The organism is Achromobacter sp. ACM03 (genome assembly GCF_014851665.1).
Taxonomy (GTDB): domain Bacteria; phylum Pseudomonadota; class Gammaproteobacteria; order Burkholderiales; family Burkholderiaceae_B; genus Achromobacter; species Achromobacter aegrifaciens.
Map to the genome: position 1 here is coordinate 680321 of NZ_JACVAD010000001.1, position 57197 is coordinate 737517.

The 57197-nt window shown below is 65.6% G+C and carries 51 protein-coding genes (2 of these 51 running past the window's edge); 34 read left to right on the forward strand and 17 right to left on the reverse strand.

From position 1 onward, the window contains the following. On the reverse strand, positions 1-917 hold the 5' portion of the coding sequence (locus tag IB257_RS03090) for a histone deacetylase family protein (RefSeq protein WP_119451495.1). It extends 103 nt beyond the left edge of the window; the window shows 917 of its 1020 coding nt (coding positions 1-917); its start codon is at positions 915-917; its stop codon lies beyond the left edge, outside the window. A 120-nt stretch (positions 918-1037) separates the two neighbouring features. Next, entirely contained in the window at positions 1038-4064 is a 3027-nt protein-coding gene (locus IB257_RS03095; protein ID WP_192491846.1) for a sensor histidine kinase, read from the reverse strand. 525 nt (positions 4065-4589) lie between these two features. On the opposite strand from IB257_RS03095, the gene IB257_RS03100 reads away from it, so the two are divergent. Together IB257_RS03100 and IB257_RS03105 are read left to right on the forward strand one after the other, a co-directional pair. After that, positions 4590-4946 carry a hypothetical protein gene (locus tag IB257_RS03100; RefSeq protein WP_175180923.1) on the forward strand — a complete coding sequence of 119 codons (357 nt, stop codon included), beginning with the start codon at positions 4590-4592 and terminating at the stop codon, positions 4944-4946. A 117-nt stretch (positions 4947-5063) separates the two neighbouring features. After that, positions 5064-5774, forward strand: a complete 711-nt coding sequence (locus IB257_RS03105; protein ID WP_175180924.1) for a response regulator transcription factor — start codon at positions 5064-5066, stop codon at positions 5772-5774. A gap of 20 nt (positions 5775-5794) precedes the next feature. Here the strand turns inward: IB257_RS03105 and IB257_RS03110 are convergent, their stop codons facing one another. Further along, positions 5795-6493, reverse strand: a complete 699-nt coding sequence (locus IB257_RS03110) for a response regulator transcription factor (RefSeq protein ID WP_175162782.1) — start codon at positions 6491-6493, stop codon at positions 5795-5797. Between the two features lie 134 nt (positions 6494-6627). Next, a complete protein-coding gene (locus IB257_RS03115; RefSeq protein ID WP_225588724.1) occupies positions 6628-9669 on the reverse strand; it encodes a hybrid sensor histidine kinase/response regulator in 3042 nt (1013 codons plus the stop codon). 194 nt (positions 9670-9863) lie between these two features. Between IB257_RS03115 and IB257_RS03120 the strand changes: the two genes are divergently transcribed. After that, positions 9864-11102, forward strand: a complete 1239-nt coding sequence (locus IB257_RS03120; protein ID WP_175162780.1) for an EAL domain-containing protein — start codon at positions 9864-9866, stop codon at positions 11100-11102. A 42-nt stretch (positions 11103-11144) separates the two neighbouring features. Here IB257_RS03120 and IB257_RS03125 read toward each other — a convergent pair whose 3' ends face one another. Together IB257_RS03125 and IB257_RS03130 are read right to left on the reverse strand one after the other, a co-directional pair. Then, the gene (locus IB257_RS03125; RefSeq protein WP_119451494.1) at positions 11145-12617 is read right to left on the reverse strand and encodes a hypothetical protein; all 1473 of its coding nucleotides are present in this window, start codon (positions 12615-12617) and stop codon (positions 11145-11147) included. A 188-nt stretch (positions 12618-12805) separates the two neighbouring features. Beyond that, positions 12806-13732 carry a LysR family transcriptional regulator gene (locus IB257_RS03130; protein WP_054454464.1) on the reverse strand — a complete coding sequence of 309 codons (927 nt, stop codon included), beginning with the start codon at positions 13730-13732 and terminating at the stop codon, positions 12806-12808. A 162-nt stretch (positions 13733-13894) separates the two neighbouring features. Here IB257_RS03130 and IB257_RS03135 point away from each other — a divergent pair, with 162 nt between their 5' ends. The 6 genes from IB257_RS03135 to IB257_RS03160 all read left to right on the forward strand — a co-directional run bounded on the left by IB257_RS03135 (position 13895) and on the right by IB257_RS03160 (position 19690). After that, positions 13895-14425 (forward strand): cupin, encoded by a 531-nt coding sequence (locus tag IB257_RS03135; RefSeq protein ID WP_054454462.1) that lies wholly within the window; start codon positions 13895-13897, stop codon positions 14423-14425. 72 nt (positions 14426-14497) lie between these two features. Continuing rightward, on the forward strand, positions 14498-15526 hold the full coding sequence (locus IB257_RS03140) for a tripartite tricarboxylate transporter substrate-binding protein (protein ID WP_192491847.1): 1029 nt from the start codon (positions 14498-14500) through the stop codon (positions 15524-15526). A 47-nt stretch (positions 15527-15573) separates the two neighbouring features. Beyond that, positions 15574-16488, forward strand: coding sequence for a dioxygenase (locus tag IB257_RS03145; RefSeq protein ID WP_119451492.1), 915 nt, complete (start codon positions 15574-15576; stop codon positions 16486-16488). A gap of 91 nt (positions 16489-16579) precedes the next feature. Continuing rightward, positions 16580-17569: a zinc-binding alcohol dehydrogenase family protein gene (locus tag IB257_RS03150; protein ID WP_192491848.1), complete on the forward strand. Its 990-nt coding sequence runs from the start codon at positions 16580-16582 to the stop codon at positions 17567-17569. A gap of 90 nt (positions 17570-17659) precedes the next feature. Beyond that, positions 17660-18646: a tripartite tricarboxylate transporter substrate binding protein gene (locus IB257_RS03155; RefSeq protein ID WP_192491849.1), complete on the forward strand. Its 987-nt coding sequence runs from the start codon at positions 17660-17662 to the stop codon at positions 18644-18646. 21 nt (positions 18647-18667) lie between these two features. After that, on the forward strand, positions 18668-19690 hold the full coding sequence (locus IB257_RS03160) for a porin (RefSeq protein WP_175213364.1): 1023 nt from the start codon (positions 18668-18670) through the stop codon (positions 19688-19690). Between the two features lie 43 nt (positions 19691-19733). Here the strand turns inward: IB257_RS03160 and IB257_RS03165 are convergent, their stop codons facing one another. The 3 genes from IB257_RS03165 to IB257_RS03175 all read right to left on the reverse strand — a co-directional run bounded on the left by IB257_RS03165 (position 19734) and on the right by IB257_RS03175 (position 23879). Further along, positions 19734-21422 carry an amidohydrolase gene (locus IB257_RS03165; RefSeq protein WP_192491850.1) on the reverse strand — a complete coding sequence of 563 codons (1689 nt, stop codon included), beginning with the start codon at positions 21420-21422 and terminating at the stop codon, positions 19734-19736. 26 nt (positions 21423-21448) lie between these two features. Further along, positions 21449-22840, reverse strand: coding sequence for an alginate export family protein (locus tag IB257_RS03170; RefSeq protein ID WP_192491851.1), 1392 nt, complete (start codon positions 22838-22840; stop codon positions 21449-21451). Positions 22841-22973: 133 nt separating this feature from the next. Beyond that, the gene (locus IB257_RS03175) at positions 22974-23879 is read right to left on the reverse strand and encodes a LysR family transcriptional regulator (protein WP_054454875.1); all 906 of its coding nucleotides are present in this window, start codon (positions 23877-23879) and stop codon (positions 22974-22976) included. Positions 23880-24022: 143 nt separating this feature from the next. On the opposite strand from IB257_RS03175, the gene IB257_RS03180 reads away from it, so the two are divergent. After that, positions 24023-24700, forward strand: a complete 678-nt coding sequence (locus tag IB257_RS03180; RefSeq protein ID WP_054454449.1) for a hydrolase — start codon at positions 24023-24025, stop codon at positions 24698-24700. 42 nt (positions 24701-24742) lie between these two features. On the opposite strand, the gene IB257_RS03185 is transcribed toward IB257_RS03180, so the two are convergent. Continuing rightward, a complete protein-coding gene (locus IB257_RS03185) occupies positions 24743-25645 on the reverse strand; it encodes a LysR family transcriptional regulator (RefSeq protein ID WP_054454448.1) in 903 nt (300 codons plus the stop codon). 173 nt (positions 25646-25818) lie between these two features. Here IB257_RS03185 and IB257_RS03190 point away from each other — a divergent pair, with 173 nt between their 5' ends. From IB257_RS03190 to IB257_RS03205, 4 genes are read left to right on the forward strand one after another with little or no spacing between them, the layout of a single operon-like run. Beyond that, positions 25819-26751, forward strand: a complete 933-nt coding sequence (locus tag IB257_RS03190; protein WP_225596814.1) for an alpha/beta hydrolase — start codon at positions 25819-25821, stop codon at positions 26749-26751. A 22-nt stretch (positions 26752-26773) separates the two neighbouring features. Next, entirely contained in the window at positions 26774-28105 is a 1332-nt protein-coding gene (locus IB257_RS03195) for an MFS transporter (protein ID WP_054454873.1), read from the forward strand. A gap of 22 nt (positions 28106-28127) precedes the next feature. Then, positions 28128-28868, forward strand: coding sequence for an SDR family NAD(P)-dependent oxidoreductase (locus tag IB257_RS03200; protein ID WP_225588726.1), 741 nt, complete (start codon positions 28128-28130; stop codon positions 28866-28868). Then, entirely contained in the window at positions 28865-29695 is an 831-nt protein-coding gene (locus tag IB257_RS03205) for an SDR family NAD(P)-dependent oxidoreductase (RefSeq protein WP_225588727.1), read from the forward strand. Before IB257_RS03200 ends, IB257_RS03205 begins: the two co-directional genes overlap by 4 nt. Positions 29696-29746: 51 nt before the next feature. Here the strand turns inward: IB257_RS03205 and IB257_RS03210 are convergent, their stop codons facing one another. Together IB257_RS03210 and IB257_RS03215 are read right to left on the reverse strand one after the other, a co-directional pair. Beyond that, positions 29747-29968 carry a YMGG-like glycine zipper-containing protein gene (locus IB257_RS03210; RefSeq protein WP_013393765.1) on the reverse strand — a complete coding sequence of 74 codons (222 nt, stop codon included), beginning with the start codon at positions 29966-29968 and terminating at the stop codon, positions 29747-29749. A gap of 9 nt (positions 29969-29977) precedes the next feature. Beyond that, on the reverse strand, positions 29978-30385 hold the full coding sequence (locus tag IB257_RS03215; RefSeq protein WP_082401051.1) for a hypothetical protein: 408 nt from the start codon (positions 30383-30385) through the stop codon (positions 29978-29980). 320 nt (positions 30386-30705) lie between these two features. Here IB257_RS03215 and IB257_RS03220 point away from each other — a divergent pair, with 320 nt between their 5' ends. From IB257_RS03220 to IB257_RS03255, 8 genes are all read left to right on the forward strand, one after another. Then, positions 30706-33168, forward strand: a complete 2463-nt coding sequence (locus IB257_RS03220; RefSeq protein ID WP_192491852.1) for a penicillin acylase family protein — start codon at positions 30706-30708, stop codon at positions 33166-33168. A gap of 222 nt (positions 33169-33390) precedes the next feature. Continuing rightward, positions 33391-34575 (forward strand): alpha/beta hydrolase, encoded by a 1185-nt coding sequence (locus IB257_RS03225; RefSeq protein ID WP_119451542.1) that lies wholly within the window; start codon positions 33391-33393, stop codon positions 34573-34575. A 48-nt stretch (positions 34576-34623) separates the two neighbouring features. After that, positions 34624-36327, forward strand: a complete 1704-nt coding sequence (locus IB257_RS03230; protein WP_192491853.1) for an AMP-binding protein — start codon at positions 34624-34626, stop codon at positions 36325-36327. Next, complete coding sequence (locus IB257_RS03235) at positions 36324-37178, forward strand: VOC family protein (RefSeq protein WP_119451482.1); 855 nt, start codon at positions 36324-36326, stop codon at positions 37176-37178. The genes IB257_RS03230 and IB257_RS03235 overlap by 4 nt, the downstream gene beginning before the upstream one ends. Continuing rightward, positions 37175-38332, forward strand: coding sequence for an FAD-dependent monooxygenase (locus IB257_RS03240; protein ID WP_119451481.1), 1158 nt, complete (start codon positions 37175-37177; stop codon positions 38330-38332). Before IB257_RS03235 ends, IB257_RS03240 begins: the two co-directional genes overlap by 4 nt. After that, the gene (locus tag IB257_RS03245; protein ID WP_119451480.1) at positions 38329-38778 is read left to right on the forward strand and encodes a thioesterase family protein; all 450 of its coding nucleotides are present in this window, start codon (positions 38329-38331) and stop codon (positions 38776-38778) included. Before IB257_RS03240 ends, IB257_RS03245 begins: the two co-directional genes overlap by 4 nt. Before the next feature lie 86 nt (positions 38779-38864). Next, complete coding sequence (locus tag IB257_RS03250) at positions 38865-39650, forward strand: TetR/AcrR family transcriptional regulator (RefSeq protein WP_119451479.1); 786 nt, start codon at positions 38865-38867, stop codon at positions 39648-39650. A 148-nt stretch (positions 39651-39798) separates the two neighbouring features. After that, entirely contained in the window at positions 39799-40773 is a 975-nt protein-coding gene (locus tag IB257_RS03255) for a tripartite tricarboxylate transporter substrate binding protein (protein ID WP_119451478.1), read from the forward strand. 62 nt (positions 40774-40835) lie between these two features. On the opposite strand, the gene IB257_RS03260 is transcribed toward IB257_RS03255, so the two are convergent. Then, on the reverse strand, positions 40836-41849 hold the full coding sequence (locus IB257_RS03260; RefSeq protein WP_192491854.1) for a LacI family DNA-binding transcriptional regulator: 1014 nt from the start codon (positions 41847-41849) through the stop codon (positions 40836-40838). 41 nt (positions 41850-41890) lie between these two features. Between IB257_RS03260 and IB257_RS03265 the strand changes: the two genes are divergently transcribed. The 6 genes from IB257_RS03265 to IB257_RS03290 all read left to right on the forward strand — a co-directional run bounded on the left by IB257_RS03265 (position 41891) and on the right by IB257_RS03290 (position 47301). Continuing rightward, complete coding sequence (locus IB257_RS03265; RefSeq protein WP_192491855.1) at positions 41891-42895, forward strand: TRAP transporter substrate-binding protein; 1005 nt, start codon at positions 41891-41893, stop codon at positions 42893-42895. Positions 42896-43079: 184 nt separating this feature from the next. Then, complete coding sequence (locus tag IB257_RS03270; RefSeq protein ID WP_119451470.1) at positions 43080-43712, forward strand: class I SAM-dependent methyltransferase; 633 nt, start codon at positions 43080-43082, stop codon at positions 43710-43712. A 212-nt stretch (positions 43713-43924) separates the two neighbouring features. Then, entirely contained in the window at positions 43925-45172 is a 1248-nt protein-coding gene (locus IB257_RS03275; RefSeq protein WP_192491856.1) for a sulfite oxidase, read from the forward strand. Continuing rightward, positions 45169-45513, forward strand: coding sequence for a cytochrome c (locus IB257_RS03280; protein ID WP_175164016.1), 345 nt, complete (start codon positions 45169-45171; stop codon positions 45511-45513). Before IB257_RS03275 ends, IB257_RS03280 begins: the two co-directional genes overlap by 4 nt. 217 nt (positions 45514-45730) lie before the next feature. Beyond that, positions 45731-46486, forward strand: coding sequence for a hypothetical protein (locus tag IB257_RS03285; protein WP_156337379.1), 756 nt, complete (start codon positions 45731-45733; stop codon positions 46484-46486). Then, positions 46483-47301, forward strand: a complete 819-nt coding sequence (locus IB257_RS03290) for a hypothetical protein (RefSeq protein ID WP_225588728.1) — start codon at positions 46483-46485, stop codon at positions 47299-47301. Before IB257_RS03285 ends, IB257_RS03290 begins: the two co-directional genes overlap by 4 nt. A gap of 111 nt (positions 47302-47412) precedes the next feature. Here the strand turns inward: IB257_RS03290 and IB257_RS03295 are convergent, their stop codons facing one another. Beyond that, positions 47413-48336 (reverse strand): LysR family transcriptional regulator, encoded by a 924-nt coding sequence (locus IB257_RS03295; protein ID WP_125471303.1) that lies wholly within the window; start codon positions 48334-48336, stop codon positions 47413-47415. 134 nt (positions 48337-48470) lie between these two features. Here IB257_RS03295 and IB257_RS03300 point away from each other — a divergent pair, with 134 nt between their 5' ends. The 3 genes from IB257_RS03300 to IB257_RS03310 are packed head-to-tail and all read left to right on the forward strand — an operon-like array spanning position 48471 to position 51452. After that, on the forward strand, positions 48471-49685 hold the full coding sequence (locus IB257_RS03300) for an MFS transporter (RefSeq protein ID WP_125471302.1): 1215 nt from the start codon (positions 48471-48473) through the stop codon (positions 49683-49685). Between the two features lie 13 nt (positions 49686-49698). Further along, on the forward strand, positions 49699-50313 hold the full coding sequence (locus tag IB257_RS03305) for a class I SAM-dependent methyltransferase (protein WP_192491857.1): 615 nt from the start codon (positions 49699-49701) through the stop codon (positions 50311-50313). A 47-nt stretch (positions 50314-50360) separates the two neighbouring features. Then, positions 50361-51452 carry a DMT family transporter gene (locus IB257_RS03310; RefSeq protein WP_192491858.1) on the forward strand — a complete coding sequence of 364 codons (1092 nt, stop codon included), beginning with the start codon at positions 50361-50363 and terminating at the stop codon, positions 51450-51452. A gap of 62 nt (positions 51453-51514) precedes the next feature. Here the strand turns inward: IB257_RS03310 and dsbG are convergent, their stop codons facing one another. From dsbG to dsbD, 3 genes are read right to left on the reverse strand one after another with little or no spacing between them, the layout of a single operon-like run. Further along, a complete protein-coding gene (gene dsbG, locus IB257_RS03315) occupies positions 51515-52288 on the reverse strand; it encodes a thiol:disulfide interchange protein DsbG (RefSeq protein ID WP_192491859.1) in 774 nt (257 codons plus the stop codon). Between the two features lie 9 nt (positions 52289-52297). Further along, positions 52298-53134, reverse strand: a complete 837-nt coding sequence (locus tag IB257_RS03320; RefSeq protein WP_192491860.1) for a TlpA disulfide reductase family protein — start codon at positions 53132-53134, stop codon at positions 52298-52300. Beyond that, complete coding sequence (gene dsbD / locus IB257_RS03325; protein WP_192491861.1) at positions 53131-54963, reverse strand: protein-disulfide reductase DsbD; 1833 nt, start codon at positions 54961-54963, stop codon at positions 53131-53133. The genes IB257_RS03320 and dsbD overlap by 4 nt, the downstream gene beginning before the upstream one ends. Before the next feature lie 208 nt (positions 54964-55171). Here dsbD and IB257_RS03330 point away from each other — a divergent pair, with 208 nt between their 5' ends. The 3 genes in view from IB257_RS03330 to IB257_RS03340 are tightly spaced (at most 12 nt apart) and all read left to right on the forward strand, a layout consistent with a single transcriptional unit that may run on beyond the window. Beyond that, complete coding sequence (locus IB257_RS03330) at positions 55172-55840, forward strand: response regulator (protein ID WP_054454421.1); 669 nt, start codon at positions 55172-55174, stop codon at positions 55838-55840. After that, positions 55837-57168: an ATP-binding protein gene (locus IB257_RS03335; protein WP_192491862.1), complete on the forward strand. Its 1332-nt coding sequence runs from the start codon at positions 55837-55839 to the stop codon at positions 57166-57168. Before IB257_RS03330 ends, IB257_RS03335 begins: the two co-directional genes overlap by 4 nt. Positions 57169-57180: 12 nt before the next feature. After that, positions 57181-57197, forward strand: the 5' end (the start) of a protein-coding gene (locus IB257_RS03340) for an imm11 family protein (protein WP_192491863.1). It continues 652 nt past the right edge of the window; only the first 17 of its 669 coding nucleotides appear in the window; the start codon lies at positions 57181-57183; its stop codon lies off the right edge, out of view.

Here is a 57197-nt window from a genome sequence, read left to right on the forward strand (position 1 = left end):
CCGACTTCCCGGCCCAGGCGTTCGAAGCCGTTTTCGCTGACGGCGACCATGGCCTGCGGGTCCTTCTCGAAGATGTCGAAGCCCAGCGACAGCACCAGGGCGTCGGGTTGGAACAGTTCGATGGCGCGGCGCGCCTCTCCCAGCTTGTCGAAGAACACCGATTCCGGCGAGCCATGGGGCATGGGCAGGTTGATGTTGTAGCCGTAGCCCGGGCCGGCGCCGCGCTCGTCCTCGTAGCCCGCGACGACGGGATAGAAGTTCTCGGGATCGCCGTGGATGGACACGTACAGGACGTCGCTGCGTTCGTAGAAGATCTCCTGGATCCCCTGGCCGTGGTGCATGTCGGTGTCCAGGATCGCCACGCGCGGAAAGCGCGAGGTCAGGCGCTGCGCGGCGATCGCGGCGTTGTTCAGGTAGCAGAAGCCGCCGGCCGCGTCGCGCCGCGCGTGATGTCCGGGCGGACGGCAGATGGCGTAGGCGTGGCGCTCGCCCGCCAACAGCGCATCGGCGCCGGCGATGGCGCATTGCGCCGACCAGTAGGCAGAGTGCCAGGTGTGCTGGCCGACCGGGCAGCTGCCGTCGGCCAGGTAACGCGCGGCCTGGGCCAGCACGCCGCGCAAGGCGTTGGGTTGGCGCACGAAGACGTTGGAGACGACCTCGTCGCCCCAATCGTCGGGCAATTGCTTCCAGGCGGAGTGCGCCCCTTGCAGGAAACGCAGGTAGTCCAGCGTGTGGACCGCCGAGATCGCGCCCGCGCCCTGGTCGGGCGGCGCCTGCACGTCAAAGCCCAGCTTGCGCGCGGCCTCGGCCAACGCGTCCAGGCGCGATGGCACTTCCTGGGGCGTGCGCATCTTGCCGCGCGAGAAATAGGTCTGCGGATGGTGCAGTTTCTGGTCGTCGTGGAAGTATGCCTTCATGCGGGGTGACACCTGGTTGCGGGTTGACGCGACGCCGGCCGGGTCTGTCGTCCCGGGCAGGCGGCCAAGACGACGTTATACGTGGCCGCGCTGCGAAGGACAATTGGCAACACCCAGGATTCAGCGCAAGGCGGCGCGTGCGGCGGTCTCCAGAATTACCAGGCGCTCATGGAGCTTGCCGCGGTCCTGGGCTGCCGCATACTGCCCCATCTGCATGCAGAGGTCGGCCACGGCGGTCTTTCCTATCATGGCGAACGCGCCGCGGATCGAATGGCATTGTTCGCGCACGCCTTGAAAGTCCGCTCGCGCCAGCGCGTCGCGGATGGCCGCCAGCGAGAAGCCCAGGCTGGAGTCCAGCGCCGCCAGGACGGCGGGATCCGGCGGCAACGCCGCCGGCTCGGCAAGCCCCGCGGGCTCTTCATTCAGCCGCGCCCGCGGAATGTGCTCGCTTATGATGCGCCGTAGCGTACGCAGCGACATGGGCTTGAGCAGCACCGCGTCGAAGTCCGCCTGACTGTTGTGCAGTTCGTCCGGCTCCACGTGCGCCGTGACCGCGACGACCGGCAGCCTGGGGCCGCGTTCGCGCAGGAACTGCGCCAGCGCATAACCGTTGATCTCGGGCATGGAGATGTCCGTCAGCACCATGTCGTAGCGGCGCATCTTCACGCAGCGCATCGCCGCTGCCGCTCCTTCCGCCGCGTCTGCCGCGACGCCCAGGGCGGCCAGCTGGTCCAGGATCAGTTCGCGGTTGGCCGGATGGTCGTCGACCACCAGCACGCGGATGTCCTGAGGCAGGGCGTCGGGCGCAGGCGTTGCGGGGGCGTCCGCGGACGGCGCAGCGTTCAGCGTTTGCGCGCAGGGATGCAAGGGCAGCGTCACCGTGAATATGGCGCCCCCGTCGGCGGGGCAGGCGACGGCGATCGTGCCGTCCATCATTTCCACCAGCTTCTTGCTGATCGGCAGGCCCAGTCCGGAGCCGCCGTAGCGGCGGTTTATCGAGCTGTCGGTCTGCGCGTACAGCGTGAACACGCGATCCGCCTGTTCGGGCGTCATCCCGATGCCTGTGTCGCGCACGCGCATGAGCATGGAATCCGCCAGCGCAGGGTCGCGCGCAGGCTCGACCGTGATTTCCACTGCGCCCGCGTCGGTGAACTTGAGGGCATTGCCGACCAGATTGACCAGAACCTGGCGTATCCGCGTCGGGTCGCCGGCATAGATCTGGGCCACCTCGCTGCCGACAGTGGCGGACAGTTGCACTCCCTTGGCGAGCGCGGCGGGCTTGAACATCGCGACGACCTGGGCGACAAGCTGCGGCAGGTCGAACGGTATGCGCTCGACCGTCATCTGCCCCGACTCCATGCGCGACACGTCCAGAATGTCGTTGATGAGATCAACCAGTGCGCGCGAAGCGTTGCGGACGGTGCGCAGACGCCCGCCCTGGCCGGCGGCGGCCGGATCCCGGTCCAGCAGTTCCAGGTGGCCCAGGACCAGGCTCAGGGGAGTGCGGATCTCGTGGCTCATGCTGGCCAGGAAGACGGACTTTGCCCGCGCGGCATCGATCGCGGCGATGCGCGCGTCCTCGCGCTTCTTTTCGATGTCCTTGCGGGCCGTGGCGTCCGAGAAGCTGCACAGCAGCACGTCATCGCCGTGATAGCGGGTCTTGACGATGTTGACCAGCAGTTCGCATTCGCGGCCATCGTCCAGCGTCAGGGTAAGTTCGCGGTCGCGCTGCAGCCAGGCCTCGCGGTCGCCGCGGGCGTGGCAGTCACGCAGCAAGGCATGCAGCGACACGCCTGGCGCGGCGCGGGCAGCGTAACGCTGCATCATCGCGTTTTGCAGCAGCGCCTCGCCGCTTGCGCAGGACACCAGTCCCACGCCGAACTGCGCCGATGCGATGATGGAGCGGTTCATGTGCTCGCTTTCAAACACATGCTGCGAACGGCGGTACACGGGGGCCAGGGCTTTGCGGCTGAACCACAGCAAGAGCGCCCAGAGCGTCCCGAGCAGCAGCACGGTTACGGTCAGGTATAGCGTGAGGCTGGGCAGAAGCGCAGCCGCGACGGTGCGCCAGGAATAGGCATACACCAGGGTCCAACCGGTATCGAGCAACCGCGCGCCGACGCTGAACACGCCGTCCTGATAGCGCGTCAGGGGTTCTTGCGCCGCCTGCTTCCACGGATGCGACGCCAGCGCGATCCGGCTGGGCGTATCCAGGCCTGCGGCGGATTGCGCGCGGTCGGACTCGAGCAGGATGCCGCCATTGCCGTCGACCAGCGCCACGGCGGTGCCCGCGGGGATGTCATCCAGGCGGGCTGCCAGGGCGCTGACGGGGTAGTCGCTGACGAAGATCATGAACGGCTGGGGCCCGTCGAACGCGGGTTCGACCAGCTTGATCACGTTTTGGCCCGTCAGCGGATTGATTGCGGGCGGCTGCCAGAGGATGCGCCGGCTGGTCTCCCATTGTTTGGCCACGGCGGGATCGGACAGCATGCCGAGGTCATAGGACAGTTGGCCGATGAGACCGGCGGTGTCCGCCGCGCCCAGGTGCTCGAGCAACTGCGCATAAGGCGTGGAGGGCGCGGGCATCAGGGCCAGGAAACTCAGGTCCGGACTGTAGCCGTAAGCCGTCAGCGGCAGCTTTCTTTCGCGCTCGCTGGCCGTCGCGGTGAACGCCTGCAGTTCCGTCATGCCCAGGTAGCGGGCGTAGCTGGCCGGGGGCGAGGCGGCCGTGACGCTGCCGGCCGCCAGAATGGATGGCAGGCCCGCGCCGACCTGCAGCCGCGCGTGGCCGCCGCCAGCGCGGAAAGCCGCCTCGGTTTCGGGCGTGGGCGCGGGGCGCGCCTGCCAGAGCAGCTCCGCATGGATGACGCCGCGCCGCATGGCCGTCTGCTTGCCTTCGAGGTCCAGCGCCACCTGGGACTGGTGCGCGACGAGTTCCGTGTGCAGCCTGGAGATGGCGGCATGCGCGGAGTGATAAAGCACCAGGCACGCCGCGACCACGATCAGGACGGACAGCACGATGCCGCCTCCGAACAGCATCACGGAGTGATAGCGGGCGAGGAGGCTGAGTTCCCTGGCATGTCGCGCACCAGCGCTGAGCAGGTTTTGAGGATCGCCAAGGCTGGCCGTGGCGGTGGTATTCGGCATATCGGTGTATCGGTTGGGACTGCGCGCGCGGATGTGTGGCGCGCGCGATGCAGAAGCGAAGAATCCCATGAAATTCCCGCTTGCTATCCATTTTCAGGGCTATATTTGCATTTGTTTTCCAGTATTCGGATTCGTCCTATATCAATGGCTTACGAACTAGGACACGGCTGATGAATTCGACCCTGGACAGGACTGCGGGCAGGGCGCGGACGGCTACGCCGGCTCAGGCTCGGAGCTCGCAACGCAACTCCATCGCACCGCAGCGAACCGCCTGTTCCGCTCAAGCCCGCACCGCCTGTTTGCCCGGCGTCAAGGCCGGCTTCGAGGCGGCCTGCAGGCCACGCTTCGCGCTTCCAGACTTGCCGCCGCGCAAGAGACTGTTGTGCCACGTCCGGGGCGGCGGCTCCGCGCTCTCAATTCCGAGACCTGGCAGTCGTTATCCGGTCATGAATGAAGAATATGCGGCGCCCTTGCCGCATTTGTTGAGGAGTTGACATGAGGCATCCTGCGAGGATTTCTGTTCGTATGGTCATGGCAAGCGTGTTGGCGGCGGGCGTGATGCCCTTGGCGGCGCATGCCGCCGGAGGGACGGTCTCGTTTACCGGCGGCATTTCCGCAGCTTCATATACGCGCACGCTGGCGCCGACGGCGGCAGGCGCCGCCATGCAGTTCCAGGGCGCGCGCGTCGAGCGCAGCAGCGCGACCGTCAGCCTCGTCAATCTGGACGCATCGTCATATGCCCTGGCTTGCGCAGGCATGGGCAAGCAGCAGGCCGCGACCTGCCATTTGCCCGCGGGCGGCGGCGCGCTGGCCTTGACCGCAAGCCGGACGCATCCGCCGGCCGGGCCCGCCAAGGCGGTCGTCATGCTGGCCTACGACTAGCCGGCGGCTGGCGGAGCCCGCCGTGGTCGGGCGGGCTCCGCCTTTCAATATTCGCTGACGCCATTAGGGCGAATACAATGCAGCGCCCCGGCAGCGCGCCGGACCAGAGGGTCGGACATGGACGAATTCAAGATCAAGGTGATGCTGGCGGATGACCATCCCGGCATGGTCGCGGGCGTACAGCACGCGCTGGCCGAAGTGCCCACGATTGCGCTGGTGGGCGCGGCCGCCAACTCCACCGAGCTGGTCGCATTGCTGGACCGTACGCCCTGCGACGTGGTGGTATCCGACTACTCCATGCCCGCGGGCGATTTCGGCGATGGAGCATCGCTGTTCGGCTTGTTGCAACGGCGCTATCCGCAACTGAAGCTGGTGGTCCTGACCATGCTGGACAACGCGGCGGTCCTGCACACGCTGGTCACGCTGGGCATAGGCGGCATCGTCAGCAAGTCTGACGCGCTGGCGCACCTGATACCCGCCATCCACGCCGCGCATACCGGCGGCAAGTACTATTCGCCCAGCGCCAACAAGGTAATCCAGGGCATAGACTGGAACCGGCGTGGACGCAATCCGGAAAGCGTGTTGAGCCAGCGCGAATCCGAGGTCGTGCGGCTGTATGCCTCGGGCCTGACGATCAATGAAATCGCCGAGCGCCTGCATCGCAGCAAGAAGACCATCAGCACCCAGAAGGCCAAGGCCATGGAAAAGCTCGGCATCGAACGTGAGGTCGACCTGTTCCGGTATGCGATGGAGAACGGCCTGACAGCCACGCTGGCCGCGGACTCCGCGTCCCCAGTGCAGGAGCCGGCGGAAGGCGCGCAGGGTTGAGGCCGGTCGCTTGCCGCGGCTTATGACGATGCAGGCGCTTGGTCCATTGCGCCTGCCGGGCTTCCCGACGGATTGGCGCTGACCAGTCCCGATTCGATGCCGTAGCGCAGCAGTTCAATGTCGCGCTCCAACCCCAGCTTTAGCATGGCGGTGCCTTTCTGCGTACTGATGGTCTTCTTGCTGCGATGCAGGCGCTCGGCGATTTCGTTGATTGTCAGGCCGGACACGAACAGGCGCACCACTTCCAGCTCGCGCCGGGTCAGCATGTGGATCCCATAGTCGCCGCGGTCCAGCGCATTGGCCAGATCGGCGATCCGCGGCGAAAGATAGCGGCCGTTGGCGTGGGCGCCATGTATCGCGGGCAACAGATGATTCAACGAATCGGACTTGCTGAGGACGGCGGGAATGCCCAGGTTCAATAGCGAATGCACGATGCCTGGGCTTTCCAGCATGGTCAGCACGACGATCTTCAGGCCGGGGTAGCGCTGGCGGATCAGGCCGAACAGGGTGATGCCGTCGCCGAAATGGCCGCCCGGCATGGAATAGTCGGAGATCAGCACCTCGCACGGATGCCGGCTCAGCATCTCCATCAGCTCGGTGGAGTCGCGGGCCGCGCCGATCACGGATACGGTGCTGCTGGATGCGAGCGTGTGTTGCACGCCGGCGCGCACGGCGGGATGGTCGTCGGCGACCACGACGCGTAGATTCAGAGGCTTCATGATGGAACAGGGTGGGACCAGGCTGGCGAGGCGGCCAGGCGCGGCGAGGCGGCGCAGGACAGACTGTAGAGGCGCGTGGTCTGGCGGATAAGCAGCCGAGTCCGATTGCAGGCCCGGTTCGGATAGGACTAAGCCTATTTTTCAGCGTCGCGGGGGTGGCGCCCTGCGAGGGCTGCCAGCGCCATGGGTTCGAACACGTCCAAGGCCTCAGCCAAGGCATCGGTGCGCCGGTTGCGCGCCAGGTCTTCCATCTGTGCGCACCGGTCTGCCAGCGCCGTTTCGTGAATCATGGCGTAGGCCCCGCGCAGCGAGTGCAGATGCGCTCCCGCCTCGGGCTCGGTGGGCGCATTGCCGGTCCGGATCGCTGCGAGTTCCTTGCGGATGGCTGCGAGCGACTGGTGCAGCGACCGCGTCAGTGCCTCATGGACTCGCGCAGGCAGCGGGCCTTGTGCGATCTCGTCCCGGGCGCGCGGGCGCGGGGCAGGCGCCGGGGCGCCGCGCAGCAGGCGCCGGATGGCGGCATCCAGCTTGTCCAGCAGCAGGGGTTTGACCAGCACCGTGTCGATGCCGGCGTCGCGGCATTGCTGGTGCTCCTGCGCGCCGACGTGGGCGGTGTAGGCGATGATGGGCACTTGCGCGCCTTGCGCGCGCAGGCAGCGGGCCAAGGCATAGCCGTCCATGCCGGGCATGTTCACGTCGGTGATGACCAGGCCGTAGGCCTGTTCCATGAAGCGCGCCAAGGCCGCGCTGCCATCCGCCGCCAGGTCCGCCTGATAGCCCAGGGTCTCCAGCTGTATTTTCATGAGCTCGCGGTTGGCGGGGTTGTCATCGATCACCAGGATGCGGGCGGCAAGCGGCTGCTCCGGTTCCAGCGGCGCCGTGCTCGCCGGAACTGCAGCATCCGGGGCCTCGGCGGGTGCGGGGGGCAAGGGGAGCGTGACGAGGAAGGTGCTGCCTTCCTGCGGCTTGCTGGTGACGGCTATGCTGCCGTGCATGAGCGTGGCCAGCCGGCCGCATAGCGCCAGGCCCAGCCCCGTGCCGCCGTAGCGCCGGGCGATGGAGGAATCCGCCTGGGTGAACGGCCGGAACAGCACGGCTTGCTGCGCCGGGGTCATGCCGATGCCCGTGTCGCTGACGCCGATCACGATAGGGGTGTCGGGCGCATCGTCGTCCTGGCGGTAGACCTCAAGAAGCACATCGCCGTGGGATGTGAATTTGATGGCGTTGCCGACCAGGTTGAACATGATCTGGCGGATGCGCGTGGGGTCGCCCAGATAGCGGGGCGCCAAGCCGTCGTCTATGCTGCAATCCAGCTCCAGGCCCTTGGCCTGCGCGGCCGGCGTGAATACGGCGACGACTTGCCGGGCGGCTTCGGCCAGGTCGAAAGGAATCGACTCGACGCTCATCTGGCCGGATTCGACCTTGGAGAAATCCAGAATGTCGTTGATGATCTCCAGCAGCGTGGCCGAGGAGGACGTCACCGCCCGCAGGCGCTCGCTCTGGGCGGGCTGCAGGCCAGAGCGCTCGAGCAGTTCGAGATTGCCCAGGATGGCGTTCAGCGGCGTGCGGATTTCGTGGCTCATGGTGGCCAGGAAGGCGGATTTGGCCTGATTCGCCGTGTCGGCGGCGACGCGGGCTTCGTCCAGTTTCTGTTCAAGTTGCTTGCGGGCCGTGATGTCGGTGAAGTTGCACAGCAGCACGTCCACGCCCTGGTACTTGGTCCGCACCGCGTTCACCAGCAGATCGCTGTGGCTGCCGCCGATGCGCGGATGGGCCAGTTCCAGCTCGGCGTGCCAGCCGGCGGCGTCCGAAGCGCCGCCATACAGGGCGAGCAGACGCGCATGCAAGGGCGGGCTGCCGGGCGCTGCGCTGGCGGCATAATCCTGCATGACCTCGTTCTGCAACAGCACTTCGCCCGTGTTCAGCGACAGCAGGGCAAGGCCCGAGGGCGCGGTGGCGACCATGGTGCGGTTCAGGTTCTCGCTTTCGAATATGCGCTGCGAGCGGGCATAGCCGGGCTTGAAGACCTTGCGGTCGAGCAGCAGCAGTACCGCCCAGACGAACGTCACCATCAGCAGCGTCGCGAGCGCGTAGCCGGCCAGCCTGGGCCATAGGTCGGCGACTATGGTGCGCCAGGAAAAGGCGTAGGTCAGGCGCCAGCCGGATTCGGAAACCTGGTCGCCGAGGATGAACAGGCCGTCGCGGTAACGCACCTCCGGCGGCGCGACCGGATCCGATCTCGTTGCGTCCAGCATCCTGGCAGCGATCTTCGCGTCTTGCTCTTCCATGGTCACAGGCAGGAGCTGGCGCCCGTCCTGGTCGACGATCAGGGCTGCCTCTTCGTAGCGCGTTGTCGTCAGATAGGCGTTCAGCGTATCGGCAGGATAGATGGCAACAAAGATGGCGAATATGCGGCCCTGGCTGCTTGCGGCCTGGTACAGCCGCAGGGACAGCTTGCGCGTCAAGGGATCGACGGCGGGTGGCAGCCAGCGCGGTCCGCCTGCCGCCATCAGGCGCTGCTGGATCTCGGGCGATTCCAGGTCGCCTAGGTCGGGGGCGATCGTCCGGATCAGTTCCGCGACGTCTTTCGCGCCCACCAGCGCCAGCGGATCCACGGTGTCGGACATGGGACCCACGCCGAGGAAGCTGCGGTCGGGGCTGTAGTAGAAGCCGCTGACCGAAAGCGCCTTGGCGTAGGCCGCAGCGGAATAGCTGATCTCGTCGGTCAGATGCAGATAGGGCAGGTAGGCGGCGGCGGGCCGGCCGGGTTCGATGTCGGCCAGGGCCACCACCGGAGGAAAGTTGGGGTTGCGCTGGAATTCCATGCGCCCTTGCAGGCGCGCGAAAGTCTGCACCAGGTCGGGGGCCGCGGACGACACGCGTGCGGGCCAGGCGTACTCCTCGTGCGAAAGACCGATGCGGAATGCGCCCTCGCGCACGCCCAGCGCCGTCTGCAACAGCGCTTTGCGCACCACGAAGCCGGCATAGCGTTCCGCGACGTAATCCTTGGCTTGCGCGAACAGCATGACGCCAGCGACTGTCAGCAGGACCAAGGTTGTGACGGCGCCGCCCACATATAGCAGCGCCCGTTGATAGCGGTTCAGGATGCTGATGGCGCTGCGCGATGGCCGGCCGGCGGTCTCGGGCTCAGGGGCGTCTTGGATCTGCGCGGCCATGCTGGGTTCGGCTCCGCCGGAATGGGTGACGCCATGATAGAGCCAAACAGGCCGGAACCGGCAATATAGGACTCGGCTGATTTCCGTTCCCGGCGGCGGGTGGAACAATGAATTCGTCGGCAGTTCGCTGCCTGGCCTTCCGCCCGCAGGCGCCTCGCCGCCGCGCCATGGGCGCTTCGTTCCCGGGGACCATCATGCTCAAATCCGCCCTAGTTGTCGACCAAGACGAATTCCAACGTGCCGCGCTGGCGCGGATGCTGGGCAAGATCGGCGTGCCTGAAGTGGCGACGGCGCACGACGGCGCGTCGGCCGTGGCGGCGATCCAGCAGCAGCAATGGGATCTGGTCATTGTCGATCTGGACATGGCGGACCGCACCGGGCTGCAGATGATCGATGCGCTGGCCGATGCCGGCGGTTGCGGCGGCATCGCGATCGCCAGCAGCCATCCGACCCGGATCCTGCAGGCGGCGGCGACCTACGCCCGGAATCGCGGCCTGCCCATCATCGCCGCGCTGGGCAAGCCGCTGGAGGCGGCCTGCCTGATTTCGATGATCGAATCCCTGGCCCGGACCGCGCTGGCCGACGGCGAGGCGACGTTGCGCGCCGCGGCGCAGAGCAGCGGCGTCGCGCTGGCCGGCCTGGACACCGAACGTCTGCGCCGCGCCCTGGCGCAGCGCGAGATTGCTGCGTACTTCCAGCCACAGCATTGCGTGTCGACGGGCGAACTGCGCGGCGCTGAAATGCTGGCGCGCTGGGTCGCGGATGACGGCGCGATGATTCCTCCGGCCGCTTTCCTGCCGGCTTTCGAGGCGGCGGGCTTGCTGGGGTCGCTGACCGACTACATGTTGGCGCGCGCCTTCGAGGCGCAGCGCGAACTGGGCGGCCGGCCCGATTGCGTCATCAGCATCAACGTGCCCGCGGCCGTCGCAAGTTCCATCTGCTGGGCCCAGGACGTGGCCGACCGGGCCGAATTCGCCGGCGTGGATCCGAGCCGCATCGTCATCGAGATCACCGAGGACGGTGGCGCGCGCTCCAACGGGGCGCTGGCGGGCGCCATCACGCAACTGCGCTTGCGCGGCTTCAGCTGCGCGATCGACGACTTCGGCACCGGCGACTCCTCGCTCGACCGGTTGCTGTGCGCGCCTTTCGACGAATTGAAGATCGATCGCGACATGATCGCCCGGGCGCGCCGCCATCGCCATGCCCAGGATGTCCTGGCCTGCACCGTCGAGATGGCGCGGTCGCTGGACATGACGGTGGTGGCCGAAGGCATCGAGAGCCAGGAGGACTACGACATGGTGCGCGCCTTGGGCGCGCAGGTCACGCAAGGGTACTTCCATGGCAGGCCGATGCCGCTAGGGGCATTCAGCCAGTACGCGCTCAGCCAGGGAGTCATCGGGCATGGGATCCTGCGGATGTACGCGAACGCCTGAAGCGGGCCGTGTACCGTATCGCAGGCTGGTCGCAGATAGCGATCAGGCCCCCGCCAGCACCACCAGCACCGCCAGGCACAGCAGCAGTCCGAACGCCGCCAGCGCGTAGGGCAGCAACTGCACATACACGCCGCGCTCTTCGCCGCGGCCATGCGCCAGGCCAGCCGCGATCGACATCCGCACCGGTGAAAAAATTCCCATCGACGTGCCCGACACATGCAGCAGCGCGGCCGCAGCCGGCACGCTCAGGCCCGCATTCAAGGCCAGCGACAGTTGCGCAGGCATGAAGAGGCTGTTGGGCGCGTTGCCGCTGTTGGCCAGGATGCCGAATACGCCGGCCAGCAGCGGCGTGATCAATATGGTCCAGTCCTTCAGGCTGGCGAACAGGCCGTCGGCATACGCTTGCGAGATGCCGGCGCCGGCCAGGACTTCGGCCATCATGGCGAACAGGAACACGGAGTACACCGCGTGCCGTCCCGTGGTCCAGGCCGCGCGCGCCTGCGTCGCGAGCAGGTCGCGCTGGCGGCAAATGGCGGCCATGAGCACGGCGCCCACGATCAGCCAACTGCCGGCATGCAGCAGCGGCATCCAGCCGGGCAGGTCCGGGAACGGCTTGAACGCAGCCAGTCCGGCCAGGCCGCCGTTCAAGCCTGGCAGCAAGCGCGTGGCCACCAGCCAAGCAATCATCAGGATATAGGGCAGCGCCTTGCGCGCCGCCGCCATCATCCGGGGCCGGTCGGGCCGGCGGTCCAGCAGGAAGCGCAGCACGATGAGCGGGCCGTAGGCCGACAGCAGCGCGGTTTCCGGTCCCAATAGCGCTGTCGCGGCGCTCAGGGCGGCCAGGCTCGCGATCATCCAGACGGCTTCGCGCACATGCTCCGCGGGTTCAGCGCGCAAGCCTGCGCGCCTGGCGGTGCGCCAGTACAGCAGCATCCACAATACCGTCAGCAAGGCGACCGGCGCCATGCCGTAGAGCGCCAGCTCCGTGGCCGGGACGCGCGCATAGGCCGACGCCAGCAGCGTGCCGCTGCCCATGGCGCCCCAAGGGATCAGGGTCTGGCTCAGCAGCGCGAACACCATGGTTTCGCGCGGCTTCAAATTCAAAGGCCGGATCAGCAGCACCGTTCCCAGCATGCCCACGCCGAAGCCGGTGGCCGCTTCGGCGAAAGGGCCGACCAGGAAACAGGCAAAGAACAGCAGCCGGCGGCGCGCCAGCGGATGGGCCAGTGCGGTGTTTGCGCCGTCCGCCGCCGCGTGCGGCGCGCGTCCTTGTGCCGCCATGTTCCAGAACAGCAGCCCGCCCAGGATGTACGGCGTGATGATCCCGCCTATCCAGAGGCCGCGTTCCAGCGCCACCCCGAGCTGGCCGGTGGTGAAGGAGGCGGGCGCCGCATACAGGGCGATGGGCACGGCGGCCAGCAGGCCCAGCAAGGCGGCGGCCGTGGTGTTCAGGCGTCCGCTGGCGATGGCGCCGATGACGGCCAGGGCGGGTAGCGACCACAGTAGGTACATCATGGATTGAGCGTGTGCATGGCGGGGTCCGGGACAGGCTTGGCGCGTAGCAGTGTATGCCGAGAGCCGCGCCGCGGCGGTTCATGCCTGCCCGATCGCGGGGTCTTTTGGAAGGCGCGGCAACCGTACGCTGCGTCCCGCGTCTGGAACGCGGGACGATGATAAAAATGCCGCAACCTGCGGGGGCGGGTTCAGAAGTCCAGCGTGGCGTGGGGCCAGCGCTTCGTCGCCACCAGCTCGCGCGCTACCTGGCGCAGGATCTCGACCGCCGCCTTGGTGGCGCGCGAGGCCGGCCGATCCGAAGGGTGGGCCAGGATGCGGCGCAGGCTGAGGCCGTCGATGGGCTGGGCGGACAGGCGGCCTGCCTCGATGTCTTCCAGCACGGTTGCGGCGAAGTGCACGGTCACGCCGACCTTTTCCTTTATGAGGCGCTTGGCGACTTCCATGGTTTCGACTTCCACCACCGGATTCAGATGCACCCCGGCGTGCGCCGCCTGGGCCTCGAGCTCGAGCCGCACGCCGGACTTGGCCAGGCCGGTCATCACCAGCGGCAGCTCGGCCAGGTCGCGCACGCCGATCCGCGCGGGCCGGGCCTTGCGATGCGAGGGCGGTCCGATGAGGCACATGCCTTCGGTCAGGAAGGGATAGGTGAGCAGGTTGGCGACGGGAACCGGACCGTTGAGCATGGCCAGGTCCACCTGGCCCTTGAGCAGCATTTCGTGCAGCGTGGGAGAGAAGGCTTGAACGAAGCGCAGCCGGACTTCGGGGAGCTGTTCCTGCACGGCGCGAGTCAGGGGCACGGCCAGCGTCATTGCGAGTCCGGGAGAAAGACCGATGACGACGGGGCCGCTGGGATGGCGTTGCAGGGCAGACATGTCCTGCTTGAGCTGTTCGGCGTAGCGCAGCAGGAAAGAAGCGCGTTCCAGCAGGAAGGCGGCTTCTTCGGTGGGCGACGCGCCGCGCGAATGGCGCACGAAGAGCTGGACGCCGAGCTCTTCTTCCAGCAGCTGGATCTGGCGCGTAAGCGCGGGCTGCGCCACATGCAGGACGCTTGCGGCGCGGCCGAAATGCCCCTGGTTGGCCAGAACGACAAAGTAGCGAAGTTGCCGCAGATCCATTTCCGTAGCAGCCCTATGTGGCGGATTGAGTCATAACAAAATTATATGAGAGCGGTAAGAAAATGGTAGTGGACGCTGCATCGGGGTGAGCTTTAACTTGCATCAGCCGCGAGAAAAGCCGCAGCACCTCTCTCTTTAAAGCTCATCAGAAAAAGGAATGACATGGATATCAATGCTCAGGAAATGGAAGCCACCCGCATCGCGCGCTGGGGCAAGGTCGAGCCCTACCGCGAGACCTTCATCGAAAGCCGCCTGCCCGGCATGAAGAAGAACATCTACAAGATCATGAACCGCGGCGTGCTGGAGAACAAAGGCGTGGAGCCAGCCATCCCCGGCAACCACCGCTTTGGCGTGACCTTCATCGAAATTCCCGTGGGGCAGGGCGCCAGCCTGCATGCGCACAAGACCGAGGAAGTCTTCTGCCCTCTGAACGGCCAGATGGAAGTGATCTGGGGCGAGAAGGGCGAGCACTCGGTGATGCTGAACCAGTGGGACGTGATTTCCTGCCCCATCGGCGTGATGCGCGGATTCCGCAATCCCAACCCGCATGCCCTGGTCGTCTATTCCGTCGTCGGCGGCACCGACGAGGAATGCGGGCGCATTGCCTGGCATCCCGACGTGGTGCGCGCCGCCGAGAACACCGGCCTGGTCTACGGCACCGACGGCTTCCTTAAAGAGAAAGCGGAAAGCTGATGCCGGACGATGGCCTGCGCCGGCCAGGTGCGGCGCCATCGATAACAAAGAGAACAACAGAGGAGACATGGAATGAGCGATGACTATGGAGTATCCCGGCTGATTGCAAGAAGACGCGTGTTGCGGGCCGTCGCCTGTACGGGCGCGCTTTGCGCGGTGCCTGCGATGGGCCAGGCCAAGCAGCTCGTTCCGTTCTTCGGCAGGAGTTCGCGCACGCCGGTGCGCCTGGTGGTGCCGTTCGCCCCCGGAGGCTCCACGGACATCGTCGCGCGCCTGCTGGCCGCGCAGCTGCCGGCCTATCTGGGGCAGAGCGTGATCGTGGAGAACCGCCCAGGCGCAGGCGGCAATATCGGCGTGGCCTCGGTCGCCCGGGCGCACGCGGACGGCGGCACGCTGCTGCTGGTGTCGTCCTCGTTCGTCACGAATCCTGCCATCGCCGCAGAACGGCCCGCCTACGATCCGGTGCGCGACTTCGCGCCGGTGAGCCTGGCGGTGAGCTCCCCGGACGTCATCGTGGTCCGCGCCGAAAGCCGCCTGGCCACGCTCAAGGATCTGCTGGACGCTGCCGCCCGGGATCCCGGCACGCTCACGTACGCCACGCCGGGCAACGGCAACAGCGTGCATCTGGCAGCCGAACTGCTGTGGCGGCGCGCGGGTGTCAAGGCTTTGCACGTCCCGTACTCGGGCGCGGCGCCCGCAGTGCTGGCGGCGCTGGGAGGCCAGGTCGACTGCGCCTTTGCCGCGCTGCCTGCGGCGCAGGCGTTTCTCGCCGACGGCCGGCTCAGGGCCTTGGCCGTGGGCGGGGAAGAGCGCTGGCCGGCGCTTTCCGGCGTGCCGACGATCGCGCAAGCCGGCTTCGCCGATTTCCGCTCGGAAACCATGCAGGCGCTGTTCGCCCCGGCGGGCACGCCGGCCGCCACGGTCGAACGCATCAACAAGGCGGTGGCCGAAGCGCTGGGCAAGGAGCCGGTGCGCAGGCAGCTCGACGGGCTCGGATTTCGCGTCATCGCCAGTTCTTCAGCGGCGCTGAAGGCCAGGGTGGCGCAGGAGGTCCCGCAATGGGCTGCCGTGGCGGCCCAGGCGGGAATAAGCGCCGACTGAAGCGCGGCACGCAAATTTCATTAGTCAGACTACAGGGTTGAATGTTTATGAGTCATGCCAATTCCTGCGCGGACACGCGCGCCGCCGGCGAACAGCGCGCCATACCCGCCACGCCGCAAGCATTGCTGCAAGCCGTTCTTGCGGCCAACCAGGCCACGGATCCGCGCACCCGCGAGGTTCTTGATTCCCTGATCCGCCACCTGCACGCGTTTGCGGCGGACGTGAAACTGAGCTACGAGGAACTGCACCAGGGCCTGGACTTCATGGTGCGAGTGGGCCAGGCCACCAATCCGCTGCGGCACGAAGGCATCCTGCTGGCCGACATCCTGGGCGTGGCCACGCTGGTCCTGTTGATGGACGCCGAGGGCGTGCTGGAGGCCGGCGGCACCGAGCCCGCGCTGATCGGGCCGTTCTGGCGCGCCAACCAGCCCGTACTCGAAAACGGTTCCAAGATCGCCACCGAGGATACGACTGGCGATCGGCTGCTGGTGACGGGGCGCATCTGCACGCTGGATGGCCAGCCGCTGGCCGGCGCGCGCCTGGAAACCTGGCAGGCGGCGCCCAGCGGCCTGTACGAAAACCAGGATCCCGAGCAGGAAGACATGAACCTGCGGGCCGTGTTCATGACTGACGCGGACGGCCGCTTTTGGTTCGACAGCGTCAAGCCCGCCGGCTACGGCGTGCCCATCGACGGCCCCTGCGGCGACCTGCTGGCGCTGCAGCAGCGCAACCACATGCGGCCCGCGCACCTGCACTTCATCGCCTCGGCGCCCGGCCACAAAGTGTTGACCACCCAGATCTTCGACGCCAACGACGCCTACGCGTATAGCGATGCGGCATTCGGCGCGGTGGGGTCGCTGCTGCGGAAGTTCGAAGCGACGGGCGACGGCACCTACCGCCTGGACGTGGAGCTCAAGCTCGAGCCGGGCGAAACGCGCATGCCCAAGCCGCCGCTTTCCTGATCCGGCTTTCCCCGCTTTCGACCTCAATCCCGGCGCGGCCTGCCGTGCCTTGGGCAGCCTTTGCCCGCAACAACCAGAACCAGAGACAGACATGAGCAAGAAAACCCAAGCCCTGCGCGTGATCGAACGCGTTTCCACCGTCGCCGAGCTGCGGCCGGCCCTGGTCGACATCTCCGTGCCGCAGGCGTCGGAAGGCCATGCCGTGGTCGAAGTCAGCGCGGCCGGGATCAATCCCAGCGACGTCAAGGCGGCGATGGGCATGATGCCTTACGCGATCTGGCCGCGCACGCCCGGACGCGACTACGCGGGCAAGGTGATAGCCGGCCCCGCGGAATGGATGGGGCAGGAGGTGTGGGGCACGGGCGGCGACCTGGGCATTACGCGCGACGGGACCCACGCGCGCTACCTGGTGCTGCCTGTGGCCGCCTTGGTGCGCAGGCCTGCCCACATCGCCGCGGCCAGCGCCGCCATGGCGGGCGTGCCGTTTGTCACCGCCTATGAAGGGCTGCGCCGCGCCGGCCTGTCTGGCCCGGGCCAGACGGTGGTGGTGTTCGGCTCGAACGGCAAGGTCGGGCAGGCCGCCATCCAGCTGGCCAGCCGCGCCGGCGCCCGGGTGATCGGGGTGGAGCGCGGCGGCGAAGGCTACGTCGGCCATGCGGTTTCAGGCGTGTCGGTCATCGATGGCAGCCGCGACGGGATCGCCCAGCGTGTCATGGAGCTGACCAGCCAGACGGGCGCGGACATTGCCTACAACACGGTGGGCTCGCCGTACTTCGCCGCGGCGCTGGAATCGTTGAAGGTGGGCGGGCGGCAGATCGTCATTTCCACCCCTGACCGCAACGTGCCCTTCGACATCCAGGCCTTCTACCGCCGCGACCTCCAATTGATCGGCGTGGACAGCCTGAAGCTGGACTCGGCCCGCTGCGCCGCGGTGTTCCGCGAGCTGCTGCCCGGCTTCGAGGACGGCAGCCTGCAGTCCTTTCCGGTCAGTCCGGCCGCCGTGGTGCCGCTGGCGCAAGCCCGCGAGGCCTACATCAAGGTGCTGGAAGGCGCGCAGGACCGGCCCGTCCTCGCCCCCTGATCCGCGACCCGCTTTATCCGGCCGATCGCCTGTCCGTCATGGGCGATCGGCTTTTTTTTCGCGCAGCAGAAGCATAAAAGGAGACAAACCATGACACTGCACCGCAGACATTTTCTTCAATACGCGACGGCCCTGGCCGGCGTCGTGGGGCTTAGCGCCACGCTGCAGGCCCAGCCGGACTATCCGGCGCGCCCCATCAGGATGGTAGTGCCGTTCACGGCGGGGTCGACCACCGATGTCATCGGCAGGACGGTGGCGGAACAGCTGGAGAAGAAACTCGGCCAGCCGGTGGTGGTGGAGAACCGGCCGGGCGCAGGCGGCGTGCTGGGCGCCACCATGGTGGCGGGCGCCGCAGCCGATGGCTACACGGTGCTGGTGCACTCCGCCGCCCACGTGGCCAACCAGTCGCTCTACGCCAACCTCAAATACGACACCCTCAAGGACTTCACGCCCGTGACCATGCTGGCCTCGATGCCGAACGTGATCGTGGCGTCGAACGCGCGCAACTTCAAGTCGCTGAAGGACCTGGTGGAGCGCGCCCGCGCCGAACCCGACCAATATACCTACGGCTCGTCCGGCAGCGGCAGCGGCGCGCACATCGCGGGCGAAAAGTTCAGGGCCGCGACCGGCATCCAGGCGATCCACGTGCCGTACCGCGGCACGCCGGAGGCGGTCAACGACGTGATCGCCGGGCGGGTGGACTGGTTCTTCCTGCCGTTGCCGCTGGCGCTGCCCATGGTCAAGGCTGGCAAGCTGACCGCGCTGGCGATCAGCGCCGACCATCGCTCGCCCGCGTTGCCTGACGTGCCTACGACGAAAGAGGCAGGCTACAGCGGCGTGGACCAGCAGTTCTGGGTGGCCATGTTCGTGCCGGCCGCGACGCCGCCGGCGGTCCTGGCCAAGCTGCATGCCGGCACCGAACAGGCGCTGCGCTCGGACGCCACGCGCCAGCGCTTCGAGAACCTGGGGGCCGAGCCCGCGCCCATGCCGCAGCAGCAATTCGCCGAGCTGATCGGCCAGGAAATGGAAAGCACCGGCAGCCTGATCCGCGGCGCCGGCATACGCGTCGGCAATTGAGTCGGGGAAACTGGGGGGAATATGTCAATAATCAGAAGAATCGGGCTGTTGGGAGCCTGTGCGCTGGCGGGACCGGCGTTTGCGCAATCGTCGTCGCTGACCCTGTTCGGCCACATCGACCTGAACGTGACCAGCGCCACCGCGGGCAGCACGTCCAAGATCGGCATGGACCAGGGCGGCTACATGCTGCCCAGCCGCATCGGCATGCGCGGCACCGAGAATCTGGGCAACGGCAACTCGGTGGGGTTCTGGCTGGAGGCGCCCATCCTGCCGAATAGTGGCGGGCCGCAAGGCCTGAACTGGACACGGCGTTCGACCATCAGCTTGAGCAACGAGCGCTACGGCGAACTGCGGCTGGGGCGGGACTACACCGCGGCGTTCTGGAACGTGTCCTCGTTCTCGCCCTTCGGCACCGTGGGCGTGGGCGGCAGCAGCAACATCATCAAGGGCTGGCCCTTGGGGATGGAGGGCGCCACCACGCTCTCGCGCGCCAGCAACATGGTGGCGTACTTCCTGCCGAAGAAACTCGGCGGGATATACGGACACCTGAACTATGCGCGCGAAGAAGACCTGCGCGGCGCCGACTATGCCGGCGGGCGGCTGGGCTACCAGTCCGGTCCGCTCAATGTCGCCGCCGCATACGGCAGGACGTCGATGGGCAGCGGCGAGCACTACGAAACCGCGACCCTGGGCGCCAGCTATGACTTCCGCGTGGTGAAGCTGTTTGCCAACTACCTGCAGCAGAAGATCGGGTCGGACAAGCAGCACGTGGCCCTGGCGGGCGCGTCGGTGCCCGTGGGCGGCGGCCACGTGAAGCTGTCGTACTCCCGTTCCACCCAGAGCGGGCAGTACGAAGGCGACGACGCCCAGCAGTTTGCGCTGGGCTACACCTACGCGCTCAGCAAGCGCACGGTGCTGTACACGGCGGCGTCCTTCATCAAGAACGAGGGCAATGCCGCCTTCGTGACCGGGGACGTCGCGCCGGAAGGCGTGCCGGGCGCGAACTCGAAGGGCTTCCAGGTCGGGATCAGCCACTCGTTCTGAGCGTGATGCGCTGCGGCCCCGCTCAGTGCGGGGCCGCAACTTTTTATTGGACCGCCTTGGCAGGCGCCGCCGGCAACACCCCGGCATCATGCACCGGCTTGCCGCCCAGCAGCGTGAACACCGAATTGATGGCGTGGATCTGGTCCGCCGGCATCGTCAGGTAGGGCTGGTCCAGCACCGCCAGGTCGGCCAGCTTGCCGGCGTTCAGTTGCCCGCGGTCGTCTTCGTCGAATGCCAGCCAGGCTGCCTGGCGCGTGTAGAGCGCCAGCGCTTCCTCCCGCGTGAGCAGGGCGCCGGGCTCGCGCAGCACGGTGGCGCCGATGGCGCGTCCCTGCACGTGGTACTCCACGGCCTGCCAGACGCCAGCCACGCCGATGCGGGTCGAATCGGTGCCGCCCGCGACCGGCAGACCCAGGTCCAGCGCCGTGCGCACCGGCGGCGAATCCTGCTCCGCCCCCTTGGGATTGGCCTCGCGTATCGCCTCGCCCTCGAAGTACGGACCCATCTGCACCGTATAGGCCAGCCCCAAACGCGCCATGCGTTCCAGCGTGCGGCGCGAGCCGGTGTTCAGGTGGGCGATGGACCAGCGCAGCGGGCGCAGGTCGTGGTCGCGGCCGACTTCCTCGAACACGTCGAGGATGGCGCTGGCGGCATCGTCGGTGTAGGCGTGGATCTCGAGCGGGATGCGGCGTTCGGCCGCGTAGCGGGCGATGCGGGCGAGTTCCTGGCGCGCTTCGGCCGGCGGGTTGAATCCCGGGCCCATGCGCACGCCGTCGTTCATGGCGGATACCAGGTTTTCACCCAATCCCAGGAACGCGAGCTTGCCGTCGTCATGGCGCGGCGGACGGAAGGCCATGATGTCGCGGAACCATTGCGCCTCGCCGCCCGCGCGCATGGCCGAAATCCGGTAACCCGCGCGCACGGTGAGTTCGCCACGGTCGCGCAGCGCGTAGAGCGGCTCGTAGGCTTCAGCGCCGCCGGCCGACGGATCGATGAAGCCCGTCAGCCCGCGCGCGTTCATGGCGCGCAGAAAGGCTTGCAGCCCGGCGGGGCGGTCGGCGGTATGGCTCAGGCGGGCGAACAGCGCGTTGAACGGGCCGATGCCGCCCAGTAGCCTGCCGGTGGCGCGGCCCTGCGCGTCGCGCTCGACCGTGATGCCGTGCAGTTCCGGCGGCTGCGGGCCGTCCAGGCCCAGGGCTTCGATGCCGCGGCTGTTGAGCAGGGCGTAGTCGTACAGGTATTGGACATAGGCGGGATGCCGGGGGACCGCCTGGTCCAGGTCGGCGCGGGTGGGCGCGCGGCGCTCGCGAAATTGCCGCGGATGCCAGGATCCGACCACCGCGACCCAATGGTCGCGCGGGCGTTGCGCGGCGTCGCGGGTTAACCGACCCAGCGCGTCTGCCAGGCTGGGCGCGTCGTACCAGTAGGTTTCGAACGCATAGGTCTGGCCGCCGCGGATGGCGTGGATATGCGTGTCGATGAGGCCGGGTATCACCGTGCGGCCCTGCAGGTCCAACTGGCGCGTGGCCGGTCCGACGTGTTGCTCGACATCGCCGTCCCCGCCCACCGCCACGATGCGTTCGCCCTGGATCGCCAGGGCTGTTGCGCGCGGCGCCGCGGGGTCCATGGTGATGATCTGGCCATTGCGCAGCACCAGGTCGGCGTCGCGGCTGTGGGCGGCGCAGGGCAGCGCGGCTGCCAATGCGAGGACAAGCGCCGTGGTTCTTTTCATGTGTCGTCTCCGGTCATCGAGGGGGTTCAGTAGCGCCATAGCGCTTCCAGGCCAAAAAAATGGACGGTTTCGGCGCGGCCGGTGTCGCGGATGAAGCTTCCGGGCCGGAACACCGAGTAGGCGGCTTCGAAACTCAGGTGGCGCGACACTTCCCAGCCCAGCACCACGTCGGCCTGCGTGCCGATGTAGCGGGCGCGGCTGGCGCCGGCCGGGCGCAGCAGATTGCCGGCCACGCCGTACACGCCGTCCTGCAGGCTTTGACGCCAATAGAAGACCGCTGCGGTTCCCAACGTCCAGCCGGAGCCCAGGTCCAGCGTGAGCGAGGGATGCAGGTTGATCAGGTTGGAAGGGCCGATCAGGCCCGCTTCGCCGAAGTACTTGCCCTTGGGGAAGAAGACGGCAAAGGTCTGGAGCTTGGGATCGTCCGGATTGCGGTCGCCGCTGATGATGTTGGCCTTCAGGCCTACGCGCGGCTGCAATGGCGTGCCGCGGAAGGTGTAGCTCACGTCGCTGGCGAGCGACCAGGCGCGCGCCGGCGCGCCGGCGAAGCTGCCGTATTGGTAGACCGCTTCCAGGTCCCAGCGCCAGGAGGCGCGCTGGCCGAAGTAGCGCGCGCCCAGCGCGTTGCGGGTTTCGGGGCCGCTGCCCTGGTTGTAGGTGGCCGAGTCGCTGGACAGCGACAGCAGGTAGGCATCCAGGCCTGTGTCGCCCAGGCCGCCGGGCGCGGACCAGGTGCTGTAGAGGCCGCCGAGCCGGCGCTGGGAGTCGGCGCGGTCGCTGAAATCGTCCGGATCGTTGCGCACCGGGCGCACCAGGAAGCCGTCCACGCGCAGCCCCTGGCCTGCCCAGCTGAGCGCGCCGCCGTCGAACGAGCGCAGCACGTTGGGACCGTAGCGCGCCGAGATCAGCCGTTCGCTGCCATAGGCCATGACCTGGCGGCCCGCGCGCGCGGTCCAGGTGCCCCCAGCGCCGGCAAGAGAGACGTCGACGAAAGCCTGCAGCACGTCGCTGCCGGTGTCGTCGGGCGGTCCGATGGAGCCGGTGTCGCGTTCGGCATGGGTCAGGTTCAACTGGCCGAAGGCGCGCACCTGCCGGCCCAGCCGCAGGTCGGCATAGGGCAGGAAACGGTACAGCTGGTAACCCTCGTCGGGTACGGCCGCGTCGCCGAATTCGTTGTTGCGGTAGCGCTCATAGCGGGCGCGCAGCTCGGCGCCCAGGGTCAGCGCGGAGGAATCGCCCAGCCGGATCCACTTGCCGGCTTCGCCCCAGGCGCCCGTGCGCTTGGCCGGGTCGTCCAGGTAGCTGTAGTCCTCGGTATAACGCCAGGGATCGATGGGCGGCAGCGCGGACCCGGCGGCCTGCGCGGCGCCGATTGCCAGCGCGGCCAGCGGGAGGATTGCGAGTCTGTGGAAGTTCAAGTTGCCTGGGCTGCAGCCGACGCGTGCAAGCGTCGACAGCGGTAGAAGTGACCAGGCGGCAAGATAGATTAAGGACAATGGCGTCGGTAGTCGCCATTTTTAGCCCTGGCTGTCCTGAAAACGGAACGCTGGGCTAGTCTTCCTGCAACTTCCCGAAGCGCTCCGCCAGATAATCCACCAAGGCCCTGACCGACGACAGCAGGCCGCGCCGCGACGGGAACACCGCATGTATCAGCTCGCGGCGCGGGGCCCAGTCAGGCAGCAGCCGGACCAGCTGTCCCGCCTGCAGCTGTTCGCGCACCATCATGGTGGGCAGCTGCACGACGCCCACGCCGGCCACCGCCGCGTTGCGCAAGGCGATCATGTCGGTGGTGATCATCCTGGGGGCAAGCGAGACGGTGGCCTGCTGGCCGTCCTGCTTGTACAGCTCCAGGCGATAGGCCTGGTTGGGCGAGCCCAGCGCCAGGCTGGGCCAGGCGCCCAGGTCGTCCGGGGTTGCGGGCTGGCCGCATTGGGCCGTCAGGCCCGGGCTGGCGACCAGGCTCTGGCCGCGGTCCGACAGCACGCGCATGACCAGTTCGCTGTCTTCCAGCGGAGGCGGGCGGACGCGGATCGCCACGTCCACGGCTTCACCCAGCACGTCGACCCGGCGGTTGGTGGCCTCCAACTGTATGACCACGCGCGGGTACTTGATCATGAAGTCGGCGAGCATGCCGCCCACATGGGTATGCAGCAGGGCGATCGGGCAGGTCAGCTTGACCACGCCGCGCGGCTCGACCTGGGCCGCGTCGATCACTTCCTGCGCGGCTTCCGCTTCGGCCAGCATGGCCTTGCAGCGCTCGTAGTAGGTCTGGCCTATGTCCGTGACCATGAAATGCCGGGTCGAGCGCTGGATGAGGCGCACGCCGAGGCGCTCTTCCAGCAGGGCCAGCCTGCGGCTGAGGCGGGACTTGGGCATGCCCAGCGCACGTCCCGCGGGGGCAAAGCCCTGGTGCTCGACGGTCTGCACGAAATAGAAAAGGTCGTTGAGATCCTGCATGGGCATCCCTTTGGTTCAAAAAATAGAACGCTGAAAGCAAAAAATCGGTCTTCCGACAATTTTGTTCTATTTTTAATATTTGTGCAGCCATAAGGCTTCTGATTCGGCCACAAGCCGTCGACCTTTCAAATTAGGAGTACACCATGTCCGCACCCGCCAACTTCAACGGCCAACGTCCTGTTATCGACGCCGACGACGCCGTCATGCTGCTGATCGATCATCAGAGCGGCCTGTTCCAGACCGTGGGCGACATGCCCATGCCGGAGCTGCGTGCCCGCGCTGGCGCCTTGGCGTCGATGGCCACGCTGGCCAAGATGCCCGTCATCACCACGGCTTCCGTGCCGCAAGGCCCGAATGGTCCGCTGATTCCCGAGATCCACGCCAACGCCCCGCATGCGCAATACATTGCGCGCAAGGGCGAGATCAACGCCTGGGACAACCCCGAATTCGTTGCCGCCGTGAAGGCCACCGGCCGCAAGACGCTCATCATCGCCGGCACCATCACCAGCGTGTGCATGGCGTTCCCGGCCATCAGCGCCGTCGCCGACGGCTACAAGGTGTTCGCGGTGATCGACGCCTCTGGCACGTACACCAAGATGGCCCAGGAAATCACGCTGGCGCGCGTGGTGCAGGCCGGCGTGGTGCCGATGGACACTGCCGCCGTGGCCTCGGAACTGCAGAAGACCTGGAACCGCGAAGACGCCATGCAGTGGGCCGAGGTCTACACCAAGGTGTTCCCGGCCTACCAGCTGCTGATCGAAAGCTACTCCAAGGCGCAGGAAGTGGTGAAGAACAACGAAGTCCTGGATTCGCAGCGCTGATCCGCTTCGATATAAGCGGAGGCCCGGGCCTCGCGGCCCGGATCAAGCCGCCACGCCATGCCGCTCGGCGATGCGCAGCAGCAAGGCTTCCAGTTCCTGGAGGATGGGCCGGTGGTCGTCTACCCGCCTGACCAGGGCAGAAGGCATGGCGGGCAGGTCGATCTCGACGAATGCGATCTCGGGCGTCGCGTAATAACTGGCGGCGCGCTTGGTCAGCATCAGCAGGCCTTCGCGCGTGTTCACGGCCGCGATGCCCTCGCGGATCGTGCGCACCACCGGGCCGTCGCCGATGGGCTTGCCCTTGGGCGTGTGGCGCGGAAAGTGGTAGTCCTGCCATTCCTGGTTGACCGATCCCGGCACCATGCGCACCAGCCGTTCCTCGGCCAGCAGCTCGGGGTCCAGCAGGGTCGCCGCGGCAAACGGGTGATCAAGCGGGACGCACAGCATGCGCTGGTCCCGCAACACGATGGGCCCATGGCACAGGCCGTCCGCGCCCAGCGGCAAACGGCAGAACGCAATGTCGACCGAGCCGTCGGCCACCGCCGCGTAGTGGGTGACGTAGGTCAGTTCCACGAACTCCAGCTCCACGTTGGGATGCGCGGCCTTGAATTCCGAGACCAGCGGGCGGTATAGCTCGTAGAAACCGCCGCCCAGGAAGCCGATGCGCAGATGGCGCGGCTTGCCCGCGGCCTGGCGCTTGCAGTCGTCCAGCGCGGCTTTCAGCATGACCACGGCCGGTCCCGCGCCCAGCTTCAGGGTTTCGCCCAACGGCGTAAGCGCGACGCGGCGGCTGCTGCGCTCGAACAAGGGGGCGCCCAGCGTCTTTTCCAACGCCTTGACCGCTTCCGATACGGATGACTGGCTCATGTGCAGCGCTTCCGCCGCGCGGCCGAAATGCAGCTTGTCCGCAACGGCCAGAAAACAATCGAATTGGCGTAGATCCATGGCTCCGGGGCACCTTCCGTGCGCGTAGTAGTCGTTCTTATATAAATCGGGATTAACGATTGATGGCTTGAATAATAGCGCTTGTTCGCGCCAGGCCCGATGGGCAGAATTCGACCTGTTCACACAAGCTTAGCTCATTGATGAGCGATAAGGAGACAGGCATGAGTTCATCTATGCCAGAACGATCAGGTCCAAAAGGATCGGCAGAACCGATTGAATTCCTGGTCGAAGGGGATCTGGTGCGCGGTACCTTCTACCGGCCCGAGCAGGCCAGCGGCCCGGTCGGCGCGGTCGCGCTCGCGCACGGCTGGTCCATGGTCGCCGGCGGCGACCTGGAAGAGTACGCGGCCGCTGTGGTGGCCCGGGGCCTGGCCGCGCTGACCTTCGACTTCCGCAATCTCGGCCGCAGCGAGGGCATGCCGCGCCAGGAGATCGATCCGCAGCGGCAGATCCAGGATTTCCGCTCGGCAATTTCCTATCTGCGCCAACGTCCGGAAGTCGACCGCGAGCGCATCGGCATCTGGGGCAGCAGCTACAGCGGCGGCCACGCGCTGACGGTGGCCGCCATCGACCGCCGCGTCAAGTGCGTGGTCAGCCAGGTTCCGACCACCAGCGGTTTCTCCGCGGCCCAACGGCGCGTGCGCTACGACAAGGCGCAGGCGCTGCAGGCCGCGTTCGAAGCCGACCGCGAGGCACGCGACGCGGGCCAGCCGCCTGCGATGCTGCGCATGGTCGATGCCGATCCCGACGCGCCGGTCGCCTATCCGGGCCCGGACTCCTACAACTACATGACGGGCGAAGCGCGCCGCTGCCCAAGCTGGGTCAATGAGGTCACGTTGCGGTCGCTGGAACTGGCCCGCGCCTATGAGCCCGGCATGTACGTGCGCCGTATCGCGCCCACGCCGCTGCTGATGATCGTCGCCACCGGCGACGGCCTGACGCCTGCCGATCTGCAGCAGGACGCTTTCAACGCGGCGCATCAGCCCAAGGAGTTGCTGCTGCTGCCCGGCGGCCATTACTCGGTCTACACGGAACATTTCGAACGCACCAGCAACGCCGCGGCCAATTGGTTCGCGCGGCACCTCGGCCAAGACCAGCACGGATAAAAAAATGACGACGACAATAATGATGGAGACACAGGACCGCCAACGCCGCCACGCTTCGCTGCGCGCGGCGGCCGTGGGCAATGCCCTGGAATGGTTCGACTGGACCTTGTACGGCACGTTCTCGGCCTATCTGGCCATGAACCTGTTCGACCCGTCCGACCGCGGTTCGGCGCTGCTGGCCACGTTGGCCGTGTTCGCGGGCGGATTCCTGGCGCGGCCGATCGGCGGCTGGCTGTTTGGCCGCATCGGCGACCGCTACGGCCGCAAGTTCACGCTGGTTCTGACCATGTGCCTGCTGGCCCTGACCAGCCTGGCAATCGCGCTGCTGCCCACCTATGAGCAGGCCGGGGTGCTGGCTTCGGTATTGCTCTTCATTTGCCGCCTGATGCAGGGATTGGCGCATGGCGGCGAGTCCGGCGTGGCCTATACCTATGTTGCCGAAATCGCGCCGCCCGCGCGGCGCGGGCTGTGGTCGAGTTCGGTGTTCGTCAGCGTGACCATCGGCGTCATGGCCGCGACCGCGCTGGCGGCGTTGCTGACGTCCTGGCTGGGCAAGCCCGCGATGGAAGCCTGGGGCTGGCGCGTGGGCTTTGGCGTGGGGGCGCTGCTGGGTGTCTACGCGCTGTTCCTGCGCCGCAGCGCAAGCGAAAGCGAGGTCTTCGAACACAGCGCGGAGCAGGGCGGCACGCAGAAGGTGTCGGCGCGGCAGGCCTTGAAGATCGCCCGCAACATCGTGATGATCGCCGCGGCGTCCAACGCCACGTATTACACCTGGGTCACCTTCGCGCCGGCCACGGCCATCGCGACCAAGGGCATGGATCCGGCGGGCGCCTACACGGCCAGCCTGATCGCGCAGTTGGTGTGCCTGTTGTGGCTGCCGGTCTGTGGCTGGCTGGCGGACCGCTACGGCCGCAAGCCGATGGTGATGGCCTTCGGCCTGGGCGTGGCGCTGGCGGTGTTCCCGGTATCGCACATCGTGACCGACCAGCCCTGGACGCTGTTCGTGGGGCAGCTGATAGGCCTCCTGGTTTGGGCGCTGCTGGCGGCGATCTTCCCCGCCGTGGTGGCCGAACAGGTGCCGACCGGCGCGCGCGCCATGGGCGTGGGCTTCATCTCTTCGCTGTCGGTCGCGATCTTTGGCGGCACCGCGCCCTACATCAATGCCTGGCTGGGCGCCCAAGGGCTGGATTGGGTCTACACGGCCTACGTGGGGGCGCTGGGGCTGATGGCGTTTGCCGGCGCCTTCCTCATCAAGGAGACGGCGGGCATGGACCTGAACGACATCCGCCTGCCGGGCGAGGAAGCCGGCAACACCGCAGTCAACAAGGCCGCCAAGCGCGCGGCATTCAACTGAACTCCAATTTTTTCATCATCACATGAGCAAAATGAACTATCCGGATCTGGCAGGGAAAATCGCGGTTGTCACGGGGGCCGGGGGCGGTATTGGACGCGCCATGGCGGCGGCGTTCCGCCAGCAGGGCGCGACCGTGGTCGCCACCGACCTGGACCTTGAGGCGCTGTCCGGCGTGGACGCGGATTGCCGCCAACTGGACGTCACGCAAGCGCAGGCGGTACGCGCACTGGCCGACGCGGTGGCTGCCCAGTACGGCGCGCTGGACGTGTGGGTCAACAACGCCGGCTTCATGGCCCGCATGCCCGCCCTGGACCTGGACGAAGCCGCATGGCAACGCACCATGGACATCAACCTGAAAGGCACGTTCTTCGGCGCGCAGGCGGCTGCGCGCCACATGATCGCGCAAGGCAGCGGCGCCATCATTAACCTGTCCAGCTATGCCGGCGTCAAGCCGCGCCCGAACTGCGCCGACTATGCGGCTGCCAAGGCCGGCGTGGCCCATCTGACCCAATGCCTGGCGCTGGAGTGGAGTCCTAAGGGGCTGCGCGTCAACGCCATTGCGCCCGGCTTCATCGAAACGCCGATGAGCAGCTGGATGCACGCCGACGCCGCCACCTTTGCCGAATACGTGGAACGCCTGCCGGCGCGCCGCGTGGGCCAGCCGTCCGAGATCGCCGACGCGGCGCTGTATCTGGCTTCGCAGGCATCCGGCTATGTCACTGGTCACGTGCTGATGGTCGACGGCGGAGTGTCCAAGACATGAGCGACGACAAGGACGTGGCATCGTGGTGGAACGGCAAGGCGGCCGTCGTGACGGGCGCGGCCAGAGGGCAGGGCGCGGCCGAGGCGCTGCGCCTGTTGCAGGCCGGCGCAACCGTCTACGCGCTGGACGTCTTGCCCGAAAGCGATGCGACCTGGGCGGAATTGCGCGCGGCGGCGGGCGAGGATGCCGAACGGCTGCGCATCCGGGTCGCGGACGTGGCCCGCGAATCCGATTGGCTGGCGTTGGCCGATGAGATTTCGGCTGCGGGCGTGCCGCTCTACGGCCTGGTCAACAACGCCGGCGTGACCCTGCGCAAGACCGTGACCGAGACCACGCACGCGGAATGGCGGCGCCTGCTGGACATCAATCTGGATGGGCCGTTCCTCGCCATCCGCAACCTGGCCGCACTGATGCCGCAGGGCGCGGCCATCGTCAATACGTCGTCGACGGCGGGGCTTACCGGCTACTTCAGCGCAGCCTACACCGCCAGCAAGTGGGCCCTGCGCGGCCTGACGCGGGCGGCATCGCTGGAACTGGCGGGGCGGGGCATACGCGTCAACACCGTATGCCCGGGCCTGGTGGAAACGCCGATGATCATGCAGCCCAATGCCGTGCATGACGCCGGCCGGGCGCGCCTGTTCTATGAAGGCAACCGCGACGCCACGCCGCTGTCACGCGGCGCGGATGCCGACGAGATCGCGGCGGCGGTAATGTTCCTGTTGGGGCCCGAGGCTTCGTTCATCACCGGCGCGGACCTGCCGGTCGACGGCGGCATGACGGGAGGAGGCGTGTACTGGCGGATCGGCAAGTCCACCGGCAATCTGTAGCCGCAGTCCCGGGCCGCGGCCCGGGACTGGCCATTGCGCAAGGGCGGAGGCTTAGTGCTTGTCGCCGTAGATATTGCCGGCAATGCCGCCGGCGGCGGCGCCGATGGCGGCCCCAGTCCAGCCGCTGCCGCCCGCGATGGCGGCAATGCCCGCCCCGGCCGCGGCGCCGATGGCCGCGCCCGACAGGGTGCCTTGCTGCTTGGAACTCATGTTGGTGCAGGCTACCAGCGACCCCATCATGAGGCCTATGGCGATCGATCGGATGACTTTCATGGTTGACTCCTAGCGGGCGCGCTTGGCGGGAGCGGCCGGCGTGGCCGGCGCCGCGGGCGCGACGATTTCGAACCAGAGCGTTTCGACCACGGGGCGGTCCATCCGGGTCGGATTGGCCGCGTACCAGCTATCCAGCCGTTCGCGCACCGAATCGAGCGTATGGCTCTGCAAACCCTTGGCGAAACGCGGGATCAGCGTCTGGTTGTCCGCCGGCGCGCGGCGCTGCTGATAGGCCTGCTCCACCTGGATGAGGTTCGCCATGCCCAGCAGGTAGGCCTTCTTCAGATTCGCGTCGGACTCCGACCATTGCTTGCCGGTGATGATGGGCGCCGGGTCGGTAGGCGCCGCTACCACCGGCGCGGCGACCAGCAGTGACAGCGCGAGGGCTGCCGGGCCTAACAGGTGTTTCACTTTCATCATATCGCTCCTTGGTGGAACAAAAGACAGAAAAACAACCAGAACGCCATGCGCGCAGTTCGCTTGCAATGGCCAAGCGCCAGGCGACCAGATCAATTTAGGCTTGAAAGCATGCTTGCGCAAGAGGCGTGCCGCTCTGCCATCGGGCTGCAACACGGACCTGGCGCAGACGTTACCGATTCTGGCAAGCCTGTTCAAATGAAACAGCGTTCGCCGCCTTTGGAATTTCGCTGTACATATTGCTAGCTGTCGCGTCGGGCGGCATGGCCCCCTCGATGCCGGCAGGCACATAGAAGACAAATAAACCCGAGGAGGAGTCAATGCGTACGTTCAATCGCAGGGCCGCGGCATTCCTGGCGAGCGGGCTGATTGCAGTGCTGGCAGGCTGCGCGTCGCCCGGAGGCAAGAAAGAAACCGTCGATATGAAGGGGCTGTCCCAGCCCGTGGAGATCGTGCGCGACCGCCACGGCGTGTCCCACATCTACGCGCAGAACCAGGATGACCTGTTCTTCGCCCAAGGCTTCAACGCGGCGCGCGACCGCCTCTGGCAACTGGACCTCTGGCGCCGCCAGGGCGAGGGCAAGATGGCCGAACAGTTCGGTCCGCGCTTTGTCGAGCAGGACCGCGCGGCTCGCCTGTTCCTGTACCGCGGCGACATGCAGGCCGAATTCGCCAGCTACCACCCGCAGGGCAAGGCGATCCTCACGTCCTTCGCGGCGGGCATCAATGCCTACATCGATTGGGTCAAGGCGAATCCCGATCAGATGCCGCCGGAATTCAAGCTGACCGGCACCGAGCCCGGCTACTGGAGCCCCGAGACCTCGCTCATCCGCATCTATGGCCTGACCCGCAATCTCAACGAAGAGGTGCGGATGGCGCAACGCGTCGCGGCGCTGGGCCTGAACGCCGTGCAGGGACTCAGCACCTTCGAGCCGCCCTTGGCGCTGCAGGTGCCTGCCGGACTGGACGTGCGCGACGTCGACAGCAAGGTCCTGGGCGACTACAACCTGGCGCGCAACGGCCAGAAATTCGTCGCCGCCGACTTCCCGCGCAGCCCGCTCGCGGCCGCCGAGCGCGAAAAACTTGCGCAGGAATTGTCCGCGAATCTGCTGGCGTCGCTGGATCCGGCGTTCGACCCCATGGCGACCCGCTACGAGAGCAACAACTGGACCATAGCCGGCCAGCATACGGCCAGCGGCAAGCCCATCCTCGCGGGCGATCCGCACCGGTCCATCACCATGCCTTCGCTGCGCTACATGGTGCACCTGAACGCGCCGGGCTGGAACGTGATCGGCGCGGGCGAGCCGGCGCTGCCCGGCGTGTCCATGGGCCACAACGACCGCATCGCTTTCGGGCTGACGATCTTCGCCTTTGGCGACGAGGAAGACCTGTACGTCTACGACACCAATCCAGCCAGGCCGGACGAATACCGCTACAACGGCCGCTGGGAAAAGATGCGCCAGGTGGATGAGTCGATCCCCGTGCGCGGGCAGGCGGCGGCAACGCGCCAGCTGAAGTTCACCCGCCACGGCCCGGTGATCTACGTGGATCCGGTCAAGCGCAAGGCCTATGCCTTGCGCGCGGCCTATCTGGAATTCCCCGGAACCGCGGCCTATCTGGCCAGCCTGCGGCTGAACCAGGCGCAGAACTGGAACGAGTTCGTCGCCGGCATGGAAAAGCACTACACGCCCAGCGAGAACATGGTGTATGCCGACGTGGACGGCAACATCGGCTGGTTCGGCGGCAGCATCGCGCCGATACGCCCGCGCGCGGATTGGTCCGGCATGCTCCCCGTGCCCGGCAATGGCGAGTTCGAATGGCGCGGCGTCCTGCCGGGCAGCGCGCTGCCCCGCGCCTACAACCCTCCCGAGGGCTATGTCGCCACCGCCAACGAATACAACCTGCCGGCCGACTACCGCTACAAGGACATGTCCGCCCGCACCTGGGCCGAACCCTACCGCGTGCAGCGCATACGCGAGGTGCTGGCCGACAGCAAGGGGCAGACGGTCCAGAGTTCGCAGGCGCTGCAGTACGACAACCTGTCCATTCCGGCGCGCACGCTGACGGGCTACGCGAAGTCGCTGAATTCGGCCGATCCCGCGACGTCGCAGGCCTTGAGCATGCTGAAGGACTGGGACGCCCGAGTGGGAACGGAATCGCGCGCGGCCACGGTGTACGAGTTCTGGCTGCCCGAGGTCGTCAAGCGCGTGACTGAACTCTACGTGCCTGCCAACGGCCGGGCCGCCTTCGGCAATCTGTCCACCGCCAAAACGCTGGAAAAGCTGGCCACGCCGGACAGCGCTTTCGGTGCGCAGCCGCAGCAGGGCCGTGACGCGCTGCTGCTGCAGGCGCTGAACGACGGCTTGCAGAAGCTGCGCGCCAAGCTGGGACCGGATTCCTCGCAATGGCAGTGGGGCAAGCTGCACCACATCCAGTTCGAGCACAGCCTGGCCAGCCTGCTGCCCGAGGCCACCGCCAATGCCTACGGCACGCCGCGCTATCCGGTCAGCGGCGACAACGACACCGTGCACCGCGCCACCTTCCGCGCCAGCGACTTCCGCCAGACCAGCGGCGCGTCATACCGCCAGGTGATCGACGTGGCCGACTGGGACAACTCGCGCATGCAGAACGTGCCGGGACAATCCGCCGACCCGCGCAGCCCGTATTACCAGAACCTGCTCAAGGACTGGGCAACGGGCGACTATTTCCCCATGGCGTTCAGCCGCGCCAAGGTGGATAGCGAGAAGGCGGGTACCTTGAATCTGCGTCCGGTACAGCGCTGACGGAGAGGGCCAGGAAAGACCACGCCGGCAAGCGCCAATAATTGGCGTCTGCCGGCGCTTTTTTATGCGCCGCGCTGGCCTTATCGAGAATTAATTGACACCCAGATAAATATCTCATAAATTAATTGCCTGGGTGTTAATTAATTGGAGAGGCTCGTGGCTGAGAAAGAGATGGCCGCAGTGACGGCAGGCATGCGGGGGGCATCCTGGGATGCCGAGTTGATGCAGCGGCCCTATAAGGTTGTGCCTTACGCCTTGGGCACGGCCGACGGCCAGCGGACCCTGGGCTTCCTGTTCACGGCGACAGGCAAGGAGCGTACGGTCGTATCCCTGATGCATCCGCGCGAGATGTCCGTTACGCACTATATGGTGCCGACGGTGCTCGATGCGGGCTGCGCCTGCTGGGTGCAGGGGCCGCGCTCGATCGGCAACGACCTCAGGCTGGAGCATGAGATCGCCTTGTTCGATGTGGCGGCGGGCATGCAGCACTTGCGGGATCTTGGCTACGAGCGCATCGTCCTCCTGGGCAATTCGGGCGGCGCCGGGTTGTATGCGCTGTACAACCAGCAGTCCCTTTTGGCGCCGGATTCCCGTATCGGCAAAACGCCTGCCGGCCGCCCCACCAAGCTGAACGAACTCGCCATGCCGGTGGTGGACGGACTGGTGTTGCTGTCGCCGCATCCGGGGCAAGGCAGGCTGCTCATGTCTGGTCTGGATCCCTCGGTCGTTGACGAAGCCGATCCGATGCGTACCGATCCGGCGCTGGATCCGTTCAGCGCCGAGAACGGCTATGACGCGCGGACGGGGCAGGCGCGGTACGACCAGGCGTTTCTCGATAAGTATCGTGCCGCGCAGGTCGAGCGTGTGCGGCGCATCGACCAGCAAGCGCGCGCCTTGCTCGCCGCCAAGCAGGATGCCCGCGGCAAGGTCAAGGCGGGTTCGCTGCAGCCGCTGGACCGGCAGCAGGCCGCATTCGCGCCGATCTTTCACGTCTGGCGCACGGATGCGGACCCCAGGGCCTGGGATATCACGCTGGATCCTTCGGACCGCAAGACCGGCTCGCTTTGGGGCAAGGATCCCTTCGTGTCCAACTGGGGCAGCGTGGGCTTTGCCCGGATAGTAACGCCGGAGTCCTGGCTGTCGACCTGGTCGGGACTCTCGTCCAATGCCGCGCTGGAGCAGACCCTGCCGGCCGTGCGGCAGCCGACGCTGCTGATCGAGTACACCGGAGACCAATGCACGTTCCCGGCCGACATCGTCGCCATCCACGGCCAGATCGGTACACAGGCCAAGACCCATGTGCGGGTGCGCGGCAACCACCATGGCATGGCGCTGGCCAAGGACGAGCCCGCCGGCAGGACGGTAGCGGCCCAACACCTGGAAGCGTGGTTGCGCGCGCATTTCTGACCGGGCAATCCGTAGACACGCCCGCCACGGGCGCAAGAGGAACGATCAATGACGAGTCTGGAAAGGATCTTGCCGGCCGAGCGCCTGCTGGGCGTGCGTTACCCGGATGAAGACAGGGTGCGCGAGTATGTGCGCCAGGGCGTGCTTACTGGGGAAACCCTGGCGGGCGGCCTGCGCGATGCCTTTGCCGTTCACGCCGACAGGCTGGCGCTGGTAGGGCCGGACGGTCACTACACCTACCGTGAGCTGGACCAGCGCAGCGACAGGCTGGGCGCGGCGCTGCTGGATCTGGGCCTGCGGCCGCTGGACCGCGCAATCTTCCAGTGCGGCAACAGCCATGAACTGCTGGTGGCGTTCTGCGCCTGCCTGAAGGCGGGGATCATCCCCATCTGCTCCTTGCAGGCCTTCCGCAAACTGGAGATCGAGTATCTGGGAAACCTGGCGCAAGCACGGCTGCACCTGGTCCAGGGCGACGATCCGAAGTTCGACGACGTGGCCTTCGCAGAAGAGATGCAGCGCCATGTGCCGACGTTGGCGCATGTCGTCCAGGCGCGCGGGCCCGCTCGCGGATGTGCCGTCACGATAGACGGCCTGATCGCGGCCACGCCGCTGGCAGCCGCCCGCGCGCGCCTTGAGCAAGTGCAGGCGCATCCGTTCCAGGTGGCGGTGTTCCAGCTGTCGGGCGGTACGACCGGGGTGCCCAAGATCATCCCGCGCTTTCATTCCGAGTATCTCTACAACATGCGGGCGGTGGCAGCCTGGAACCGCTACACCAGCGACGACGTGCTGTTCTTTCCCACGCCCTACATGCACAACCTGAACATGGGCTGCTTCTTCGGTCCATTCCTGTTGAGCGGCGCTCAGGTCACCGTATGCCGCAGCCTGGACGAAGCCACCTTGCAGGGCTTGGTGCGGACTTACCGGCCCACCTGGTTCGGCGTGGCGGGCCCGATCCTGACCCGCATCCTGCCCGAGCTGGACCGCGCGGACGCCAGCGTAAAGGCGCGCCGCCGTTTCATTACGCCTCGCAACGCCGCGGGCCTGGCCAGAACCACCGGATCGCCCGCATTCCATATCTTCGGCATGACCGAGGGCGTCATCATGTTCGCCAAGGAGGGCGACAGCGCGAACGTGCTCGAAAATTCGGTCGGCCGGCCGGTTTCGGGCCACGACGAGGTCCGGATCGTGACGCCCGGCACCGACACCGAAGTGCCTGTAGGTGAAACCGGCGAAGCGCTGTTCAGGGGGCCTTACACCATACGCGGTTACTACAAGTCGGAGGCGGAGGATGTCGGTCGTTTCACGGCCGACGGCTTCTACCGCTCGGGCGACCTGATGCGCTGCGAAGTGCACGACGGCCGGCGCTACTACTACTTCTGCGGGCGGATCAAGGACGTGGTGGACCGCGGCGGCGAAAAGATCAACGCCGAGGAGGTCGAGAACGTGCTTAACGGGCATCCGGCCATCCTGGCCTCGGCCGTGGTGGCCATGCCGGATCCGGTCTACGGGGAACGCGTCTGTGCCTTCGTGATAGCTCGCCTCCCTGGCGCGGCGCTCACGCTACCCATGGTCTGCGGCTATCTGCAAGAGGTCGGGCTAGCGAAGTTCAAGTGGCCTGAACGCCTGGAAGTCGTGGACGAATTTCCCCTTTCCGCATCTGGAAAGCTGAGCAAAAAAGCGTTGCGCGGCCAGATCGCCGCCACGCTCGAGGCCGAACGCGGCCAGCAAACGAATGGAGAACACGCCAAATGAGCCCGTCCTTGCCTGAACTTTCTTCCATCCCCAAGGTGCGGCTGCACGGAGTGCACCACACGGCCAGGCCGACCTGGAAGCTCGCGCAAACCGTGCGCTTCTATCGCGACCTGCTGGGCTTGCCGCTGGTGCATGCCATTTCCGCCAAGGGATGGGGCCCGCAGAACCATCCTGATTTCCTGCACTTCTTTTTCGACAGCGGCAATGGCAGCACCATCGCCTTCTTCTACTACATCGGCACGCAGCGTCCCGAGCGCCTGACGCCCACGGATCATTACCAGGACCGCGCTACCCACACCGCCTGGCGGGTCGAAAGCGAGGCCGAGCTGCTGCGATGGCGCGCTCGCGTGGAGGCGGTCGGGATTCCCTTGCGTTACCAGATCCGCCACGAGGTGATCGAATCCATCTACTTCAACGATCCCAACGGCTATCCCATCGAAATCACCTGGCAGGTGCGGCCCTTCAGCGCGGAAGACGCGCAGGACGCCCAGAATACGCTCGAAGCCGCGATGGCATTGGAGGAGGGCGGCTTTGACTCCATCGAGCCGGTGTGGCGGGCCAAGGGCGCCGCGCTGGGCAGGCAGGCGCAGGACAAGGCGGCCATCTATGTACTGGACGTGCCCGAATTCAAGGGTTTGCTGGATGCCGCCCGCGGCAGCGCGGGCTATTCCACGCAGCCCGCCGGAAACGGCTATCTGTGCATCTTGGGCAATCCTGGGCTGCGGTTCGAGCGCAAGGAACTGGGCTTTAAACCGGCCGTCTGGTATGGCGCCTTGACCGGCGGGTTGAGCGGCCGTATCGAACAGTTCGACATGGACGTCCTGTCCATTGCACCTCTGGAGCTCGCATGAAAGCCGCCATCATCGGAGGCGGGCCGGCGGGCCTGTTTCTTGCCATCCTGTTGAAACAGCGCCAACCGGCCGCGGCCGTCACCGTGTATGAACAGAACCCGGCCGATGCCACCTTCGGCTTCGGCGTAGTCATGGCCGACAAGGGGCTGGATCGATTGCGGGATGCCTCCCCCGGGGTATTCGACGCGCTCGCCGGCGCCATGCGCTTCAGCGACCGGCAGGTCATCGTGTCGAACGAGACGCCGGTCACGGTGCAGCGCCCCGGCAGCGGCGGCGCCATTGCGCGCATCGAGCTGCTGCGCATCCTGGGCGTACACGCCAGGCGGTTGGGCGTGGATGTGCGCTACCAGGAACGGATCGATGATTTCCAGGCGCTCGATGCCGATGTGGTGGTGGGCGCGGACGGGATCAATTCCCGGGTGCGTGACAGTGACGAGTGCGGGTTCGACGTGCACCGGTACAGCCTCACAAACCATTTCGCCTGGTATGGCGTCGCAAAGGCCTTCCCATCCCCAAGCCTGGTGTTCCGCAAGCACGGCGCTGGTTACTTTGTGGCGCACTACTACCCCTATTCGGCATCCATGAGCACCTTCGTCGCGGAATGCGATCACCGCAGTTGGCAGGACCTGGGCATGGAGGCGATGAGTGCCGAGGCGCGGCAGCAGCTGTTCGAACAGGTATTCGCGCCCGAACTGGACGGACACGCATTGGTCTCGAACCATTCCAGTTGGCGCCAGTTCCCGGTCATACGCGCGCGCAACTGGTGCGTGGGCAACCGGGTGCTGATAGGCGACGCGCTCAGCAGCGCACATTTTTCCATCGGGTCGGGCACGCGTATCGCCATGGAGGACGCCATCGCGCTGGCCGATGCATTGAATGGTTCGCCCGGCGATATTCCTGGTGCGCTGGCTTCATATTGCGCCACGCGCCAGCCGCAAAAGCAAAAGCTGATAGGCGCGTCGGAAGCTTCCTTCAACTGGTACGAGCGCATGCGGGACTGGATGGATCAGTATGGACCGCGGGAGTTCGTGCTGCGTTTCATGACGCGCACCGGGCGCGTCGACGTCGGCCGGCTGCGTGAGCAATATCCGGCCCTGGTGCGGGAATTCGAAGCGGCCGGGCTGATGCCTGCCGAGTGCGAGGGACAACCATGAAAGCCACCGAGATGGTCCTGAGCCTCGACCCCTTCGTGGTCCGGCGCGAGGTGCGATGGGGGGATTGCGATCCGGCGGGGGTGGTCTATACCGGGCGCTTTACCGACTACCTGTTGGGCGCGGTGGGGCTGTATACAGAGCATCTCGGGGAAGGGAAGCGCTTGGGCGAAGCGCATGAGGTCGGCACGCCGTGCCGGGGCATGTCCTTAGACTTTACCGGTACGCTCTGGCCGGGAGACGTAGTCCATATCGCATGTAGTCTAGGAGCGCTGCGCACGCGTTCATTCGATATCCGGGCGCACGCCACCCGGCCTGACGGAAGCCCGGTATTTGCGGCGGTGTTTTCCCCCATCTGCGTACGGCAGGACGCAAGGGTGGGCACGCCCATTCCCGCCTCCTTGCGTGAGGTGCTGTTGCGGCACGGCGCCACGACGCATGATGGCTGAAGAGGCGGGACGGGCGGGATATTTGCCAGGGAGGCAATAAAACCTTAGGATGCCCCGGTCATCCGGATTTCCCAGAGTGTGCCGATATGCCCACCGCAAAAAAGCCCGCCACCGATGCCGCACCGCGCAAGCGTGGCCGTCCACCCCGGGTCGAGTCGCCGATCAACGGTGAAGCCACGCTCAGCCGGGCTGCCATCATCGAACGCGCGATCGCGCTGGCACGCGAAACCTCGCTGGATCAGATCTCCATGGTGCAACTGGCGCGCGACTTCGGCGTCGCGCCCGGCCTGATCCATTACTACTTGGGCGGGCGCGACAAATTGATATCGGGCGTGCTCAACAACTACTACAGGGAGCGGCTGGCACGGATGCCGGCGCTGACCGGCGACTGGCGCGCCGACATCGAAACCATCGCGCGAGTCAGCCTGGCCTTTGCGGTGGAGAATCCCGGCGTCAGCACCTATGTCGCCTCCCATAACCGCTTCCGCCTGTTCCAGGACGTGGATTCAGGTGAAACCGATTTTGGCGCGGTGTTCTTCAACCACGTGACCACGGCCTTCATGCAAGGTGGCTTTTCGGCTGAGCAGGTGGCCCTGGCCTACCACCTGCTGGCGCAATTCCTGGTCGCAAGCAGCCGTGCCGAAGCGTCCAAGCAGTTGCCTGTCTACCATCGCGATTTCATCCGCGGACGGCTGGATGCCATGCCGGCGGACCGCTATCCCGGAGCCCGCTACGTCGCAGAGGCGTTCTCAGGACTAAGTACCGAATTGGCATTTGAAGCCGGCCTGCGGATCCTGCTCGACGGCATCGCGCAATGGGCCCGGGAGCCTGGCGTGCAGGCCAAGCCCAAACGCAAGACGGCCACCCGATAGTCCTCCCCGATTCCGGCGCGCAAGTGCGCGAGCGCGTGGTGTAAACCCTTATTTAACACTATATCAATTAAATTTATATTTAATTGATATAGTGGCAATTAATAAGCGGCCGTGGACCTTTTCCGGCACGCGCCCATAAGGAGACATCATGAAAGCAGCACGCTGGCTGACGGGGTTGGCTATTGTTCTGGGTTGCGCGACTTACAGCGCTGCAGGCGCGCAGCAGTACCCCGACAAGCCGGTCAGGATCATTGCGCCCACGGCCGCGGGCAGCGCGCCGGACATCATCACGCGCCTGATCGCCGACAGGCTGGGCCGCCAATGGGGGCACCAGGTCATCGTCGAGAACCGCCCCGGGGGGAATGGCATCATCGGCATGAACGCGCTGACCCGCGCCGACCCGGACGGCTACACACTGGCCATGTTCCACGCAGCCGCGGCCGTCACCACGCCGTTCCTGTACCAAGCCGCCAAGTTCGACATCGAACGCGATACCGAAGTGGTTGCCACGCTGGCCTATACGCCCATGATGCTGGTCACGACTCCCGGCACGCCTTACCGTTCGGTCGCCGACCTGATCGCGGCCGCCAAAGGGGGAGAGGCTTCGGACCTGGTGATAGGCAGTCCGACCCGCGGTTCGATACCCAACCTGTCGGTCTACCTGATCGGCCAACTTGGCGGCCGCGAGTTCCGGCAGGTCAGCTTCAGCGGCACCTCGCAAGCCTTGCAAGCCCTGATCAAGGGCGACATACCTGTCTACATAGACGGCGTCGCGCCGCTTGTGCCTCTGGTGCGCGCGGGCAAGCTGGTGCCGGTTGCGATGAGCGCGGATCGGACGCTGCCGGGCTTCGAAGGCATTCCCTTGGTCAAGGACACCTTGCCCGGCATGGTGACCTTGGGCTGGTTCGCGGTCTTTGCGCCGAAGGGGACGCCGGCGCTGGTTCTGGACACCCTGAACGCGGCCATCAACAAAGCCCTGCAGGAATCGGAGGTGCAGAGCCGTCTGGCGGACCTGGGAACCTTCGTCATGCCGCTAAGCCGAACCCAGGCCAGCGCGTTCGTGCATGACGAAAAGGGGAAATGGGGCGGCGTCATCGCCACCGCGCAGGTCAAAGCGGAGTAGAGGCAGACGCCTTGAGGGCGCTAGACGCGTGCTCTGCTGCCCTTATGCGGTGAGCCTGCGCGCTATCGCGGCCCGGCCAGGCCGCCCGTGGAGCGCCGTTCGATCAGCGTGGCCTCGCTGATCATGCGTTGCGGCGCTCCGCCCTTGTCCTGCAGGCGCCGGCTGAGAAGTTCGCCCGCATGCCGGCCGATTTCGAGCGCGCTGATGGACATCGTGCTGAGCGCGGGGCGCCAGTTTTCCGCCCATTCGATGTTGTCGAAGCCGATCACGCTGACATCCCTGCCGGGCTCCTGACCGCGTTCGTACAGGGCCATCGTCACGCCGAAAGCAACGATGTCATTGAAGCAAACCAGCGCGGTGGGCGGATTCGCGGAAGAGAGCAGGCGATGCGCCGCGGCTGCCGCATCGCCGATCTTGGGCAGGCAACTGGCCACCAGTTCCTGATCCACGGACAGCCCCTTTGCCTGCAACGCGTCGCAATAGCCGAGATAGCGGTCATGGCTTACGGACGTGGCCACGGAACTGCCCAGGAAGGCCAGGCGGGTATGCCCCAGCGATAGCAGATGCCGCGTTGCGCGGCCCGCGCCGGCGCGGTTGTCCGTACCCGCGTAATCCAGGCGCGCGGAATCGACCGAGCGCAATACCTGCACCACAGGTACGCCGGCGCGGATGCAGGCATCGAAGGTCGAGGGGGCGGAGCCGGTTGCCGCGCTGATGATCAGTCCATCGACGCGCATTTCGAGCATCCGTTGCAGGATGCGGTCCTGCACCTCCAGCGATTCGCTGGTGCTGGCCATGACGACCTGCTTGCCCAGCGGCGCCATGCACTCCTCGATTCCCTGAAGTATCTCCGCGTAGACCGGATTAGCGATTTCGGGGATGACCAGGCCGATGGTGTCGGTGCGCGAAGAGCGCAGGTTGGCGGCGCTGCGGTTGTAGACGTAGCCGACTTCGGCCATGGCCTGTTCGACGCGCGCGCGCGTTTTCGCGGCGACCAGGGGGCTGTTGCGGCAGACGAGTGATACGGTGGCGCGGGACACGCCCGCGACGCGGGCTACGTCTTTCAATGTGGTCATGGGGGTGCGGGTACCTTGAGGATCTACCCTGGAGAAAAACCATGAAAACCAGAATTGCTTCCGTGTGCCTGGCGCTGGCAGGGCTGTTGCCCGCGGTTACGCATGCCGCCGAGCTGAAGTTCGGGCTGGGCATTGCCGATGACCACCCCTTGGCCGTAGGCGCCCGGAAATTCGCCGACCTGGTGAAAGAGCGCAGCGCCGGGCGGCTGACCATTGCGACCTACAGCAGCAACCGGCTTGGATCCGATCCGCAGATGCAGCAGGCGCTGCAGGCGGGCGTGCAGCAGATGATGCTCGGCCCGCCATCGAACCTGGTGGGCGTGGTGCGCGATTTCGCCGTCTTCGATCTGCCTTTCACGATCACGAACTACCAGGAGGCCGATGCGCTGCTCGACGGCCGCACCGGCGCGCTGTTGTTCCAGAAGCTCGAAGGTGCGGGATTGGTCGGCCTGGCGTACTGGGAAACCGGCTTTCGCGAAGTCACCAATTCCAAGCGTCCCATCGTCAGGGCCGAAGACCTGGCGGGCCTGAAGATACGTACCATGCAAAGTCCGGTGTTCCTCGAAAGTTTCAAGGCGCTGGGAGCCAATGCGGTTCCGATGCCGTTCACCGAGGTCTACACGGCGCTGGAAACCCGCGCCATCGACGCGCAGGAGAACCCGGTGGGAATCATTCAGAGCGCCAAGATCAACGAGGTGCAAAAGTATCTGTCCCTGACCAACCATGTCTACAACCCGAGCGTGGTCATGGCCAGCAAGAAATGGTGGGATGGGCTTTCCGAAGCCGACCGCGGCATCGTACGCGGCGCGGCGCGCGAGGTTGCCACGTTCCAGCGGCGGCTGGTCCGCGAGGAGGCAGCCAAAGTGCTGGACCAGCTGAAACAGGACGGCATGGTGATCAACGAGATTCCAGCCTCCGAATTGGCATTGATCAGACAGAAGACGCTGCCGGTCGTACGCAAGTATTCCGAGAAGCTGGATCCGGCGGTGCTGGCGGCGGCCAAACACGATCTGGCTGAAGTTCCGGCCTGCGGTAAGGCTCAGTAGCGCCGCGCAGGGGAGAGTCATGCAACTTAAGCTGTCCGTCCGCGTGCGGGCGCGGATGGGGCAGGCACTCCGTCGATGTCCGAATTGACAAGGGTGCTTACCGACGGTTGCGGGTGCGGCGGGCCTTGCGCAGTTAAGGTTTTGGGGTCGCACGGCATTCCCGATCCAGGAGACTGAGGCCCCCATGCATTCCACGCAATCCTACAAGACCGTTATCCCGCGCCAGTCCGCGAGCCGCTCGCCGTTGGGCTGGCTGCAGGAGCGTACGCAGTTCGTCCGGGCGCTGCTGTCCAATCCCGCGGCCATAGGCGCTGTGGCGCCGTCCGGCCCGGCACTGGCAGCGGCCATCACCGCCTGCATACCGCCCGGCGCGGGCAAAGTCCTGGAGCTGGGCTGCGGCACAGGTGTTTTTACCCGCGAAATGCTGCGCCGGGGCGTGGATCCGGCCAACCTGGTGCTGGTCGAACAGGACATGGCCATGAGCAGCAGCTTGCAGGCGCAGTTTCCGGAGGCAGCGGTGCTACGGGTGCCGGCGCAGGAACTCTGCCGCAAGCGCCATCCCGAGATGGATGGCATCGGCGCCGCCATCTGCGGCCTGCCGTTGCGCAACATGAGCCATGCGCATCACCAGCAACTGCTGGCCGCCGTGTTCGACGCGCTGCCGGCAGAGGGCTCGATGGCGCTATTCACCTATGGCGTGCGTTGTCCGATATCCGCCAGTGTGCTGGAGGCTTGCGGCTTGCAGGCCAGCAAGGTCGGGTTCGTGCCGCTGAACCTGCCGCCAGCGTCGGTGTACAGCCTGGCCCGGCGGGCCTAGGCCGCGCTGGCTGGCATGGGCTCGTCCTATCCAAATGGGCTAGGGCAGGGTATTGCAAATAACTAATTGACACGAAAAGATCGCTCAACCAACATCGCAGTCATAACTATTGGCGGCCTGGGACACGTGCGTGCGGGGTAGACAGCCACGTCGTAACAGGCCGGCAGGGTTCTGGAACACCAACGATTCCAGACCCCAACGAGGAGACTGCAATGCGTTCATCCCTGATCGAGAGCGCGGCGCGGCGGCGCCTGTTGGCTGGCGGCGCCAGCGCGCTGGCCGCAGCGGGCCTGGGACGCGCGGCCTTGGCCGCGGAACAGAAAGCCGCGCCAGCCGCGGCTGCGCCACCGACCCCGGCATCCGCCGCCAAGCCGCTGCCAGCCTACGCGGCCTGGAAGCAGCCCGATGCGATGATCGTGCACAGCGCCAACACCATAGAAACCCGGCGCGAGGCATTCGGCAGCGGGGTGGTCACGCCGCTGCGTCAACTCTACGTGCGCAACAACCTGCCGCCGCCCGACGAGTCCATCGTGGCCGACCGCGACGCATGGGTCCTTGAAATTGCCGGCGTGGCAAAACCCATGTCGCTGAGCGTGGGGCAGCTGAAGAGCATGGGCCTGCAGACGCTGGCGATGGTCTTGCAGTGCTCCGGCAATGGCCGCGGCTATTTCCCCAACAAACCCAGCGGCACGCCTTGGCAGGTCGGCGCGGCCGGTTGCGTGATCTGGAGCGGCTTGCCGGTCAGCGTCCTGGTCGAGCATTGCGGCGGACTGGAGGCGGCCGCCGTGTACATGACCGGCACCGGCGGCGAAAAACTGCCTGACGGCCTGGATCCGAACATGGTCATGGTCGAGCGTTCGGTGCCCAAGGAAGCGATGCGGGATGCGCTCCTGGCTTGGGAGCTCAACGGCGAACCGATCCCGCTGGCTCATGGCGGCCCCTTGCGCCTGATCGTGCCGGGCTACACGGGCGTGAACAGCGTCAAATACATCAAGCGGCTGGCCTTCACTGAAAAGGAAAGCCCGGCCGCGATCCAGCAGACCGGCTATCGCCTCGCGCCACCTGGGCAGAAAGGGAATCCGAGCCAGCCCTCTGTCTGGGCCATGGGCGTGAAGTCGTGGATCAATACGCCCAATCCGGCTGCGTCCACCCTGAAGGCCGGGCGCGTGGTGGTGCAGGGCGTGGCGTTTGGCGGCACCAACGGCATCAAGCAGGTCGAGGTCTCGATAGACGGCGGCAAGAACTGGCAGAAGGCGGAGCTGGTCGGCCCGGACCTCGGGCGCTATGCCTGGCGCCAGTTCGCGTTGCCGGTGGAATTGGCGGCGGGCGAACACGTGCTGGTCAGCCGGGCCACAGATACCGAGGGCCGCGTGCAGGAAGAAGAGCGTCCGCAGAATTCCGGCGGCTACATCAATGGCAGTTGGCGCGATCACGCCGTGACGGTGGTGGCCAAGGCATGAGGGAAGCTGCACTGGCGTTACCCAGGAAGCGCGCATTAGGCGCCGGATTGCTGATCGCCAGCCTCCATGCCGGCGTGTCGGCAGCCGAACCCGACATGGAGGCTGGCCGCGCCTTGTTCGTTGGCGCAACGCCAGCCTGCGCGATCTGCCATACCCTGAACGACGCGCAATCCAGCGGCGCCATCGGTCCCAAGCTCGACGAAATCAAGCCCGATGCGGCGCGCGTGGCGACGGCCATCCGCAATGGCATCGGCCAGATGCCGGCTTATACGAGCTTGTCGGATCAGGAAATCGAGGTATTGGCGGCATATGTGGCCAAGGCGACTGGGGGGCAGCCCTGAGCGGACTCCAGTTGCGGTGACGTTCCTCCGGAAAAAACCGGGCTGCGTCATACTCAATTTGGAGGATGTTGTGGTGGTGTTTGAACGAATCCACGCGTGGTAAAAATTCGAGAGCAACGCTCCCACGATCCATGCTCCCAGTAGCTTTCCGCGCTCTCTGAAGCGCAACGGTGCTGAAGTCTGGCTGCCGGGTATGCCGTCTCTTCAGGTGCCTGCCATGCGACAACTCGTATCCTGGTCACTGCTCGTTGCGCCTGCCACGATGGCGGCAGTGTTGTCCTTTTCCGTGGGCGCACAGTCGATGCCACCCCCCCAGGCCGAGGCCTCGAATTGGTGCGAAGAAGCCAGGAAAGCGCTGACAGATGCCAATGGCAACGCGGTCGAGTGCGCCGCGGTTGCGAAGCGCTGCATCAAAATGAATAACTACTGGTGCCAGAAACATGGGGCCAGCTCTTGGCGGGGAACGACCGACGCGCAGGGCAACGACGGCAACCGCGACGTGGACGGGCATGCGATCTTCGATTCGGCGGCCTGGTCGGCCCGCGCGATTGCGATGGACCTTCGGTCCAAGTACCGGCGGGGCCTGGTGTCTGCCGTGGATATTGCCGCAGCGCATTCGCCATGGTGCGACACGCTGGGGTCGAAAGCTGTCGTCAACGGGCATGGCAGGACCTGCAAGGATGGACGGGCAAAGCCGGCTGCGACCTTCGCGGGCCCGTGGTGCGAAGCGCCAAAGAAAGCGGCGCCCGGGACGGCCGATTGCGCTGCGGGCTGCAATTGCCCGCCTGAAATCGCGAGCGTGTTGGTGCGCGACTTGAACCTTGATATCAATGCGGACTTGAAATTGTTCGATGCCGCCGGTATGCCTCTGCCCAATCTGACAATTGTGCTTCGGAATCTGGCATTGCAGGAGCAGGGCGTCCGAGTGCGTACCAGTGTCATCGAACAAGGCATCGGTCAACTCGGAAAATGAAAAAGGCGTATCAGCGATTCAGTTGTCTCGGCGGTGTCGCGACCATCGAGTTCGACAGAGGAGGGCGCGTGTCATACCCAACATCTCGTTGCATCGTCCGAACAGCCGTCAGATTGGCGTTGGTGAGCTTCGCGGGTGGTATATCCGGATGCGCCTGGACACCGCCAAATGCCTATCCGGTTCTGGACGTCTGGAGCGATCCCAGCAAGACGAACACAGGAGAAAAAACCAATGCACAAAAGGCATTCGACCTGTCGTCCGAAACCACCGTTGACGACGTCGTTGCGAAGCTGCAAGTGCAGACCGAATACTACCGCTACCGTTCGGAAAGGGCGCGGACCGGGGGGCTTGAGCTGCGTACGGGAGCGATTGGCGGCGCTGTGACGGGAGCCGTAGGCGCGATTATCGGCAATGTTGCTACGACCGCAGTGGGAGCGGGCATCGCGACGGGCTCCGCATTGTTAATGGCGCAGTATTCCCTGACGGCGCAGGACGCCATTTTTTCGGCGGCAGCGGCTCAATTGACTTGTGTCGTGGCTGCGGCAAGTCCGGTTCTGGGTTCCAGCCGACTGGTCCCCGAGCTGAAAAATGCCAGTAATCGCATCTTGGGCAATGTCCAGTCGAGCTTGTCGGCGTTGCAGCCCAAATGGCCCAGCGCAAGTGATCTGGCGCAGGCCTTCGATAGTGCTCGCGGTGCGCTCGCGAAAATAGCAAGTCAGCGTGAAGACGCCGCTGTGGACACGTTGGTAAGGGCCAACCTTGTTTCGTGCATCGAAACCGGCCGCCTGGCATCGGAATCCATTGTGCAGAAGTAAGGTTCAGTTGCGCTACGGGCTTAATACGCATAATGTGTATTATGTAAAGTAATGGATAGGCGTAGTTATCCCCCCGCTACGCCTGCCGACAATGGGCGGTATCCCGACACGCTACGAAAGAACGATGTCCGTCAGCGTTGCCGCGCTGGTATCCCTGATCAGCGACACAAATTCAACCAGGTAAGGCTTGGTGCTCTCGGACGCACGCATGGCGGCCCAGACTTCGGCCGTCAGGCCGGCATCCGTGATCGGCCTGGCGCTGACGTACTGCCGCTGCAAATAGCTTTGGATCGCCCACCGAGGCAAGACGGCAATCCCCCTGCTTGTCGCGACGAGCATCAGGATGGCGACGGTCAGCTCGGTGGTCCGGCGTTTGGGATTGATCCCTGCCGGCGCCAGGAGTTGGCGAATGATATCCAGCGACTCATCCGGGACCGGATAGGTGATGAGTGTCTCGCCAGCGAAGTCTTCCGCCTGCAGGATCTTCTTCTGCGCAAGCGGGTGATCATTGGCCACCACGGCCATCAGGCGATACTTGAACAGGTGGTGGAAATCGACGCCATTCTCGGGTTCCTGGCACGATACAAGGGCTACGTCCGCCCTTTCCTTATGCAGCAAGGCCACGGGGTCGGCTTGATAGCCCGATACGAGGTCAACCTCCACCTCTGGCCAGCGGGCGCGAAAGGCGTCGACCGCTGGCATCAGCCAGTCGAAACAGGTGTGGCATTCGAGCGCGATGCGCAGCGTACCTTTTGCGCCCTTTGCCAGCCGCGTCAAGTCCCGCGTGGTCTGGTGCAGGAGCGGCACGACCGCATCGGCAGTTTCCAGTAGCCGCCTGCCCGCCGGCGTGAAAACCACGGGTGTGGATTTGCGCACGAACAGCGGCAATCCGTAGAAGTCTTCAAGCGCCTTGATGTGGTGCGAGAGCGCTCCTTGCGTCAAGCGTAGCCAGCTCGCCGCCTTGGACACACTGCCGCTATCCCGCAATGCAATCAGGGTTTGAAGATGACGGACGTCGATCGGTATTCTTTCCATTAATTTTCTTGAGGTTAATTATCTATATTATTCGTTTGAATAATAAATCTGAAGCGATCACACTGCCAACCTCATACTCACGGCCCAGCAGCCGCGAGCAGACCTTGACCAGTTGCAGTGAGGAATTCAAGTCGATGAGCGGCTACACCATGCACCGCCAGGTGTTCATCCTGGCGACGGCGCAAGCCCTGTTTCAAACCGCTTCCGTCTTGGTAATGACCGTAGGTGGATTGGCTGGCGGCCTTGTAGCGAGCCGTCCAGAATTGGCTACGACCCCGATCGCTGCGATGTTCCTCGGGACAGCGCTAAGCACATTTCCAGCATCCTCCTGGATGGCGAAAATTGGCCGCCGGGCAGGCTTTCTCGCCGGATCCTCTCTTGGAGTCCTGGGCGGGCTGATCGCCGCCCTGGGCGTCTGGCTGGCATCGCTGCCCATACTGTGCGCCGGCACTTTCCTCGTGGGCGCGTACCAGGCATTTGCCCAGTTCTACCGGTTCGCGGCCAGCGAGGTCGCGGACGAGAGATTCCGCTCACGCGCTATCTCGCTAGTCCTCGCTGGCGGGATAGTCGCCGCCTTGCTCGGGCCCTCCTTGGCCCGATATGGCGGTCCGCTCCTGCAACCGGTCTACACCGGTTCGTTCCTCATCTTGGCCGTAGTCTCCCTGGTGGCGACCTGCGCACTGACGGGGTTGCGCATGCCTGACTCTCATATCGACCATGCGGATACGGCCACGGGGCGAAGCTGGTTCGCCATTGTGAGCCAGCCCGCCTACCTGGTTGCGCTGTTCGGCGCGGTCACCGGGTACGGGATCATGATCCTGGCGATGACGGCGACCCCGCTCGCCATGCTCCATCATCGCCACGAACTGTCGGCGGCGTCCACCGTGATCCAGTTGCATGTCCTGGGTATGTTCCTTCCTTCATTCTTCACGGGAGCGTTGATAGCCCGTTTCGGCGTAACCCGGATCATGTTCGTCGGCGTTGCGCTATTGGCAAGCCACGTTTTCATGACCTGGACGGGCACCTCTTTCCATTCGTTTGCAGCGGCCCTGGTGTTGCTGGGTGTGGGTTGGAATTTTCTATACATCGGCGGGACCACGCTCCTGACGACGACGTACACGCCGGCGGAGAAGAGTCGGGCCCAGGCCACCAATGACATGACCATTTTTGCGGTTGGCCTTGCATGTTCGTTTGGCGCTGCAGGATTACTGGAGAAATTTGGCTGGCAGACACTCAATGGGCTGTTGTTGCCGTGGCTGGCCGCGGCTGCCGTTGTGTTGACATGGCATGGCATCAGCAGCGCGCGCAGAACACCCGCCAAACACGTACTACATTTGGGTCGACAATGAAGAGGAATGCAGCGTGAGCAACAAGAATCACTGGAACGATGTCTACCGCACCAAATCCGAGGATGCGGTGAGTTGGTACGCCGCTCATCTCGATACGTCTTTGCGCATGATCCAGCACGTGGCCCCGATGCCCGAGGCCGCAATCATCGATGTTGGCGGCGGCGAAGCCACACTGGCAGATGATTTGCTGGCTCTCGGCTACCGGGATCTGACCGTGCTGGATATTTCGGAAACGGCCATTCAGGCGATGCGGGAACGACTGGGGACGAAGTCCGCGAGTGTGGAATGGCTGGTCACTGACGTGACTACCGCTACCCTGCCCTCCGCTCGCTACGACGTTTGGCATGATCGCGCTGTTTTCCATTTCCTGACGGATCCAGCCGACCGCCAAGCGTACATTGCGCAGGCGACGCAGTCGGTGAAAGCGGATGGTTTCCTCGTTGTTGCAACGTTCGGACCCGATGGCCCGCTCAAGTGCAGCGGATTGGATACCGTCCGCTACGATGCCGCGGCGCTTCAGGCGGAGTTTGGAGCTGGCTTCGCGCTTATGGACAGCACGGTAGAATCTCACCAGACGCCCTTCGGTACCAGCCAGCAGTTCGTTTATTGTCTGTTTAATCGGAAGTAAATGGGGCGTACGCTTGCCCTCCAAGCCGTTCCCGCCATCTCGTCCACATGTCGATCCGCTCAGCATCCCCCGCGCTGGCCGCGGCGCTCCTGTTCGGCGCGAGCACGCCATTCGCCAAAACCTTGGTCGAAGGCGTCGCACCGTTGCTGCTGGCTGGACTTCTCTATCTGGGCAGCGGGCTGGGTCTCGGCATCCTGCTGGCGCTACGTCACATCGGCCGCGGCCACAGCCCGGGGGATGCGCCTGGCTTGCGCATTCCGCGCGCAGACCTGCCCTGGCTGGCGGGTGCGATTGCGACAGGCGGCGTGCTCGGCCCGGCGCTGCTGATGCTCGGGCTGACCCAGACGAGCGGCGCCTCGGCCTCGCTTTTGCTGAATATCGAAGGGGTGCTCACGGCCATCATCGCGTGGTGCGTGTTCAAGGAAAACGCCGACCGCCAGATCGTGCTCGGCATGGTCGCGATCGTGCTCGGCGGCGTACTGCTGTCTTGGGAGCCGGGCGGCACGGCGCCGTCACCCGGGGCGCTGCTCATAGTTGGGGCCTGTCTCTGCTGGGCCATAGACAACAACCTGACGCGTCGGGTCGCCACCAATGACGCCATGCTGATCGCCGGTCTGAAAGGCTTGTCTGCCGGAGCGCTCAGTACGATCCTGGCGCTGCTTGGTGGCGCCGAACTTCCGCCCGTCACCATGGTGGGGGCCAGTCTTGTCGTGGGATTTCTGGGGTACGGCCTGAGCCTGACGCTATTCGTCCTGGCGCTAAGAACGCTGGGAACCGCCAGGACTGGGGCCTACTTTTCAGTGGCGCCGCTAGTCGGGGTGATCATTTCCTTCATCTTGTGGCCCGAGAATCCGGGCCTTTTATTCTGGCCGGCGGCCGCCCTGATGGCGCTGGGCGTGTGGTTGCACCTGCGCGAACGGCATGCGCACGAACATACCCACGAAGCCATGGAACATAGCCACCGTCACGTACACGACGAGCACCACCAGCACGCGCATCCCTTTGCCTGGGATGGCGTCGAGCCGCATACGCATCCGCACCGCCATGAAGCGCTGACGCACACGCATCCCCACTATCCGGATATTCATCACCGGCATCGTCATGGGCCAGGGCATGGAATCCGAGCGCGGAAGGCATAGGTTTTCGCCACCGCCCTCCTCGCCTGCGTGTCTGGGCGTCCAAGGCGGATCCCGTCTTGGATTCAACGCGGCCCCAACACCTCGGCCAATTGCGCGCCCTGGGGCATGCCTCTGAATTTCTTGACCGAGCCGTCGCTCTCCCGCACCACGATGCCGGGCGTGCCTCGGAACCCGCTCGACAGCATCAGCATGTGGTTGTCTTCGAGGGTCTGGAGTACAGCGTCGGGGACGCTGTCGGCAGGCTTGATGCCGCCCTGATCAAACTTGTGTTCGTTTTCGATCAGTGCGGCCGTTGGGTCGGGAGCGCCAAGGATAGCCGCGGCCTTTGCCGGACTGTCTGCCCGGATCACGCCCACGAGCAGATGGCGAAGCTGCACCTTTCCGGCGTCCACCCAGGGGCGCGCTGCTTCCCAGAACTGGTGGCAGTAGGGACAGTTTGCATCGGAGAAAGTGTAGATAATGCGGGGCGCGTCGGGTTTGCCGTCCTGTACCCAGGTCGCGGATTCCAGTTGACTCCACGTCTTTTCGCCCAGCGGCTTTTCAACCAGGTCCCGCAGCTTCATCCGGTCGATGGGCTTGCCATTGGCGTCCAGGCGTGTGCCCACGATGGCGTTGCCATCGCTGGTGAGGTAGACGGCGATGGGGCGGTCTTCTGCCGTGCCGGCGAAAGCGCGCATGCCACCTTCCACATCGAACTCTCCCACGATGGTGAGGCCTTGCGCTTCCAGTGCCTGGATGGCCGGCGGTCGAGCTCCGATCTGGGCCTGGCTGTAGCCGGCTGCCAGCACGAGCGGGATGGCTGCGATGGATGAAATACGCATACGCAATGCAAACATGGTCATTCCTTACTTGGGTAAATCTTGGATGCCGTCTCGGGGCATATTGAAACGCCGCGACATCTTGTCCTTGAGGGCTGCCATGGTGATCTCGCCCAGATGCGTATCCACCAGGCGTCCCTGCGCGTCATAGAACAAGGTCGTGGGCAGGCCGCGCGAATTCACCGCCCGCATGGACGCGGACGCGGGGTCGAGCAAGACATTGCGCAATGCCAGGCCTTCGCTCTGGATGAAGTCATGCGCCTGTTGCGCGCCCTCCCCCTGATTGACCAGGACGATGCTGACGCCCGCGAACTCCGACTGCGCCTGTTCCAGGGCGGGCATCTCACGGCGGCAAGGCGGGCACCAGCTCGCCCAGAGGTTGACGACTAGCGGTTTGCCCTCGTATGACCTCAGCGCGATGGGGTTCCCATCCAGCGTTTGCAACTGCAAGTCCGGCAGACGCGGCGGCTCGAGCAGCAGCGGCAGCAGCGCGCCGCCTGCGAACCAGGCCACGACCCCGGCCAATATGCCCGCGTATATGGGACGGCGCGGCGCCGGCATGGTACGGGTCCGCCACCAGACGAAGGCCAGCGTGGCTGGCACCCCAACCCACCAGTAGTATCCGCCATCCCCGATTGCGATCAGCGCCATGGGAGCCGCGAAGTAGTCTTCCCACCAGAAGGCGATGTATCCCAGGCGCGCCGCCATAATGCCCCAAAACACGCCGTCGAGCAGCACGGCGCCGGCAAGCCGATGAGAAGCGTCCGGCAGGCGTTTGGCCAGCGCGCGGGTCACCAGCCAGGAAAACAGTACAGCCGCGAAGACGCCCATGCTTTGAATGGAGAAGGGACCGATGCCTATCATGGCGTTCCCGCCTTGTTCAGTCGCCCCAGGAAATCAGCGGCGCTGACCTCCCCCACCACGCGGAGGTCTCGGCGCTCCGTGCCGTCGGGTCCCACCAGGATGAGCGTGGGCGGCCCCATGACGCCCCAACGCTTGAGCAGGGCCTGATCCGTTGCGTCGTTGCGTGTCACGTCCGGCCGCAGCACTTGCATGCGCGCCAGCCGCTGCGCCACAGCGGAGTCGCCGAATACATTGCGCTCGATCACGTGGCAACTGATGCACCAGTCGGCGTAGAAGTCGATCAAGGTCCATTGGCCGCGCGCGGCCGCGTCCGCCAGGCGCCTGTCCACGTCCTCGACCGACTTGGCCTCGACGTAGGCTGGCTTGTTGGCGATGGCTGGCACGGCAGCCGACGAGGCGGCGCGCAGGTGCGCCAGCGGTTGCGACAGTGAATCACCGCCCGACGCGGCGCCCACCAGCATGAGAATGGACCACAGGCCTGCGATGGCTCCCAGTGTGCGCAAGGCCCACATCAGGCGCAGCTTTTGCGCGACCGCGTGCGCCCAGGCCAACAGGCCGATGGCGATGGACAGTATCCAGGCCCCCCAGAGCACCAGGCTCAGGGTGGCCGGCAGGAAGCGATCGAGCATCATCACCGCCATCCCGACCATCACGTAGCCGAACGCGATGCGCACGCGATCCATCCACGCTCCCGGCTTGGGCAGTACGCGGGCGCCGAATATGGCGATCACCAGCAGCGGCAGGCCCATGCCCAGGCCCAGGGCAAACAATGCCAAGCCGCCATACAGCGCGCTGCCGGTCTGGCTGATGTAGAGCAGCGCTCCCGCCAAGGGCGCGGTCATGCATGGCCCGACCAGCAATGCCGACAAGAAGCCCAGCGCCGCAGCGCCGACCACGTTTCCGCCCGCGCGCCCCTGGTTGGCGGAGCCGACCCGGTTCAACAAGGCGGACGGCAGGCGCAGTTCGAACGTTCCGAACAAGGAACTGGCGAGAATCAGGAACAAGGCCGCGAACGCTCCCAGCAGCCAGGGGGATTGCAGGGTCGCCTGGAGATTCGCGCCTGCCAAGCCGGCTGCCACGCCCACGGCGGCATAGGTGGCGGCCATTGCCAGCACATACGACAGGGACGTGACGAAAGCGCGCCGCGGACTGGTCTGAGCGCCCACGACCATGCTGGAGATGATGGGGATCATCGGCAAGGTGCAAGGCGTGAAAGCCAGGAGCAGGCCGAAGCCGAAGAACAGCAATGTGCCTGCGATCGGCCCCAGCGTCGCCAGGCGTTGGGCAGCAGCCTGGTCCTCGGCGACGTTGGCTGCGCCGCCGGCGCCCGCCTCCGGCTGACTGGTGGTGGCAGGAGGCTCGGCAGCGCTACCTGCCCCCGCCGCCGTCGCGGGCAAGTTCAATGCCATGGTCTGCGGAGGGTAGCAGATGCCCCCTTCCGCACAGCCTTGCCAATGTAGTGTCAACGGACCTGTGACGGAGGCGGGAAAGCGCAGTCGCAGCGCATCTCCAAGATAGATTTCCGTATCGCCAAAGAACTCGTCATTCTTGGGCGTACCAGGGGGAAGATCCAGGCGGACTTCCTCGCCCTTCCCTGAAACCAGCTTCAATGAGTGGCGATAGACATAGTAGTTCTCGGCAATGTGTCCTTGCGCCGCCAGTTCCGTCCCCTGCTGCTGAACCTGCGCCAGTTTGAATACATCGACAGGATCCAGAAATTCAGCCTCTTCCTGCCAGGAAAACAGGCCTGCACTCCCCCATGCACTGCCGATGGCTAAAAAAAACAGAAACACAACGGCCAGTACTCGTCGATATACAAACAACCTCATTCCTCCGGGGCAATAGTCGGCCTTCCCAAACCGCCCTCATGTTGAGGCGCAGGGGAGCTTATCCAGCCATGATGGAGGAGATCGATTAACCGAAACTAAAGAAGGGAAAGCAGGCGCGGAACGAACGGACATCAAGGCGCCGGCCATTCTTGGCTGAAAAGTTCTGGCCTAACATATGGGCCCTGGGTTGCAACGAATCGGGATTCAAATGCGGGTATTGCTGGTAGAAGACGATGAACTGATCGGCAAAGGAATCGTGGCTGGCTTGCGCGCGCATGGCATCACGGTGCATCACGTTTGCACTGCCGTTGACGCTGAAGCCGCCCAAACGGAAAACTCCTTCAATGCCTTGGTGCTCGACCTGGGACTTCCGGACCGTGACGGAATGGAATTGCTCTCTGCCGTGCGTAGCATTGAACCGTGTTTGCCCGTGCTGATACTGTCCGCCCGGGATGCCATCGACCACAGGATCGCGGGCCTGCAACAAGGCGCCGACGACTACATGACCAAACCGTTTGACTTGCGCGAACTGGCAGCGCGATTGCATGCGCTGGTCAGGCGCACTCAGGGGCGCGCAGCCCAGATCATTGTGGCGGGACCTTTGCGTCTGGAGCCCGAAAGCGGCCTGGCTTGGTTGGGAGGCCAAGCCATTTCGCTATCGCGTCGCGAGGTGGATCTGCTGGCGCATCTGGCCGCGGCCAATGCGCGGTGGATCCCTCCTGATCTACTCAATGAACGCCTGTACGGGCTGGGCGAGGAAGTGAGCAGCAACGCGCTCAACGTTCATATCCACAACCTGCGCCGCAAGCTTGGCGCTGACGTGATTGAAACGTCGCGTGGATTGGGATTCCGGCTGGGTTGGAGGCTCGACGCATGAGTTTGCGTCTTCGTGCAGTCCTGATTGCAGGACTTTCTCTCATGGTCTTGTGGGCGGCGGCGGCGGCCTGGATGATGCTGGGCGTCCGCGCCGACCTTGCCCGCACGCTTGATGGTCGCCTGGCCATGTCGGCTCGCATGGTCTCGGGCTTGCTTGCCGGGTCTGTCATAGATCCCAACGCCAAGACTACGGATTTCACGCAAGCCATCCGCGTCAACGGCAGCGAAGGAATCGCTTGCGAGATTCGCGCGCTGCGCGGTGAGGTCCTGGCGCGCACCAGCGGCAGTCCGGCCTCGGATTTCGACAGCCTGCCCGCCGGTTACAGCACGCGCATGGTCGCCGGACACGAGTGGCGGATTTATGTGCTTCGCGATGACAGTTATCAAATAACGACAGCGGATCGCGTCGAGCAAAGGAACACGCTGATCAATGAGCTGCTGTTTGCGGCTGGCGTGCCCTTCCTGATCGCGCTTCTTGGCGGGCTGGCTGCCCTGTGGATCGGTATCGGGCAAGGCCTTGCGCCGCTGCAAGCCTTGCGCATGCAGTTGCGGGCCAAGCAAACGGACGATACCACCCCTATCGCTGTCGCAAAGCCGCCCACCGAGCTTCGTCCTGTGCTGGATGCCATGAACGGATTGTTGGGACGCTTATCGCTGGCACTCTCCGGTCAGCGAGCGTTTACCGACGCGGCGGCGCACGAGTTGCGGACACCGCTGACCGTGATCGATACCCACCTGCAAGTGGCCAGGTTGACCGAAGGGGAAGAAGCCGAATCGTCACTCTGCAGTGCCGAGGAAGGCGTGAAGCGCCTGCGGGGTACGCTCGACCAGATGATGATTCTGGCGCGTGCCGAAGCATCGCCCAATTCGGAAAACGGGTGTACGTCCATCCAGGAGGTCATCGCCAGCGTCATCGATGCGACAACTGTCGAAGCGCGGCTGCGCCTGGCGGTATCCGTCGACGGCGCTGATGCTTGCTGCGCCATTCCACGCGAAATGCTGGAGGCTGCCATCCGCAACCTGGTGGACAATGCGATTCGCTACTCCCCCTATGACATGCCTGTCGAAGTCGTTGCCCGCTTCGATTCTCCAACCCGACAATGCCGCATCGTCGTGGCGGACCGGGGGCCGGGGCTCAGCGAGGATCAGGCAGCCAAGATTGGCCAACGCTTCTGGCGCGGGGACCAAGGCCGAAGCCGCAACGACGGCGCGGGTCTTGGCATCTCGATCGTGCATGCCATTGCCAAGCGGTTCGGGGGAGCATTGCATCTCAAGCCCCGGGAAGGTGGCGGTTTGGTCGCGGAACTTGAGTTTCCGTGCTGTCCGTAATTGGAGCGTGTTATGAACTTTGGAGCCAC

Coding starts and splice junctions, on each gene's coding strand:
- IB257_RS03215 (WP_082401051.1), bottom strand. CDS start 30,385: ATGAAAGTGAAACACCTGTTAGGCCCGGCAGCCCTCGCGCTGTCACTG.
- IB257_RS03220 (WP_192491852.1), top strand. CDS start 30,706: ATGCGTACGTTCAATCGCAGGGCCGCGGCATTCCTGGCGAGCGGGCTG.
- IB257_RS03185 (WP_054454448.1), bottom strand. CDS start 25,645: ATGGATCTACGCCAATTCGATTGTTTTCTGGCCGTTGCGGACAAGCTG.
- IB257_RS03290 (WP_225588728.1), top strand. CDS start 46,483: ATGAAAAAGGCGTATCAGCGATTCAGTTGTCTCGGCGGTGTCGCGACC.
- IB257_RS03150 (WP_192491848.1), top strand. CDS start 16,580: ATGAGCAAGAAAACCCAAGCCCTGCGCGTGATCGAACGCGTTTCCACC.
- IB257_RS03195 (WP_054454873.1), top strand. CDS start 26,774: ATGGAGACACAGGACCGCCAACGCCGCCACGCTTCGCTGCGCGCGGCG.
- IB257_RS03320 (WP_192491860.1), bottom strand. CDS start 53,134: ATGATAGGCATCGGTCCCTTCTCCATTCAAAGCATGGGCGTCTTCGCG.
- IB257_RS03130 (WP_054454464.1), bottom strand. CDS start 13,732: ATGGATCTGCGGCAACTTCGCTACTTTGTCGTTCTGGCCAACCAGGGG.
- IB257_RS03240 (WP_119451481.1), top strand. CDS start 37,175: ATGAAAGCCGCCATCATCGGAGGCGGGCCGGCGGGCCTGTTTCTTGCC.
- IB257_RS03295 (WP_125471303.1), bottom strand. CDS start 48,336: ATGGAAAGAATACCGATCGACGTCCGTCATCTTCAAACCCTGATTGCA.
- IB257_RS03155 (WP_192491849.1), top strand. CDS start 17,660: ATGACACTGCACCGCAGACATTTTCTTCAATACGCGACGGCCCTGGCC.
- dsbG (WP_192491859.1), bottom strand. CDS start 52,288: ATGTTTGCATTGCGTATGCGTATTTCATCCATCGCAGCCATCCCGCTC.
- IB257_RS03205 (WP_225588727.1), top strand. CDS start 28,865: ATGAGCGACGACAAGGACGTGGCATCGTGGTGGAACGGCAAGGCGGCC.
- IB257_RS03265 (WP_192491855.1), top strand. CDS start 41,891: ATGAAAACCAGAATTGCTTCCGTGTGCCTGGCGCTGGCAGGGCTGTTG.
- IB257_RS03200 (WP_225588726.1), top strand. CDS start 28,128: ATGAGCAAAATGAACTATCCGGATCTGGCAGGGAAAATCGCGGTTGTC.
- IB257_RS03275 (WP_192491856.1), top strand. CDS start 43,925: ATGCGTTCATCCCTGATCGAGAGCGCGGCGCGGCGGCGCCTGTTGGCT.
- IB257_RS03165 (WP_192491850.1), bottom strand. CDS start 21,422: ATGAAAAGAACCACGGCGCTTGTCCTCGCATTGGCAGCCGCGCTGCCC.
- IB257_RS03190 (WP_225596814.1), top strand. CDS start 25,819: ATGCCAGAACGATCAGGTCCAAAAGGATCGGCAGAACCGATTGAATTC.
- IB257_RS03105 (WP_175180924.1), top strand. CDS start 5,064: ATGGACGAATTCAAGATCAAGGTGATGCTGGCGGATGACCATCCCGGC.
- IB257_RS03125 (WP_119451494.1), bottom strand. CDS start 12,617: ATGATGTACCTACTGTGGTCGCTACCCGCCCTGGCCGTCATCGGCGCC.
- IB257_RS03330 (WP_054454421.1), top strand. CDS start 55,172: ATGCGGGTATTGCTGGTAGAAGACGATGAACTGATCGGCAAAGGAATC.
- IB257_RS03270 (WP_119451470.1), top strand. CDS start 43,080: ATGCATTCCACGCAATCCTACAAGACCGTTATCCCGCGCCAGTCCGCG.
- IB257_RS03110 (WP_175162782.1), bottom strand. CDS start 6,493: ATGAAGCCTCTGAATCTACGCGTCGTGGTCGCCGACGACCATCCCGCC.
- IB257_RS03145 (WP_119451492.1), top strand. CDS start 15,574: ATGAGTCATGCCAATTCCTGCGCGGACACGCGCGCCGCCGGCGAACAG.
- IB257_RS03300 (WP_125471302.1), top strand. CDS start 48,471: ATGAGCGGCTACACCATGCACCGCCAGGTGTTCATCCTGGCGACGGCG.
- dsbD (WP_192491861.1), bottom strand. CDS start 54,963: ATGAGGTTGTTTGTATATCGACGAGTACTGGCCGTTGTGTTTCTGTTT.
- IB257_RS03255 (WP_119451478.1), top strand. CDS start 39,799: ATGAAAGCAGCACGCTGGCTGACGGGGTTGGCTATTGTTCTGGGTTGC.
- IB257_RS03280 (WP_175164016.1), top strand. CDS start 45,169: ATGAGGGAAGCTGCACTGGCGTTACCCAGGAAGCGCGCATTAGGCGCC.
- IB257_RS03310 (WP_192491858.1), top strand. CDS start 50,361: ATGTCGATCCGCTCAGCATCCCCCGCGCTGGCCGCGGCGCTCCTGTTC.
- IB257_RS03335 (WP_192491862.1), top strand. CDS start 55,837: ATGAGTTTGCGTCTTCGTGCAGTCCTGATTGCAGGACTTTCTCTCATG.
- IB257_RS03225 (WP_119451542.1), top strand. CDS start 33,391: ATGCAGCGGCCCTATAAGGTTGTGCCTTACGCCTTGGGCACGGCCGAC.
- IB257_RS03245 (WP_119451480.1), top strand. CDS start 38,329: ATGAAAGCCACCGAGATGGTCCTGAGCCTCGACCCCTTCGTGGTCCGG.
- IB257_RS03115 (WP_225588724.1), bottom strand. CDS start 9,669: ATGGCCGCGCAGATCCAAGACGCCCCTGAGCCCGAGACCGCCGGCCGG.
- IB257_RS03180 (WP_054454449.1), top strand. CDS start 24,023: ATGTCCGCACCCGCCAACTTCAACGGCCAACGTCCTGTTATCGACGCC.
- IB257_RS03285 (WP_156337379.1), top strand. CDS start 45,731: ATGCGACAACTCGTATCCTGGTCACTGCTCGTTGCGCCTGCCACGATG.
- IB257_RS03250 (WP_119451479.1), top strand. CDS start 38,865: ATGCCCACCGCAAAAAAGCCCGCCACCGATGCCGCACCGCGCAAGCGT.
- IB257_RS03235 (WP_119451482.1), top strand. CDS start 36,324: ATGAGCCCGTCCTTGCCTGAACTTTCTTCCATCCCCAAGGTGCGGCTG.
- IB257_RS03160 (WP_175213364.1), top strand. CDS start 18,668: ATGTCAATAATCAGAAGAATCGGGCTGTTGGGAGCCTGTGCGCTGGCG.
- IB257_RS03230 (WP_192491853.1), top strand. CDS start 34,624: ATGACGAGTCTGGAAAGGATCTTGCCGGCCGAGCGCCTGCTGGGCGTG.
- IB257_RS03120 (WP_175162780.1), top strand. CDS start 9,864: ATGCTCAAATCCGCCCTAGTTGTCGACCAAGACGAATTCCAACGTGCC.
- IB257_RS03210 (WP_013393765.1), bottom strand. CDS start 29,968: ATGAAAGTCATCCGATCGATCGCCATAGGCCTCATGATGGGGTCGCTG.
- IB257_RS03095 (WP_192491846.1), bottom strand. CDS start 4,064: ATGCCGAATACCACCGCCACGGCCAGCCTTGGCGATCCTCAAAACCTG.
- IB257_RS03135 (WP_054454462.1), top strand. CDS start 13,895: ATGGATATCAATGCTCAGGAAATGGAAGCCACCCGCATCGCGCGCTGG.
- IB257_RS03100 (WP_175180923.1), top strand. CDS start 4,590: ATGGTCATGGCAAGCGTGTTGGCGGCGGGCGTGATGCCCTTGGCGGCG.
- IB257_RS03140 (WP_192491847.1), top strand. CDS start 14,498: ATGAGCGATGACTATGGAGTATCCCGGCTGATTGCAAGAAGACGCGTG.
- IB257_RS03175 (WP_054454875.1), bottom strand. CDS start 23,879: ATGCAGGATCTCAACGACCTTTTCTATTTCGTGCAGACCGTCGAGCAC.
- IB257_RS03260 (WP_192491854.1), bottom strand. CDS start 41,849: ATGACCACATTGAAAGACGTAGCCCGCGTCGCGGGCGTGTCCCGCGCC.